The organism is Mucilaginibacter sp. L196, assembly GCF_009765905.1.
GTDB lineage: Bacteria > Bacteroidota > Bacteroidia > Sphingobacteriales > Sphingobacteriaceae > Mucilaginibacter.
The window spans coordinates 1,196,319-1,253,989 of sequence record NZ_LMUO01000019.1 but is presented as its reverse complement, the minus strand read 5'-3'; the positions used below and the strand labels follow the sequence as shown (position 1 = coordinate 1,253,989).

The window sequence follows — 57,671 nt, the reverse complement described above, 5'->3', positions numbered from 1 at the left end:
GTTGGCAAAACCGAAAAACGTGCATACAGCCATGAGCACAGTAATGATGAGCTAGAAAAAGCCATTTACGCTGCTACTTATGATAAAGTATATGCTATCGCTGCTGAAGCTTCAGGTAAAGACGAGCGTGGTGCTAAATTTAAAGCAGTACGCGACGAATACATCGCTACTTTAGGCGAGATTGATGATGTTACTAAATTCTTAGCTAAAAAATACTATCACGATGTGGAGTATGATGCTATCCGTAACCTGGTATTAGATGAAGGCAAACGCTTAGACGGCCGTACAACTACCCAGATCCGCCCGATATGGAGCGAAGTTGGGTATTTGCCATCTGCACACGGTTCCGCAGTATTTACCCGTGGCGAAACGCAATCATTAACCACTGTTACTTTAGGTGCTAAGGATGACGAGCAAATGATTGATGGCGCGTTTATCAACGGTTACCAAAAATTCCTATTGCATTACAATTTTCCTGGTTTCTCAACTGGTGAGGTTCGCCCTAACAGGGGAGCAGGCCGCCGCGAGATTGGTCACGGTAATCTGGCTATGCGTTCATTAAAACGTGTATTGCCTGCCGAAGACGCAAACCCATACACTATCCGTATAGTTTCTGATATTTTAGAATCTAACGGTTCATCGTCAATGGCTACGGTTTGTGCCGGTACATTGGCTTTGATGGATGCAGGTATCAAAATCACCAACCCGGTATCAGGTATCGCTATGGGGTTGATCACTAATGAAATGGGTACTAAATACGCTATTCTTTCTGATATTTTAGGTGATGAAGATCACTTAGGTGATATGGACTTTAAAGTAACAGGTACTAAAAATGGCATTGTTGCTGTTCAAATGGACTTGAAAATCAATGGTTTATCATACGAAGTTTTAATAAACGCTTTAAACCAGGCTAAAGAAGGCCGTTTGCACATCCTTGGCGAAATGGCTAAAACCATTACAGCTCCACGCGAAGATTACAAACCACATGCACCACGTATCATTACCATCCGTATTGATAAAGAGTACATTGGCGCGGTAATCGGCCCGGGAGGAAAGATCATCCAGGAAATGCAACGCGAAACCGGTGCTACTATCTCTATCGAAGAAGTTGGCAACCAGGGTGTAGTTCAAATATTTGCTGATAACAAAGAAGCTATTGACAAAGCTGTAACCCGTATCAAAAACATCGCTTCAAAACCTGAGGTTGGTGAAATATACGAAGGTAAAGTAAAATCAATTATGCCATTTGGTGCATTTGTTGAAATTATGCCGGGTAAAGATGGTTTACTCCACATCTCGGAAATCGACCACCGCCGCATCGAAACTATGGATGGAATATTCCAGATAGGTGACGAGGTTCGTGTTAAATTGCTTGATGTAGATAAACAAGGCAAATTAAAGCTTTCACGCAAAGCATTATTGCCTAAACCAGAATCTGCAAATCAATAATTTAATTGAAGATAAAAATTGTAAGGCCCTCCAAAAGAGGGCTTTACTTTTTAGATTAAAATATTTTTAATTTTTTAAAACAAATACGTTTTTTTGGCATTTATAAATGTTAACACGAGTTAAATCCATTTGATAAAATAATAAACCCCGGCTCTTTATAGAATAATGACATCTACTACTAATGATCCTTTAGATTTTCTTAATAATAATTCGGGCGGGATAGAGTCAGGTTCGCAAACCGATATTATTCAGCATTTATTATATGAGATTATCAGGGTTAAAGAATTAATAAAATATTACGACTCCATTCCCAATGGTGGCGGGCAGCTCGGCTCTTCGATTTTGAATGAGCTGGTAGCCGAAGCTTATAATTCATTAGTAAACTACGATGTCGTCCTCATGAAAAAATACTACGACTTGCTTTTGAATTGTGACTAATTCGAATAGATATTTTTTCAGCCAAAGTTCAACTCTAATAATTCTTTAATAAGAAAATTCTAAACTGCCTAATTAAGCTATTTGGACAAAATATTTTTTCTATATTAGACAAACGTAATTATCCTAAATGCCGCTATTACAAAATGACACAGGTTTATATACATTCTTGGTACGTTATAAGAAACTTCTTATAATACTGTGTATCGTCTCTCTGCTGTTTCTACCATACGAAATTCTTCATGCTCCCTCTTTCCAATCTTGGCAAAGGTATCAGGCCATGGGATTTTGGTTTGATACCTTTCTTGAGTACGGATTTCTTCCAATACTTGGGCTTATTTATATACGGAAAGCTGTAAAGGCTAACAACGCTCAGCAATAGTAAACAGTTATTCAAGTTTAATTCCTTTCCGGACTTTCCGTCTTCCCGACTAAAACATTATATTTGAAACCATGAGCACCCACCTAGTAGCCCCATCAATTTTAGCAGCGGATTTTGCTAATCTACAGCGTGATGTTGAAATGCTTAATCAAAGCGAAGGCGACTGGATGCATGTAGATGTGATGGATGGCAGGTTTGTACCTAACATTTCCTTTGGTTTCCCGGTTCTTAAAGCGGTAAAAAAGTACTCCAAAAAGTTTTTGGATGTGCATTTGATGATTGTAGAGCCCGATAAATACATAAAAGAATTTGTAGAAGCTGGTGCCGATAGCATAACAGTTCACTTTGAGGCTTGCCCAAATTTGAATCGTACTATACAGTTTATAAAGGAATTGGGTTGTAAAGCCAGCGTGGCCTTAAACCCGCATACTACTGTGGCTTCTTTGGAAGATATTATACTGGATTTGGATATGGTGCTCATCATGTCGGTAAATCCAGGCTTTGGGGGTCAAAAATTCATCCAGAACACTTATAAAAAATTAAACGATATTAAGGCTTTAAAACGCCGCTACAACACCGAATTATTAATTGAGGTTGATGGCGGGGTTGATATAAATAACGCGGCTAAGCTGGTTGAAGCAGGCGCCAACGTCCTGGTGGCGGGCAGCTCTGTATTTTCATCCCCCGATCCGCTTGCAGCTATTGCAGCTTTAAAAGAAGCATAGTAGCAATTTCAGGATCGGCAAAAATAGATCCGGGACTTTCCATCACCTCTTTGTCGCGCGGCGAAAGAGAGACGGCCAGCGAAGCGTAGCCGGGTGAGTCAAACAATTCCGGTATAACCGATACCATTCATTACATAACTACCTCCCGTTTAAAATCTGACTTATCAGGTTATTGTATTTTTTTTGAAAAAAAAGCAAATAAACTCTATATATTTTGTCGAATTAATTAACTTCGGCGCGGCTAAGTAGCAATTTAACAATTGCGTGTTTGGCTATAAATCCTAATAACATGAAACATAATTTTGGTGCCGGACCAGGCATTTTACCTCACGAAGTCTTAAAACAGGCTGCTGCCGGCGTAATTGATTTTAACGGAACAGGACTTTCCATACTGGAAATTTCGCACCGTGCCCCGGAGTTTGAGGCGGTTTTAAACGAGGCTGTAAAACTGGTAAAGGAATTGTTCGAAGTTCCTGAAGGTTATTCAGTTTTATTTTTACAAGGTGGCGCAAGCATGCAATTTGCTATGGCTCCTTATAACCTGTTACCTGAGGGTGGCAAAGCTGCTTATGTAGAGTCGGGTGTGTGGGCAAATAAAGCTTTAAAAGAAGCTAAAAACTTTGGCGAAGTTCAAGTTGTAGCTACAGCAAAAGAAAGTAACTTTACTTATATCCCTAAGGATTTCACCATCCCTTCGGATGCCGCTTACTTCCACATCACATCAAATAATACTATTTACGGTACGCAAATGCACGCGTTCCCAAAATCACCGGTTCCTTTGGTTTGCGATATGTCGTCAGATATATTCAGCCGTAAAGTAAACGTTGCCGATTTTGGTTTGATATACGCCGGAGCTCAAAAAAATATGGGCCCTGCAGGTGTTACTTTAGTTATTGTAAAGGATGATATTTTAGGCAAAACAGGCCGTAAAATACCTGCAATGCTAAACTATCAAACACAAATAGAAGGTGGTTCAATGTACAATACACCACCGGTGTTTGCTATCTACGTATCAATGCTTACCCTTAACTGGTTAAAATCAAAAGGTGGCGTTGAGGCGATTGAAAAAGAGAATAAAGCGAAATCGGCTGTTTTATATGAAGAAATTGAACGCAATCCATTGTTCAAACCGGTATGTGCTACCGAAGATCGCTCAGACATGAACGTTACCTTCGTAGTAAACAACCCTGAGCACGAAAAACCATTCCTTAAACTATGTGACGAAAAAGGCATAGTAGGCATAAAAGGCCACAGAAGTGTAGGCGGTTTCCGTGCATCAATATACAACGCGTTGCCAATCACCAGCGTTTACGTACTGATTGACGCCATGAGAGAATTTGCAGAGAAAAATAAATAATTACAATCATTGAGCCATTGGATCATTGTGCCATTAGTCTTTTAGGCTGATAAACAATGACCCAATGACTCGATGATATAATGATATAACAAAATGATCAAAATATTAGCTAACGATGGTATTGATCCGATAGGCAAAAAAATGCTGGAAGATGCCGGTTTTCAAGTAGATACCAATAACATCCCTCAGGATGAATTATTAACTAAATTACAGGCTTATGATGCCATCACTGTACGTAGCGCCACAAAAGTTCGTAAGGCTTTGATAGATGCTACACCAAATCTTAAATTGATTGGCCGTGGTGGTGTTGGTGTTGATAATATAGATGTTGACTATGCCAAAGAAAAAGGCATTGGCGTTTACAATACACCAGCTTCTTCTTCATTATCAGTTGCTGAGCTGGTATTCGCCCAATTGTTTGGCGGCGTTCGCTTTTTGGCGGATAGCAACCGCAGAATGCCCGTTGAAGGAAACACCAAGTTTAACGATCTGAAAAAAGCTTACGCTAAAGGTGTTGAACTACGTGGTAAAACATTAGGTATCGTAGGCTTTGGCCGTATCGGTCGCGAAGTAGCTAAAATAGCTATTGGCGTTGGTATGGATGTTTTGGCTTATGACTTATTTCCATTCAAACCTGAACTTGAATTAGTTTTAGGCGGCGGTATCAAAGTAAACGCATCTGTAAAGACTGCAACTTTAGAAGAGATCATCAAAAACGCTGATTTCATCACCCTGCATACACCATTTGTAGACAAGGCGCTTATCGGTGCCGAAGAATTAGCGCAAATGAAAAAAGGAGTGGGTCTTGTTAACGCATCACGCGGTGGCCTGATTGATGAATTAGCTTTGGTTGATGCTTTAAACAGTGGACAGGTATCTTTTGCTGCGCTTGATGTTTACGACAACGAGCCTACACCTCGCGAAGAGATACTTAAAAACCCTAAAATCTCCCTAACACCGCACATTGGTGCCGCAACTAACGAAGCACAGGAAAGAATAGGGGTTGAGCTTGCCAGCTTGATTATCGAGCATTTCAAGAAATAATCTATTTCAAAGAATATACAAACAAAAAAGGAGCATAATGCTCCTTTTTTGTTTGCTCAATTTGTCATTCTGAACGGAGTGAAGAATCTGTACGGTAGCAAACGCTTTACAGATTCTTCACTCCGTTCAGAATGACAATCGAGAATATATAATGCGACTATATCTCATACGAAATCCCTTTTTCAGGGATAACAGTCTTATATCCTTCAAAATCCAAACTATCAGCCAAAGCCTGCATGCTTTCTGTTTCGCCATGCACCAGGAATACACTTTTCAACAATGCTTTATCCTGTTGTTTAACCGTATTCATCAAATCCTCATGATCTCCGTGTGCGCTTAATACATCTGTTTGTTTAATGGTGGCATACACCGCAAGGTCGCGGTCTTTTATATGTACAATGGAATCGCCGCGCAATAAACGGTGTCCTAATGTACCTTTAGCACAATAACCTATAAACAGAATTGTGCAGTAATAATTCTGGATATTATAAAATAAGTGATCCTGTATACGCCCACCCTCCAGCATACCCGCGGAGGATATAATAATGCAAGGCTCAAAATAATTAGATACCTGTCGGCTATCCTTTAAATTCTCAACGTAAGTAAGATTATCAAACTCAAACTCATCGCCGGAGTTTTTATAAAAATCTTGTGCTTCCTGATTTACCAAGCTGTGATATTTCCGGAAGATGCCTGTAGCCATTGATGCCATCGGACTATCAACAAAAACTTTAACAGGCGGCAGCAAACCGCTGCTGAATATTTTATTCAGCGCGAAAACTAACGATTGTGTACGCCCGATGCTAAACGCCGGGATAATCATACGGCCTTGTTCCTTAATACAGCATTTCTCAATCACTTCAACCAAAGTTTCTTCAACTGATTTTCCTTTGCTATGAAATCTTCCGCCGTAAGTGGATTCTGAAACCAGATAATCAACAGGTGGCAAAACTTCAGGGTCATTTAAAACAGGGTAATTTTTGCGCCCTATATCACCGGTAAAAGCAATAGATTTCTCAATCCCATGATCATTGACTTTAAACACTGCCGCCGCCGCGCCCAGTAAATGACCAACAGGTATAAAGGTTAACTCAATATCGCCATTCACTTTAAAGGGCCTGTTAAAACCAATGGTTACAAAACGTTCAACCGTATCCATCACATGCTTTTGCAGATATAGGGGTTGGCTATTGGTATTAAATTTGCCTCTGCCTTTACCGTATTTGCCTTTTGTCTGTGCCTTCCGCATAAAAATACTCACCGAATCAAGCAATAGCAGTTCAGTAAGATCAGCAGTGGGAGGGGTGCACAGTATTTGGCCGTTAAAACCCAATCGTAATAATGTAGGAAGATTTCCCGAGTGATCAATATGCGCGTGCGTTAACACCACAACATCAATTTCACCCGGATTAAATGGAAAATTTTCGTTGGATTGTACACTGCGGTCTTTTTCGTAATCCAGCCCACAATCAATCAGTATTTTATATTGGCCAACCTCCAGCAAATGCATGCTGCCGGTTACCTGCCGGGCCGCCCCGTGTATGGTTAATTTCATTTCAGCGTTTTAATTGTTCGCTTATTGCAATAGGGGTATAATTAGTAACGAACAACTAATTCTTTTTAACGTATTTGGCTCTTAGTAAAAACAAAATAATAACAATAAGTGCAACAACAATGGCAAGGGCCCTGGTTGATACTTTTTTATGATCTTGCTCAGATATTTCGGCATCGTGTTTAAGTCTATCATTATCAGCGCGCAATTTATTGATAGTAGCCATGTAGCCTGTTGCGTTATTATCCACTTCAGCAACGTGGCTTTGCGCCTGGCTTTGCTCAAAAGCGCGATAATCCAGTAATATTTTCGTCTGTACAAAGATGTCATTATCCGTCTTGACAATATCCATCAAAATATCATTAGAATGACGAATATCTTTCTTAGTCTGTAAACCGAAAATACCAGTATGCTGGCTCAAACTCTGGTCATATTGCCCAAACTTTTGTGTCCGTACAGTCAGCATGTTATTTATTTTTGCACGCTGAGCTTGGTAAGCCGCCGAATCGCTACCAGCCTGCGCGAAAGCATTAACCAGGAAAAAAGAGAGTAGGGCAAGTAAAAGTATTTTTTTCATATTTTTTATTGAAAGTCCAATATAACACTATCGCCCAAATTTAAGCCTAACAATCCGCTTGCATTACCTTTATTAATTGCGATTTCTAAATGATCGCTTATGCCGAATAAGCATAGTTTTTCGCCTTCCGGCACTTCACTGTAGTGCCAGCTTAAATCGCTGATAGTCTCATTGCGCTTAAAATACAAAATAAAACGGCGTCCTTGCTGTATGCTGTTAAAAAACTCCTTAGTTATATTAGTAATAACGTTCTGAAACGAGTCGATATAAATCACAGAACCTTTAATTACGTTTTTTTCAACCACAGGTTGCAGGTTCATTTTTTTCTCGATGGTATCAATCGGCTCACCAATTTCTTCCAGTTTTCCACCGCTCGCCAAATGGCAGGCAGCTTTAACAAAAATATCTGCCAGCGGAAAGTGCAAAAATTTAAGGTCCTGCATAATGTTTATTTCCACCATTTCATCAGGGTCGGCGTTAAACATCAGTGAGAATATGCCATTATCAGCCCCAACAAAATAATGGTTCTTATATTTTATGGCCAGGTATTTTGTGTTGTTATTAAAAACAGTGTCAATACCAATTAAATGCACCGTATATTCAGGAAAATAATGAAAACTATTTTTTAATATGAATGCTGCTTGCTGTATATTAAAGGCGGAAACATTGTTAGTAATATCAACTATATTTACAGAAGGCAAAAGTTTCAGGATGCTGCCTTTCAAAGCGGCCTGGTAAATATCCTTATCGCCTAAATCTGTAGTTAATGTTATTATTGCCATTAATATTTTAAAATTTTATTACTAATCTTGTAGAAGCATTAGCAGCTGCAAATATTCAATTTTTAATTCATAAAAATCTGCAACTAATTAAATCAATTTGTATTGAACGAACTTAAATTATCAATTGAAAATGTTAACCCCGCTGTTTTATGGGGACCGAATAATGATCATTTTGAGATCATTAAAAAGCAATATCCTAAACTTAAATTAGTTGCCCGTGGCAGCGAAGTTAAGGTATTGGGTGATGAGCACGAGATAACGATTTTTCAGGAGCGGTTTAGCCATTTAATTGCTCATGTAGAAAAATATGAAACACTGAATATTACCGATCTGGAACGGATACTCGGCGCTAAGGCATCTTCATCAACTACCACCGAAACAACTGTTGATAAATTCGCGAGCGGCGAAGTTATCGTCTTCGGCCCTAACGGTGTGATGGTAAAGGCCCGTACGGCAAACCAGCACAAAATGGTGGATTGTATTAACAAAAGCGATATACTTTTTGCCATTGGCCCTGCGGGTACCGGTAAAACTTATACCGCGGTTGCTTTAGCGGTACGTGCTTTAAAAAATAAAGAGATCAAACGGATCATATTAACCCGCCCGGCTGTTGAAGCAGGGGAGAACCTGGGCTTTTTGCCCGGCGATCTAAAGGAAAAGATAGATCCGTATTTACGCCCTTTATATGATGCACTGGATGATATGATCCCGGCTGAAAAGCTGAAGGTTTATTTAGAAAACCGTACTATCGAAATCGCACCACTGGCATTTATGCGTGGCCGTACCCTTGATAATTGCTTTGTGATATTAGATGAGGCACAAAATGCGACCGATATGCAGTTGAAAATGTTTTTAACACGTATGGGCCCATCAGCCAAATTTATTGTTACGGGTGATGTTACACAGATAGATCTACCAAAAAAACAACAATCAGGCTTGCACACGGCTTTAAGGATACTAACCGATATCAGTGGTATAGAAATAGTTTACCTGAGCGGAGAAGACGTTGTAAGGCATAAATTAGTGCGTAAAATACTAGCAGCCTACGGAGATATACAATAGTATCAAGTATCAAGTATTTAGTATCAAGACAAAAAAAACTAAATACTTGAAGCCAGTTAAATACTTGCGACTTGATACTAATTACTTGATACTAAAAAAATGAACGCAATAAAAGAAACACATTTTAACTTTCCGGGACAGACGAGCTTTTACAAGGGGAAAGTACGTGACGTTTATACTATAGATAATAAATACCTGGTAATGGTGGTTAGCGATCGCATCTCGGCATTTGATGTGGTTTTGCCTGAACCTATTCCTTACAAAGGGCAGGTATTGAACCAAATTGCAGCAGGTTTTTTGAAAGCCACTGCCGATATTGTACCAAACTGGGTAGTTAATGTACCTGATCCAAGTGTTACCATTGGCCGTATATGCGAACCTTTTAAAGTAGAGATGGTGATCCGTGGTTATTTAGCAGGTCACGCTGCCCGCGAATATGCTTTAGGAAAAAGGGAAGTTTGTGGAGTTAGTTTACCTGAAGGTTTAAAGGAAAACGACAAACTGCCTGAGCCTATTATCACCCCAACAACAAAAGCATCAGTAGGGCATGATGAGGATATATCGCGCGAGCAGATATTGGCTAAAGGCATCGTATCCGAGGAGGATTACATCCAGTTAGAGAAATACACCCGTGCTTTATACCAGCGCGGCACCGAAATAGCTAAAAAACAAGGCCTTATTTTGGTAGATACCAAATATGAATTTGGCAAAGCCGACGGTAAGATATTTTTAATTGACGAGATTCATACACCAGATTCATCCCGCTATTTTTATAGCGAGGGATACGAGGAACGCCAGGCAACAGGCGAGGCACAAAAACAACTTTCAAAGGAGTTTGTACGTAAATGGTTAATTGAAAATGGTTTCCAGGGTAAAGACGGACAAGTGGTGCCTGAAATGACACCGGAGATTGTACAGTCAATATCCGACAGGTATATCGAGCTTTATGAGAAAATTACAGGTGAGGCATTTGTAAAGCCCGAAAGTGGTGAGGTACTGAAAAGGGTAGAAGGTGCAATTAATCATGCGATAACTTCAGTTTTATAAAAATATTATAATTAAAGTTAATATATTAGCTTAAATAATTTTCGAAAATGAAATTTGCTGTTGACAAACACGAGAAATACATTTTGGTTAAGCTTAATGAATCCAAATTAAATTCATTAGTAACCCCGCAATTAAAATCAGAACTTATCTTGATGAACACTGAAGGTCAGCGTAATATAATACTTGACCTTTCGCAGGTAAAGTTCGCCGATTCTTCAGGTTTAAGCAGTCTGTTAGTTGGTCACCGTTTATGTAAAAACGCTGGTGGTGTATTTATACTTTCGGGCCTTTGTGATGCCGTTGCAAGGCTGATAACTATTTCACAATTGGATAATGTATTATCTATAGTTCCGGGTACGGAAGAAGGTATTGATTTAATATTTTCTGAAGAAATAGAAAAAGATCTAAAAAAAGAAGCAAAATAGTAACAATTATTGTTTACCCTGTATGAAATTCGAGGTAACAATACTTGGCAGCAGTTCTGCAACACCCATTTTTAACCGAAACCCTACATCACAAGCGCTAAATATCAACGAACGCTTATACCTTATTGATTGTGCTGAAGGTACACAACAACAAATGTTGCGGTTCGGTATAAAATCCACTCGTATAGAATATATTTTTATCAGCCACTTGCATGGCGATCATTATCTTGGCCTTGTCGGTTTGTTATCTTCATTACATTTAAACGGCCGTATTAAACCCATCACTATTTTTGCACCGGCGCATTTAAAAGAAATCATTAACCTGCAACTAAAATATTCCGAAACAACGCTGCAGTATCCAATCAACTATATAGATACCAATCCAAATAAAGCCGAAATAGTATTGAGCAATCAGGATGTAACTGTGGAAACCATACCGTTGGATCACAGGATTGATTGTACCGGTTTTTTATTCAAGCAAAAAAAGCGTAACCGTAAACTGCTTAAAGAAAAACTGGAAGAATTAAAAATACCTATCGAATATTATACAGCGCTGAAAAAAGGAGTGGACTATACTGCGAATGACGGCACAGTATACAAAAATGACACGTTGACTTTAGATCCGGATGAACCCAAGAGCTATGCTTTTTGTTCGGATACAATTTATAACGAACAGTATTTTGATCAGATAAAAGGCGTTACCTTATTATATCATGAATCCACTTTTTTGCATGATATGCTGGATAGGGCACAGAGCACCTTTCATACCACATCGCTCCAGGCCGCCACAGTTGCTTTAAAGGTTGGTGCACATGAATTATTGTTGGGGCATTTCTCAGCCCGATACAAAACGCTGAATGAGCTGCTTGAAGAAGCCAAAACAGTTTTCCCAAAGACAGAATTAGCCATTGAAGGCAAAACCTTTGTTATAGGTGAATAAGCTTAAGTTGCTTATTATCTGTTATTTATAACGAATTATGAAGTGTAAGCAATCACACATCTGTATATCTATACATCAAAAAATTAACTTAGTCTTTCTTTCCGCCAAATACCGAGAAGCTCACATAACGCTTAGGATGTGCTTTAATATCGATAAACAGGTTGTTTAAATTAGCAGTCGCGTCATTTAAATTCTTGTACATGTTATTATCGTTAATCAGTAAGCCTAAAGAGCCTTGGCCATTATTTATTTTGCCAATGGTAGCTTGCAGATCGGCCAAAGCCAGGTTGGCGCTTCCTAGAGTTTGTTTTATGTTTGATGATGCCAACTGATTGCTAAAGCTTTCAAAATTGGTTGAGATCGCATCTAAATGCGATGTGCTGGTTTTTAAGTTATTTGAAACAGCTTCGGCATTGGTCATAATACCATTGATATGGTCAGACTGTGTGCCAACCAAAGCATCAATTTTTTTGGTAGTACCCTCAAGCGTTTGCAACGAGTTAGCAATACTGGTAAAGCTGCGGTCAACATTTTTCTGAAAATTCGGGTTCAGTATTTTATTGATAGATGCCAATGATGAATCTAGTTTTGAAATTAAATTCTCTGCCTTCATCTGTATCGGTTGCAGGCTTTCGGCCAAACTGCCTTGTATGTCAGCCGAAAGGGTATCCCTATCAGGGGCCATTTGCTTGCTGTCACCATATTCAAACTTAATCGCTTTACCACCCAAAAGGTCGGTGCTTATTAACTGCGCGTGAGTATTTAAAGGCACGTTATATTGAGGATCTATTCTAAATTCAACTACAGTTTTTCCATCAGGGCGTAAAACCATTTTTGATACCTTGCCTATCTGAAAGCCATTTACCAATACCGGTTTTGATACTGATAAACCATCAACACTATTATAAACGGCATAGTATTTATTTGAGTTGGAGAAAACATCATTACCACTTAAGTAACTGTATCCTAGTATTAATACCGCAATACCAATGGTGGTAAGTATTCCGACTTTTGTTTCGTTTGATATTTTCATTAATTATATATGTGTTGTAACAAGTGTCAAATTTAATTCAAATGCTTAATAAACCTAACACCAATTAGTAAACTTTGTTACTCGGCCGCGTCCTCAACCTCTTTTTTGTAATTGGTTAAGGCCCTAACTAACGAAGCTACAATTTCATCCTGTCCGCTTTCCGAGTTTAAATAAGCCTCATCATCAGGGTTATTTATAAAACCTGTTTCAACCAAAACCGATGGCATCGCGCTATGGCAAAGCACCAACACACCCTGCTCAATTACACCGTCACTATGCCTGCCATCATGGTCAACAAATTCTGTATTTATCAAATCGGCTAAATGGATGCTTTGTTTTCGGTATTTGGTTTTTATGGCATTCATCAAAATAACCGTGGTAGGGTCATTCGGGTCGCCGCCACCGTTTCCGGTTTCATCAACAGCCTCATCCTCATTTAGTTTTTTCCGGATAACAGATTCTTCTTCTTTAGTTCGATGGAAACCATACACGAGCAACAATACGCCTTTACCCGAGCGGTCAGGCACGTGTATACGTCGTCCGTGCGAGTATTCAACCTTATCAGGCAACGAGTTGCAGTGTATCGAGATAAAAACGTCTCCATTGTTCTCATTCGCTATTTCCGAGCGTCTTTCCCACGATACATCCTCAGGTGTACTGCGTGTTAAAACTACTTTAACTCCTGCCATATCTTTTTCTATAGCGGTTTGCAATTTAAGTGCAATTGCAAGCGTTACATCTCTTTCATTAGAATATGAGCCTGATGCACCAAGCGAAAAATGCCCACCGGTTCCTGGCGGGTTTTGACCGTGCCCCGCATCAATAATCACAGTTCTGAGCTTATAACCTGAACTGGTGAGTGTATCGATTTTAAATTTATATAGAGGGAAAGAAAATAGCGAAAAGGATACTAATATCAGGGAGAATGTGCAAATCAATCTTTTCAATATTTTATTTTTCATTATGTTTGGGAGCTGTTAAGTTATTTCTGCAAAAATACTATTCGTAATCTATTTTGAAATTCATTAAACTGTTTTTTCTGCTCGAAATTGTGTTAATAGTGAATGTTTCTGCTGCTTCTAAAATTGGCATCCGAAACAATTACAAGCCTGTTATTGATACTATTATAAAGCTCGATACTGCAAAAGACAAAAAACTTCTTAAAATTAAGCAATCTGCCGGTAATAAGAATGTCAAAACTGCAAAAACTGACACATCTAAACGAAAAAGTAAGGACGGTTTAGATTCAGAACTAAAATTTAGTGATGACGATTCCACAATAACCGATAATGTACACAAGATTTTGTACCTATATGGAAAAGCGCGTGTAAAATACCAGGATGTTGAAATGGATGCCGATTACATCCGTGTCGACCAAAAAAACAACCTCATATTCGCCAGCGGAAGCACAGATCCGGTAACGCATCGATATATAGGCAGGCCAATAACCAAACAGGGGAAAGATAAACCTGTTGAATCAGATTCGCTATTATTTAATTATAAAACAAAAAAAGGAAAGATTTATAATCCCGCTTCTGAGCAGGATGGTAACTTTATATCGGGAGGGCAGGTTAAAAAGCTTAATGATGACGAAGCCGCCTATCGCAATGTACTCTTCAGTACCTGCGATAAACCATTCCCCGAAACTGATTTTGGTATAGTGATTACCAAGGGTATCGGCGAAAAAAACCGTATCATTTCTGGCCCGGCTTATCTTGAGATTGAAGGTGTGCCGCTGCCATTGGCCATACCATTTGGATTTTTCCCAAAACCAGATCATAAAACATCAGGAATTATATTGCCAACTTTTGGTGAGGACAATCAATTAGGCTTTTATATAAAAAATCTCGGTTATTACCTGGCCCTGAATGATTATGTTGATTTTACCACACAGGGAACTTATTATTCAAAAGGATCGTATGATTTAAACGAGACGGTTCACTATTTAAACAGGTATGAATATTCCGGTAATCTTTCACTAAGCTACGGTTCTCATAACTATGGCCTCGAAGGTGATCCCCCGGCAAAAGATTTTAATATCACCTGGTCGCACACTAAAAACCCCAATTCCAGCCCCGGTAGTACATTCAGCGCTTCGGTAAATGCAGGTACATCAACATTTTATCAAAATAACGCGGCAGCTGTAAATTATAATCTGTCAGCACTTACGCAAAATAACTTAAGCTCAAGTATATCGTACAGTAAGCAATGGATTGGTACCCCATTCAACCTTAACGTAGCCCTGTCACATAGCCAGGATCTTACAGCTAAAACCATTACGCTTGATTTACCTACGATCAGCTTTAACATGTCAACCCTTAGTCCGTTTGATTCAAAAGACAGGGTGGGAGAACAAAAATGGTATCAAAAAATCACCGTAGGGTATAGCCTACAGGCAGAAAACAACATTAATGCCGTACCCGAAAATGAATTGTTTAAAGGCAATACGTTGTTTAAGCGTATGCAAAACGGTTTACAGCATCAGATACCAATCGGTTTTAACCAAACATTCCTTAAGTACTTCCAGTTTAGCGCATCGGCAAATTACACCGAGCAATGGTATTTACAATCAATAAAGGAATACTATGACCGTAATAACCTTATAAATCCAACCTTACCGGTTATTGATACCGTTAGCGGCTTTAAAAGGGCAGGGGAATATACCTTAAGTACGGGAGTATCAACCAAAGTATACTTCAGGGCCGATTTTAAAAATAGCAAACTAATAGCTATAAGGGAGGTAATGACACCATCCTTGTCTTTTTCCTACCATCCCGATTTTTCTGATCCAAGCTTTGGTTATTATAAAACCATTGTTAGCAACGCAATTATACCATACCCTGCCACCGTTGCCAACTATTCCATTTTTCAGAACGGTGTGTATGGCGGGCCTTCACCCGGCAGGGAAGCTGGCCTTAACTTAAGTATCGATAACACTATCGAAGCTAAAGTGCGCCCAAAAGCCACAGATACTTCGCAAACGCCTAGAAAGATAAAGATAATTGATGGCTTAACTTTTGCTACATCATACAACTTTGCCGCGGACTCCTTTAAATTATCCCAGATCGCGTTTTCTGGTCACACAGCTATATTTCATGAAAAAGTTAATATAAGCTTTTCCGGCTCTTTAAATCCATACGTAACCAACGTGCGCGATTCAATAGGTGGCGGAACTATACAGAAATATGTACAAACGCTTAACCATTACACCTTTCAGGATGGTAAACTTCCAAGCTTACAATCTTTTTCCATATCTATAAGCGGTAGCCTTAACCCGGCCACATTTCAACCGCATACCACGACCGCACCGATCGGAGCCCTGGTGGCAAATCAAAGCCCCCAACAGGCGCAAAGGCTGGCAGTAATAAATAGTGACCCCGCCGCATATGTCGATTTTAAAATTCCATGGAATATTTCATTCAATTACAACTTCTCATATGCAAATCAATACACTTCAACCAGTATAGCTAATACATTAATGTTAAGCGGTGATATTAACCTTACCCCAAAGTGGAAAATACAATACACCACCAACTATGATATTAGGGCAAGGCAATTAGGTAGCGCCACTTCGTTTTCTATTTATCGCGATCTGCACTGTTGGGATCTGTCGATGCAATGGTTACCGTTTGGCTATTACAAATCCTACAACGTAACCTTACGCGTAAGATCAACAATTTTGCAGGATTTGAAATTAAGCAAGAAAAGCGATTACACCAGCAGCCCTTATTATAACACTCAATAATATTATGCTTGCAGAAATAATAACCATAGGCGACGAAATATTAATAGGCCAAATTGTTGATACAAATTCAGCATTTATAGCCCGTCAGTTAAACAATGCGGGTATCAGTGTAAAGCAAATCTCATCGGTATCTGATGATCGTGAACATATTTTAACCGCGCTAGATGAAGCTGCGGGCCGGGCTGATATTATCCTGATAACCGGCGGCCTAGGGCCAACAAAAGATGATATTACCAAGAAAACCCTTGCTACCTATTTTGGTGTTGGACTAATTGAGAATAAAGAAGCTCTTGAAAATGTTCAGCGTATTTTTAAACGGATCAGGGGTGAAGATGCCATTATGCTTGATATTAACAAGCAACAGGCCTTGGTACCCGAGAATTGCGAAGTTATCCTGAACAATAATGGCACTGCGCCGGGTATGTGGTTTAATTACAAAGGTAAGATTTATGTATCGATGCCAGGTGTGCCTTTCGAAATGATGTATATGATAGAGGAAGAGGTAATACCCAAATTAAAGGCTACACTGAAACTACCTTTCATCATTCATAAAACTATTTTAACGGCTGGAGAGGGAGAATCTTATTTAGCCACCAGGATTGCTGATATTGAAGATGATTTACCATCGGATGTTAAATTAGCTTATTTACCCAAACCGGGGCAGGTTCGTTTAAGGTTAAGTGCCTATGGCGAGGATGAAACTTTACTACAACATAAAGTGGATGAATTTTCAGCACGGATAATTGAGCGTGTTAGAAATGTAGTAGTAGCCGAAGAAGATATACCTTTTGAAAAGGTTATACTGAATATTCTGGACAAAAAAGGCCAAACCCTGTCCATTGCCGAAAGTTGCACCGGAGGATATATATCGCATTTGATAACCCAACATCCGGGTGCGTCAAAAGTGTTTTTAGGTGGAGCGATAAGCTATTCTTATGAATTAAAAGAAAGCATGTTGGGTGTTAAACCCGAAACTTTAGCACAATATGGCGCTGTTAGCGAACAAACTGTTACAGAGATGGTTGAAGGCGCGTTGCATGCTTTTAAGTCTGATTATGCCTTGGCGGTAACAGGTATTGCCGGCCCGGATGGCGGCACCGAAGATAAGCCCGTAGGTACAGTTTGGATAGGAGTAGCAACTAAGGGTAAAACACAGGTAAAGAAATTCACATTTGGTAACAAGCGTGCGCAAAACATCGAAAGAAGCGCCATTTCAGCATTAATTATGTTGAATAATTTAATAAAAGATAGTGGAAAGTAAACTATTCTTTGATTAATTTTGACCAGACTAACTATATAATTTTTGTATGGCCAAATATCAGCTATTGTTACCAAAAATGGGCGAAAGTGTTGCAGAAGCAACAATAATCAAATGGTTAAAGCAACCGGGCGATTATATTGAAGCCGATGAATCGGTAATGGATATTGCAACCGATAAAGTTGATTCAGAAGTTCCATCGCCTGTATCAGGTACATTGGTAGAACAACTTTATAATGTAGACGATGTTGTACAGGTAGGTGCTGTTATAGCTGTAATAGAAACCCAGGAAGCTGGTGAAACAGTTGCAACTAATGCTATTGAGACCCCAGCACAAGTTATTGCTGAACCTGTAGCAGTAAAAGAATCTGCACCTATTGCGCCTGAAGTTAAAGAACAGGAACCAGCAATCGCAACCCTTGATGCTATACCGGGTACAGAACAATTAAATCAAAACACAGCTCCGGTAAATCATTCACCGGTTAATGATAATGTAAGATTTTACTCTCCACTGGTTAGAAGCATTGCTTCACAAGAAGGTATTGGTGTTGCTGAACTTGATAGGATACCCGGTACAGGCGCCGAAGGTCGTTTAACCAAAGATGACTTGTTGCTTTATATACAAAACAGATCAGGAAATGGATCTGTAAGCCAACCTGCTGCCGCAACCGTAACTGCTCAACAAGCGCCTGTTTTTAGCTCGCCAAAATCGCAAGCTCAACCTGTTGCAGAGCAAAAAGCCACCGCTCCTGAAAGTAAACCCCAACCTGCTCCTCAGCCAAAACCTGAGCCAAAAGTGACCTCAGTTTCCGGTGAAATTGAAATTATCGAGATGGACCGTATGCGTAAGCTGATTGCTGAGCACATGGTTTATAGCAAGCATACATCACCACACGTAACATCTTTTGTTGAAGCTGATGTTACATCACTGGTTAAATGGCGTGATAGGGTTAAAGATAAATTTGAAGCCAGGGAAGGCGAAAAAATCACCTTTACCCCAATATTTATTGAAGCTGTTGTAAAAGCTATTAAAGATTTCCCGATGATAAACGTATCGGTTAACGGTACGCAAATCATTAAAAAGAAGGATATTAACATCAGCATGGCTACTGCCTTACCAAACGGAAACCTGATAGTGCCTGTTATTAAAAAGGCTGATGAACTTAACCTGGTTGGTTTAACCAAAGCGGTTAATGATTTAGCAAATCGCGCCCGTACAAGTAAGCTACTACCTGATGATGTAAAAGAAGGTACTTTTACCATCACAAACGTAGGCTCATTTGGTAACGTAATGGGTACGCCAATAATCAACCAGCCACAGGTGGCTATATTAGCAGTAGGTGCCATAAAAAAGAAGCCTGCTGTAATTGAAACTAAACAGGGTGATATGATAGGTATTCGTCATATGATGTTCTTGTCATTATCATACGATCACCGTGTGGTTGATGGTGCCCTGGGCGGGATGTTCGTAAAGAAAGTAGCCGATTACTTAGAGAACTGGGATCCCAATAGAGAAATATAAACTCCTCATAAAACAAAAAAGATTTCTTCACGGAAATCTTTTTTGTTTTAAATAATATTTTTTGTTATTCCCAATTGTCATTCTGAGCGACAGCGAAGAATCTGCACGATTGGATACTACTGTACAGATTCTTCGTCTCTCAGAATGACAAGGATTCTTATTAAGAATGAAGCAACCGCAAACTTTACATGATTGCTTTTCTTCGTACGATTACTTTGCTAACAATGGCCATTATTTTCAGGCAAATTCTTATAGAAAATATACTGTTTAGAACGATTCTAAAAAGAAACAATTCTAATTATCGCTTGCTATATCAATTACCTTTGCGCAAATGCTCAAACGGATAATCTCCATATGCTTGCTTGTAACACTGATCAGTTCAAACTTTTCACGTTTCTTCATATATGCAGGTTTTGAGTTGAATCAAAAATACATAGCTGAAAATCTTTGCATTAATAAAAACAAGCCCTGGATGCACTGCAATGGGAAATGTTTCTTTATGAGAAAGATTAAAGAAGCACAGGATAACGAAAAAAAGCAGGGTAGGGCCGACCAACAAAATCATTACCAGGAAGCACTTCCGGTAGTGCAACCTGTGTCAACTATAGCATTTTCCACAAAAAATATAAAAGTATCTTATCCAGATACTGAAACACCTGAAACCATTCAGCGTGCATATTCCATATTATTACCCCCAAAAGTCGTTTAATTACCCTTTAGACTTTAGCTGTTATATTCAGCGGCACAAAAATCTCATTTTTAATTTAATGCATTCATTGCTGGTATAAACGGGCGATACGATAGCATTAAGTGTGGATTCATTTTAAACGAATAATATGTTTACTATTTCAAAAAAAGGCACGGCTATGGCCTTATTAGCTGTATGCAGCTTTATATTCATCTCAGCTTGTAAAAACAAAATTGATTACACAGAAGCCCAAAAACAAGTATTGACCATGCATGATAAAGTAATGACTGATGGGGGTAAGGCCGAAGATAAGGAAATGCAGTTTAATGCATTGCTCAAATCAGGCTTAAATAAGGTAACAGTTAGCCAGCCTGCACTGGATACCGCTGCGGTAAGGGTTCAAATTATCTCATTAAATAAAGAGCTTAGCGATGCAGACGACCAGATGGAAAGCTGGATGCATACCTATAACAACGATTTTAAAGGGAAAACAGATCAGGAAACACTAGATTATTTTATTGATCAGAAAGCTAAGGTTGCAAAACTTGATAGCTTGTATCAATCTGCCTTAAAGCTATCTGATGATTATTTAAAGCAATTGAATATTAAACCTACTGCCGCGATAGCGCTTGATCATAAGATGAAAATGTAATATCATCAATTCTATTTAAACATACACATGCTCAAACGATTCACCATATGGTTTCTGATTTTCGCGGTTTTTGCCGCTAACTTCTCCCTGGTGTTTGTATATGTAGGTTTTAAATTCAATCAGCAATATATAGCGGCTAATCTTTGCATAAACAGGTTTAAACCCAGTCTGCATTGTAACGGAAAATGCTACTTTATGCGAAAAATTAAACAAGCCGAAGACAACGATAAAAAGCAAGCTGCCAAAGATGGTTCAAGCAGGCTCGAAATGTCTTTTATACAGCCGTTTTGCATTACATTTTCTGAGCCTGTGATAATTGATACATTATCAGCAGGTTTCCCGGTTTTTGATTATCAATACACCAGTCGTTATTTATCTTCCATTTTCAAACCACCTAAATCTGTAGCTTAAATAAGAAATAGGGGCAATATTCCCTAATCTTTTGTTCGGCAATTTGCCAACATTATTTATGCTGACAACATGAATTAGCAAACCATTTTTTGCTTAGGAATTACATAGAAAGATAATTCTCGGGTCAATTACCGGGTAATTACATTCTTATATGGAAAAGATATATGAAATTTGAATTACGATTTATAAGAACATTTTACATCCTGTTGTTTCTGTGCATTAGCATTTTCGCTAAAGCAAAAACCATAACAGGCATCGGAAGCATAACCGGAAATATAACCAATAAAACTACCGGCTTGCCAATACATGGCGCGACTATTTTTATTCCTGATTTAAATATTGGGACAAGTACGGACGAAAAAGGCAACTATTTATTAAAACAACTACCGGAAGGCGAATACCTTATGCAGGTATCAGCAATTGGCTATGGCAGTGTTACCAAAATGATTAATCTGAGCAATACCTACTCAGTCGATTTTAAACTATCAGCTTCAAATTATGAGCTTTCGGATGTTGTGGTAACAGCTTTGGGCAATACAACAACCAAAAAGCGCGCCCCTATACCTATATCGGTGGTAACACACAACATGATTTTGCAAGGTGTTGCCAATACCGCTGTCGACTTAATAGCCTCACAACCGGGTATTAGTGAAACAACCGAGGGGGCAGGCACCACCAAGCCGCAGATTAACGGACTTGGGTTTGACAGGGTATTAACATTGATGGATGGCGTACCACAAGAAGATTTTCAATGGGGGGATGATCATGGTTTACTGGTTGATCCTTATGGTGTTTATGATGCAGAGATTATTCGTGGCCCGGCTTCATTACAATATGGTGCCAGTGCAGAAGCCGGGGTTATAAGCTTTAAATCTGAGCCCTTACCTGAAAATGGGACTGTACAAGGTAGCGTGCTTACAGAATATCATACCAATAATGGATTCCTTGGGACCTCTGTACATGTAGCAGGTAATCATAATGGATTTGTATGGGCACTGACTGCAAGCGGAGAGGAGGCACATAGTTACTCCAATCCAAAAGATGGTTATGTTTGGGGAACAGCATGGAATCAAACTAATACCCGTTTAATACTTGGTATCAACAAATCATGGGGTTATTCGCGCCTTACACTAAGCGCATTGCACCGTAGGATAGAAGTTCCTGATGGCAATCGCGATAGTACAGGGCGTTTTATGTTCGACTCACCTCAAAATGGTAAAATATATCCAACAGGATCTGACTTTTTATCCTACAGCGCTGATATAGCCGGGGATAAGGTTTTGGACGAATACCAAGCCTGGTGGCAAAATAGTGTGAACGTTGGCAAAGGCAGAATTGGCCTGGATGTTGGCTTTACCAAAAGTATTCACCATGACATAGATACCGGACGCATTGGGTCAGGCAATCTATTGGTTAATGATATTCCTTACTCTTTAAAATACCAGATAGCAGGCGAGCATTCTGGATTGAAGCTAACCACCGGCATTAACGGTATTTACGAATTTCAGAATAATGGGGCAGCGCCACCAGCGCCTTACATAGCTGATTATGAAATACCTAATTACACCAATTTTGAGATAGGAGGGTATGTTGTACTGGAGAAAAATTTCAAAAACTTAACGCTTAGCGGTGGGGTTCGCTTTGACCGGACTGATTTTGTAGGAGATCCGATGTCGTTGAACAGTGCCGGTAACATTGTGCCACCGGGGACACCTGGATCTGATGTTCAATTTACAGGTTTCAATAATAAATATACCGGCCCGTCCGGAAGTATTGGAGCATCCTACCAATTGCCTGACAATAATTACGTAAAGCTTAATATTTCAAAAAGTTATCGTGCACCGGCCATTAATGAATTAACCAGCAATGGTTTAAATATTGGCTCAAATGCAGTGCAATTAGGTAACCTTAACCTGAAAGCTGAACAAGGTTACCAGATAGATTTTGCCTACGGTTACGATGGCAAAGATGTAAGTGTAGAAGCAGACGGTTTTTATAACCACATCAGCAACTTTATATTCGCTAACCGTACCGATTCTGTTTCGGAGGGGTACCCGGTTTACCAATATGTATCTTCTAATACCGCTATTATTACCGGCGTTTCAGGATACCTGAATATACATCCCGCAGCTGCAAGATGGTTAGAGATAGATAATGGCTTCACGTATATCTATTCTCATATCCCCAACGCGTCTGATTCAACCAGTCATCTTCCGTGGATACCGGCCCCGCATTTAACTTCTGAAATTAAATTACGGTTGAACGATGGGCGTAATTCAATTATAAAAGGCACCTACTTTAAGTTCGGAGTTCAGCATGATTGGGCGCAGAATAATATATACAGCGCGCTTTATACCGAAGTGCCTGCTGCACAATATACTTTGTTTAACGCCGGTATAGGAACTAATTTTGTGAACCGAAAAACAGGCAGAGTGATATGTTCATTCTTCGCTAATTGTACCAACTTAACTAATGTGGCTTACGCTGATCACCTGAACCTGGCACAATACTTCCTATCGTACAACGGTACGCCGGTTACTGTAACCAAGCAAAATCAGGGTATTTATAACATGGGTAGAAATATCAGTTTTAAATTAGTATTCCCCTTTGGCAGTACAGAAAATAAACCCGTCATAACACAGTAAATTAAGGCGTGTGTAGCATAAGGATTAAGCGTTAAATCCATTGTTTGCAAATTAGAACTTTCTAATGTAGATTAGAAAGTTCTAATTTATAATACTGGCATAGATACTTGGGGTATCTTTGCAAAAGATTTTATAGAAACCCCACTATGAATATTTTGTTAATTGAAGATGAACCCAAAGTTGCCGCCTTTATAAAAAAAGGCCTCGAAGAACAATTCCACAAAGTTACTTTGGCATATGATGGCAACATGGGACGCAAGATGGCGCTCGAATCAGATTTTGAATTAGTTATACTTGACGCAGTACTACCTGAATTAAATGGCTTTGAAGTTTGCAAACAAATAAGGCAATTTAAAAAAGAGTTACCCATATTAATGCTAAGTGCCCTCGGAACGGTAGATGATAAAGTTAGAGGTTTGGAAAGCGGAGCCGATGACTATCTAACCAAACCCTTTCACTTTGAAGAACTACTTGCCAGGATAAAAGCACTTGACAGACGCAGATCGGCCATACTACCCGGGACTGTTTATGAAGTAGCTGACCTGCAAATGGATTGTTATCGAAAAACAGTTACCAGAAGCGGCAATTTGATATTGCTAACTGTAAAAGAGTTTATCTTGCTTGAAGTACTCATGTACAATAAGAACCGTGTTTTATCACGAACTTATATAGCGGAGTCTGTTTGGGGTATAAATTTCGACCGCGGCACCAATCTTATCGATGTTTACATTAATTATTTGCGCGCCAAAGTTGATAAAGGCTATCCTAGTCAATTAATCCATACGGTAATCGGCATGGGTTATATGATAAAAGATTAAACACGGGAGGTTTAGATTGAAAGTTAAAGACAGATTATCTTTTCAGTTTACTTTTATGTTTGCCCTGTTGCTGTTGCTGGTTTTAACAGGCGTATTCCTATTTGCCGGGCACAATAGGGTTAACACCTTTTTTGACAAACTAGATGACCGGGCCATTAACGTAGCGCAATTCTATCTGGCAGAAGACAACCTGTCGAAGGAGAATTTCAAAAGCGTCATTGAAAAATTCCCGCAATCGTTAGCGAGTGAAAACATCAGGATATATACCGATCACTATCAGCCTAAATTTATTCCTGAGGATTCTGTTCATTGGGATAGGCGCATTTTGAAACAGGTTATCGAGCAGAAAAAAATTCATTTCTCCGAAGGCAACCGTCAGGTTACAGGTATTTATTATGTAGACAACTCAGGTAATTTTATTGTGATCGTTTCTGCAGTTGATGAAGCAGGATACCATTATCTGCACGATCTAAGCCTTGTAATGGTCTTCTTTTTTATGGCTTCACTACTCATTACATTTTTTATTGGGAAGATCTTTTCAAAGATCGCATTACACCCAATTGTAAGCATTACGGGAAATTTGAAAAGAATAAGGGCATCAAGCCTCGATCTGAGGTTGCCGGTAGCTGAACGGAAAACGGATGAAATTGATAATCTTTCGCTTACCATTAACAAGTTATTAGAACACCTTGAACAATCATTCGAGAGCCAGCAATCATTTATCGCCAACGCTTCGCATGAGTTGCGCACCCCTATAACCACTATACTTGGCGAGGCAGAAACCACATTGGTTCATGAACGGCCAAAAGAAGAGTATCAACTAACATTGGTAAATATTATTAAAGAGACTGAAGGCTTAAATGAGATTATTAATAGCCTGATGGACCTGATGCAGATGGACCTGGCTCATTATGAGCTTCAAAGTGTTAGGATGGATGAACTACTTTGGGAGATTGTAGATGAACTTGATAACGATAAAGTAAAGATCGATTACAACATTCCTAATGACAGATTAAAATGCACCATAATGGGTAACCGCAGGTTATTATTTATTGGCATTAATAATGTGATTAAAAACGCCGTCAAATTTTCAGATGGCAAAGATGTTTTTTGTGAATTGTTTTGCAACGAAGTCGGCATTAACATTAAAATACGCGATCAGGGTATAGGTATGACCCAAAAGGATATTTTAAATATATTCCAGCCATTTTTCAGGGCTTCTAATGCGCTTAATTATGCGGGGCATGGTATTGGCCTTTCGTTAACACAAAACGTTTTAAAATACCATAATGGGATTATTGTAGTAAATTCTGTTGTTGATACAGGCACTGAATTTCACCTGATATTCCCCAATTAGTACCCTTATACACACAAGATTTTCGCCGACATTAGAATTTTTTAATGTACATCTAATGTATCTCTAATGGTAGATTAAGTATTCGCTAATAAGAGCCATGTACCTTTGTTATATCGGATGGCGTTCAAAAACGTACTGCCGCCGGTTTATACAATTTGCAGCATGTACATAAAAAATATCGGTATCCTATTTATATGGTTTGGGTGTTTAACATTATCCCAATCTGCCCGTGCGCAAACCGCTACTGATACGGTTAGCATTACCGTAAAACAAGCCGAAGATCAATTTATTAAAAACAACCTAAGCTTAATTATCAATCATTATAATATTGATAATGCCAGCGCGCAGCTAATAACCGCCCGTTTGTTTAATAATCCAAATTTTAATTTCTCGAATGGTATTTACGCCAATAATGTAAGTAATGGCCCTGCTTATAACGAACAATCTTACGGTATCTCTCAATTGTTAACCACCGCAGGTAAACGTAATAAAAACATACAGCTTGCTAAATTGGGCATCACACAATCCAGGTATCAGTTTTTCGATTTATTAAGAACGCTGAAGTTTACGCTGAGAAATGATTTTTACACCATCTATTATCAGCAACAATCGGCTAAAGTTTATGACGAGGAAATAAGCTCATTAAGCAAAACATTGGTGGCCTACAAAGAACAATATGCTAAAGGAAATATTGCTGAAAAGGAACTCCTTCGTATACAAGCCCAGCTTTATTCTTTACAGGTAGAATACACTGGTTTAATTACCGGGATAGATACTACCGAAAGTCAGCTTAAGTTATTGTTAAAATTACCGCCACGCACAACAATCAATCCTATTGTATCTTCTGATCTTACTGGTCAGGATGTTTTGGCAACTGTTTCTTATCAGCAATTGCTTGATTCGGCATATGTTAACCGCTATGATTATAAATTGGCTAAGGTGGCAGTTGATTACAATAATGTTAATCTGCAACTACAAAAAGCTACCGCTATACCTGATGTTTCTGTTTCCTTAGGTTTTGACAAATTGGGTGGATATGGTAATGATTATTTAGGCGGAGGTATATCATTTGATCTTCCGTTTTTTAACCGCAACCAGGGCAGCATTAAGCAGGCACGTATTGCCATCGATCAAAGTAAAGTGCAGTTGCAAAGCCAGCAAGACCAGGTTGAAAGCGATGTGGCTACCAATTATAAAATGGCACTTACACAGGAAAAAATGGCCAATAGTTTTGATCCTAAGTTTAAACCCGAGTTTTCGCACTTGATAGCAGAGGTATATAAAAATTATGAAAACAGGAATATTGGTTTACTGGAATTCCTGGATTATTATGATACCTACAAAACCAACACGTTACTCATCAATAATCAGCTTTTAAGCAGGGTTATCTCGCTTGAGCAACTGAACTACGTTACGGGCACACCTTTTTTTAATCAATAAAATATCTATCAACCACCTCCATGAATAAATCAATCGTTAAATATAGCCTTCCGCTACTTTCGTCACTCGCGCTGCTGCTCACTGTTTTTTCATGTAACAGACAAGAGGCAACAGAAGACACGCGTGCGCCTTACGTAGTGCCGGATTCACTGATGAAAACACTTGTTGTCGACACAGTAAAGACCTCCAACATAACCGATGCCATTAAATTTAATGGACTGGTAGATTTTAATACAGACAAAGTTGTAAACGTATTCCCGCTGGTTAGCGGTAATGTACAGGGAGTAAATGTAGTACCCGGCGATTTTGTAAAACAGGGGCAAGTATTAGGCGTAGTGAAAAGTGCCGAGGTGGCAAATTACAATTCGGCATTAATAACCGCGGCAACCAATGTGCAGCTTACCGCTAAACAACTTTCGCAACAAAAAGACTTATTTAAAAGCGGGCTTGCATCGCAAGTAGATATTACTAACGCCGAGGTTGCTTATGAACAGGCGGTAGCTGGCAAAACTGCTGCTGAAAAGATATTAAGCATTAACGGTAACAATACCAATGGCGAGTATTTGATAAAAGCGCCAATAGACGGTTTTATTGTACAGATGAATATCACCAATGGCATGGCTATTCGTCCCGATAATAACGCTGGCTTATTTACTATATCCGATCTTAAAAATGTGTGGGTGCAGGCCAACGTTTACGAGGGTAATATTGGTAAAGTACATCAAGGCGATTCTGTTGATGTAACTACCATTTCTTATCCTGATAAAGTGTTTAAAGGTAAAGTAGATAAGATGATGGATGCGCTTGATCCGGCAACAAAAACATTAAAAATGCGCATTGTATTGCCTAACCCTGGTTATTTATTAAAACCACAAATGTTTGCTACCGTAACACTGGAGAACAACGAGAACAGAACCGCTATTTCGGTATCAGCAAAATCGTTGGTTTTCGATAACAGCCAGTATTATGTAGTGGTGCTTACCGGTAAAAATAACGTAGAGATAAGGCCGGTGCAGCTCATCAGTAACAATGGCATAACCGCTTATATCCAGAGTGGTTTAAAGCCCGGCGAACGTGTTGTAGCATCAAACGCCATACTTATTTACGGTTCATTAAATAGTTAATATAACATATACAGAAAATGATAAAATTTCTTAGAGGTGTTATAGGCTTTTCGTTAAAAAACAAATACCTGATCCTGTTTTTAGCAGGAGCATTGATAGTAGGTGGTATAATTACATTTATTCAGATGCCTATTGAGGCTTTCCCGGATGTAACCAATACCGAGATAGATATTATTACCCAATGGCCCGGCCAAAGCGCCGAGGAGGTTGAAAAACTGGTTACCATTCCCATCGAAATCGCTTTAAACCCGGTTCAAAAGAAGGTTAGCTTGCGTTCAACTACCATATTCGGCTTAAGCTATGTAAAAGTAATTTTTGATGATCATGTAGAGGATCAGGAAGCAAGGCAGCAAGTAATGTTCTTACTGGCCAACGCTACCTTGCCTAATGGTATTACTCCATCGGTGCAACCACCAACCGGGCCAACCGGCGAAATTTTTCGCTACACCTTAAAAAGTACTTTCAGAGATGTACGGGAACTTAAAACCATACAGGATTGGGTGATTGACCGCCGGTTAAGGGCTATCCCAGGTATAGGCGATATCAACAGCTTTGGTGGTAAAACTAAAACTTATGAGATCACGGTTGATCCGGGAAAACTAACTACGTTAGGTATTACCCCGCTGGATGTTTTCGCGGCCGTACAAAAAACCAATATCAACGTTGGTGGCGATATGATCATCCAAAATAACCAGGCATTTGCGGTAAGGGGGCTTGGTTTGATAAAGGATATCAACCAGATTAAAAATATTGTCATCAGCAATAATAATGGTGTACCCGTTTTGGTTGGCGATGTAGCTAATGTTTCTATATCAAACGTACCGCGTTTGGGCTGGGTAGGAAGAAGCGATGCTACTATTGATAAAGATGGCAAAAGACATGTAACTGACGATGAAGATGCCGTTGAAGCAATTATTGTAATGCGTAAGGGCGAAAACCCAACAGATGTAGTTACCGCATTAAAGGCTGAGATAAATAAACTAAACAACGATGTATTACCGGCAGATACCAAGATCGTACCTTACTATGATCGTTCCGATCTAATTGGTTATGCTACGCATACCGTATTGCATAATCTTATTGAAGGTATTTTACTTGTTACATTCCTTGTATCGTTATTCATGTTCAATTGGCGCACTACGCTAATTGTGTCTATAATAATACCCATGGCGCTGCTGTTTGCCTTTATATGCCTGCATTTAATGGGCATGTCGGCCAACTTGTTATCATTAGGCGCGGTCGATTTTGGGATTATTATTGATGGCGCGGTAGTTATGGTTGAGGGGATGTTTGTTATTCTGGATCATAAAGCCATACAAATGGGGATGGACCGTTTTAACAAACTATCCAAACTTGGGTTGATCAAAAACAATGGCGCCGTATTAGGTAAAGCCATATTCTTCGCGAAGCTAATTATCATTACAGGGCTATTACCGGTGTTCGCTTTCCAAAAAGTGGAAGGTAAATTATTCTCGCCATTGGCTTATACATTAGGTTTCGCATTACTGGGTGCCTTAATAACAACATTAACATTAGTGCCGGTATTAATCAGCATGCTATTGAGGAAAGATGTACATGAAAAGCACAATCCTTTTGTGCATAACCTAACCCGGTTTATGCTTGGTGGTTTTACCCAGGCATTCAAGTATAAAACACTGGTAGTTACGGTGTCGCTTATCGTGATGGTTGTTGGTCTGTTTTCATTTAAGTTTTTGGGCAGCGAGTTTTTGCCTGAACTTGATGAAGGTGCCATTTGGCTAAGGGTGCAGTTACCATACAGCGTATCACTCGACAAATCTGTAGAAACAGCGAAACAGGTACGATCAATATTAATGACCTTCCCACAGGTGCAATATGTAGTGTCACAAACAGGGCGACCTGATGATGGTACCGACGTAGCGGGCTTTTATAATAATGAATTTGATGTGCTCATGTATCCGGAGGATGATTGGAAACCCAAGGTAACCAAAGAAGAGCTGATAGCCCAGATGAATAAAAAGCTATCCATACTCCCTGGTGCTGATCTTAACTTTTCGCAACCGATAAGTGATAATGTGGAGGAGGCTGTGTCAGGAGTTAAGGGTTCTATTGTGGTAAAAGTATATGGTGATTCGCTTAACTATATGGAGCAAAAAACCGACGATATTTATAAGATACTGAAGGGCGTAAGAGGTATAGAAGATTTAGGCGTGTTAAGAAGTATCGGGTTGCCAGAGCTGGATATTAGCCTGAACCAGCAAAAAATGGCACAATATGGTGTATCAACCAGCGATGCTAACGCAGTAATATCAATGGCAATAGGCGGGCAGGCGGCATCAACACTATATGAAGGTGTCAGGACATTTGATATCAGGGTACGTTTTCCGGCGGCTTTTCGGGAAACACCAGAAGATATTGGAAATCTGTTAGTTCCTACCCAAAGTGGTTCAAAAGTTCCGATTAAGGAAATCGCCGATATTAGTCAAAAAACAGGTCCATGTTTAATTTTTAGGGATGAAAACGAGCGCTTTGCAACACTTAAATTCTCTGTTCGCGGTAGGGATATGGGTAGCACCATTAAAGAAGCACAGCAAAAAGTGAATGCTAAAGTTAAACTGAAACGTGGTTACCACATGGCTTGGCAGGGTGATTTCGAGAACCAGCAGCGTGCTGAAAAAAGGTTAACCCAGGTTGTTCCAGTTAGTTTGGCACTCATCTTTTTACTGTTATTCGTCATGTTTGGCAATTTTAAAGATGCAGCACTAGTATTCCTGAATGTACCGTTTGCGATTGTTGGTGGTATAGCAGCATTGTTAATCACCGGGACTAATTTTAGTATATCAGCAGGTATCGGTTTCATCGCGCTATTTGGGATATGTATACAGGATGGCGTATTACTCATCACTGTATTTAAACAAAACCTGGAATCCATAAAAGGCGACCGGTTAACGCTATATACCGCCATAAAATTAGGTGTAAACTCCAGGATCAGACCGGTAATGATGACGGCGCTAATGGCCGCTATCGGTTTATGCCCGGCAGCACTATCACATGGTATCGGTTCAGAAAGTTCAAGGCCGTTAGCCAGGGTAGTTATAGGAGGTATATTATGCGCCATGCTATTCAGTCTTTGGGTATTCCCGTTAATTTTTGGATGGGCATACCGTAAAACAGATAATACAACAAGATAATGATCAGCCGTTTAAGGCAAAAAAATACTTAATACCCCTAGTCCATTAGGTATGTTGAAGGCAGTGCAGCAATAGCTGCACTTGCCAGATACATTGATCGGGGAGGGGGCCTCTTAAAAAATAATTATTTAATTAATTGAATCCCATATCTATCAATAAATCAAAGTTATATGTTTAAAAACTTTTACTTACTTATTGTTTTCTCGCTGGTATCTATAAGTGCAACCGCCCAACAAATTAACTTTTTAGGGGAGCAAAACATGTTGACTGACACCAGTCAATTAACTAAACCAGCCTCAGTAACCCATTCAATTGATATACATTTTAATGCATTAGCATTTTTGGATAACCGTGAATACAAAGCATTTATTCCGCGTTCACGTACTTACTCAGGTACCCGTACCGAGCTTGATTTTGGATTTAACGTAGATAGCATGAACATGTTTATTGTGGGATCAAACGCGATACATGAATTTGGTGCACAGCCTTATTTTTTGAATGCTGTTCCGGTTGCTTATTATCATTTCCAAAATTCAAAATGGATGTTTAACGCAGGTGAATTTCCGAGGGAAGGCTTAATAGACGACTATCCACGTGCCATGCTTAACGATACGCTAATGTATTACAGACCCAATGTGGAGGGACTTTATACAGCCTACCACAGCGAGCATTTTTGGCAGTCGGGATGGATTGACTGGTTGAGCCGTCAAACAGACACTCAACGCGAAGAATTCCTGTTTGGGTCTGAAGGTAAATATACACCCAATACCGATGGCTCATTTTATGTAAGGGATTACTTCCTAGAAGAACATGATGCCGGTGCAGCGATACTATTACCAAACGACCATATTTTTGATAACGCAGCACTTGAGGTACGTTTAGGCCTAAACCTTAGTCATAAAACAGTTTTAGACTCACTATCATTTGAAGCTGGTAACCTTTCATCATTTCTAAGAGAACGCGGTGTTACCGGCTGGCAAGCCAGAAATGGTTTTGTATTTAGCGCATATGCGGGATACCATCGTTTTGGTGTATTTGATGAGTTTTACAGAGGGCAGGGGAGCATCATTTATTATGGCGACTCTTTCTATGAAAAATCATTTTATAACAGACTTGATTTAAGCTGGACTCCTTTTTTATCAGGCAGAGTTAAGGGCCAGTTTATAGCAAGCTTCCACTTTTCGCCCGGTCACTTTAACGACAATCAGGAGGTTTTTAGAATAACCTACGATCTTGGAAGAAAAATCCTTGCAAAGTTTAAGGATGACAACTAATTTTAGTTGTACCGTACCAAGGTACAACTGAAACACTTGGTACAAAAAAGTGCCCAAAAAGCCCTTAAATGGTACCAAAAAAGCGGTTTTTAGATTGTTTTTAGGCTTACTTTTAGTCAAAAAACGACTGTTTTACTACCAAAACAGACTGAAAAATGTTTGTTTTTACTTATTTTTTGATAGTTTTTGAGTGAAAATGTGCGTTTTTATAAAAAGCTGTTTAAAAATAAGGCCCCCTCACACTCGCTGTTTGAAGGCCTAAACCTAAACCTTATCACAATAGACAAAAGAATTTTGCCCGTATGGATTGCAAACTTATATTTATTATATAGTGAATTAAGTTAGAATCGATGAATAGTAACAATAACTCGACTAATTAAAAGCGAAGGGTAGATATAATAGGTGTTAATCCCTCTCAAACCTCCCGGTCTTCTTACTCAAAACAATTTTATACAAAATCAATTCTACTTCATCACCCACATTACTTGCAGCTGAGGTAAATCCATGTGAAGGTTGCGCATCTACGCCTTTCATCAATGGCATAACTTTATTGATGATCTTCTGCATGGCATGCTCACGCTCCAGCATATCGGTTATCTCTTCAAACCTGCCCCAGCAAATTACACTCTCCCAATTTTGCAAATTGATAATGGCATCTGCCTGGAAACAAACCTCAAGATTTTTACGCATCATATCTATTTTCGTTCCTTTTACAGAGTGAGCATAAATATTAATACCATCGTATGCATAATTTATGGGGACAATGTAGGTAATGCCATCTGCATGGCAGCCAATGCGCCCAACTGGTAGTTCCTTTAGCAAACACTCAATTTGTTCTGTATTTAATTCTCCTAACATGGTATCAAACCTCTGCAATATCAATACGCAAGGCAATGATGATAAGCACTTTAAAAAGTGACGGTTATCATTCCTTAGGCAAGCAGCTATATGCAGCTTTGTATCACCATGAAAACGTTACTTTTCCCCACCGATTTTTCAGCCGATGCAAAACATGTACTGGCTTATGGCTATAGCCTTGCCAGGCAAGTGAAGGCCAACATCATCATTTGTAACGCCATAATTGAGCCTGCAGAAATTCCACAAACCGGAATGGTGAGCTGGCCAATGGAAGAATCGGACCTGCTGGCAAAAGACAGCAAACATGAACTGGATATTTTAAAAGAGTACCTGGAAGATAAAGAGGAAACCACAAGCTTTAACCCTGCCATCAGCTGCATAAGCGAAGCCGGTGCTGTAATCGATATTATTAATAATGTTAGCCACAGTCATAATATCGGCCTTGTAATTGCAGGCACGCATGGCAATAGCGGTTTAGGAACTTTGCTATTGGGTAACCATACCAATAAGATAATTGATTTTGTAAATAAGCCCTTATTGCTCATTCCACCATCAGCCGATATTATTCCGATAAAGAAAATAGCTTTCGCTACTGATTTTAAAAACCCGGATTATGACCTGCAATGTATTTTAACATTAATAACATTTGCCCGGCCGCTAAATGCCGAGATCCTGATCACACATATAGTTGATGAAGGTGGGCACGATGCTGAATTTCAGCACCGCGTTGATGAATTTATGGTTAGCGTAAGTGATAAAGTCAATTATCCACACATCTACTACCGTGTGGTTAATGCAAAGCATACCAATAAGGGGTTAGACTGGCTGTGCGACCATGGAACCATAGATATAATGGCAATGGTTCATCGTTCACATAATTTCTTCAATGAAGTTGTTAACGGTAGCCATACCAAAAAAATGGTTAAGCATATTGCTATTCCTTTACTTGTTTTCCCTTCAAATTAATTATTATGAAAACTTCAAACACAATAAATCCCTATCGCAATGTTTATTTGGTTGGTGGCGGCATAGCCTCATTAGCCAGCGCCGCATATTTTATCAGGGATGGAAAAATACCGGGAGATCAAATAACCATATTTGAAGAACATCCGCTTATGGGGGGGAGTTTAGATGGCTCCGGCTGCGCGGAAGATGGATATGTTTTAAGAGGTGGCCGCATGCTTAACTTTAGCTACGTATGCACTTATGATCTTTTCTCCTTTATTCCCTCACTTACTGATCCGGCGGTAACGGTTTATGACGAGATCATAGCCTTCAACAAAAAAATAAAAACTCATGCCAATGCCCGCGTAATCTCAAACGGAAATATAATTGATGTTACCTCAATGGATTTTAGTTATAAAGACCGTTTAGATCTGGTTGAAATGATGGCCGTTAGTGAAGAATACCTGGGGGCAAAGCATATAGACGAATGGTTTGATCCGCGTTTTTTCGAAACAAACTTTTGGTACATGTGGGATACCATGTTCGCTTTTCAGCCTTGGCATAGCGCGGTAGAGTTTAAGCGCTACCTACACCGTTTTATACACGAATTTGAACGGATAAATACCCTTGCAGGGGTTGATCGCACGCCGTATAATCAATATGATTCATTAGTAAAGCCATTGATAAAGTGGTTAACAGAGCAAGGTGTTAAATTTGAAATGGGAGCGGAGGTTACTTCTTTAGACTTCAGGCGCCTGGATGATAAGGAGAGAGTAGAGCGCATCCACTACAAACAAAACAATACTAAAAAAGAGCTGGAGCTTAGTACGCATGATTTGATTTTGGTAACTGTTGGCTCCATGACCGCGGATTCGAGTTTAGGGTCGATGCAAACCCCACCGGATGTAATATTAAATAAAGCAGGTGGTAGCTGGAAGTTATGGCATAATATTGCTGAGCGTAACCCTCAGTTTGGTAACCCCGAAGTTTTTGATAGCCACGTTGACCAATCAAAATGGGAGTCATTTACTGTAACTTGTAAGGGGACTGAGTTTTTCGACCTGATGGAAAAGTTCACAGGCAATGTAGCGGGTACCGGTGGTTTGGTGACCTTTAAAGATTCTAACTGGTTAATGTCAGTTGTATTACCACATCAGCCGCATTTTATCGGTCAGCCTAATGATGTAACTGTATTTTGGGGTTATGGATTATTTCCGAATAAGGAGGGCAACTTCGTAAGAAAACGAATGGCAGATTGTACCGGCGCCGAGATTATGGTCGAATTATTATCCCATCTGCACTTTAATAATGTGGCGGATCGAATACTAAAAACGAGTAATTGTATTCCTTGTATGCTGCCTTACATCACCAGCCAGTTTTTGGTACGTGAAAAAGGCGATCGCCCATTGGTAGTGCCCGAAGTATCGCACAACATAGCGTTTATCGGCCAGTTTGCCGAAGTACCCGAAGATGTAGTTTTTACTGTTGAGTATTCTGTGCGGACTGCGCAAACCGCGGTTTATACCTTGTTAGGATTGGATAAACAACCAACTCCACTATATAAAGGAGAACAACATTTGAGGGTTCTGTTTGATGCTGCAAAAACACTGCTAACTTAACTGATATAATTATCAATGTTAAGGCATCTTGGTACTAAACGAACGTATGCGCATAATGTTAAATTAGCATCATTACTTTGCGTAACTGCGGGTTTTGTAAATGCCGCCGGATTTTTAGGTTTTTCGGTGTTAACTACCAACGTAACCGGACATGCCGCGCTATTTGCAGAACGGATTGCCATGCAGGATTGGAAAACTGCGAGGGTAGTAGCATTGTGGATGTTCATGTTTTTGGCGGGAGCTTTTGTGTCGAGTTTAATCGTCTCTTTTATAGGCCGAAACCAGCGTTTCTCCTATGTCATTCCAATACTGATTGAAATGGCGGTATTGCTTGGGGTATCTCTGTTTGGCTATCGATACAATCATAGCCTTGTTGCCAAAGAAATCTTCGCAGGCAGTTTATTATTTGCAATGGGGCTGCAAAATTCCCTTGTATCTATTGTTTCTGGTTCAGTAGTCAGAACAACACACCTTACCGGCACCTTTACCGATCTTGGGATTGAGTTAGGACAGGTGTTTCAGCAAAACACAACAGATAAGCCAGCTTTAAAAGCACGAATCAAACTGCGCTCAGCTATTATCTTTTTCTTTATGTGTGGCGCTTTGTGCGGCGCATATGTGTTTCGCTACTTTAGTTTTCACGCCTTTTTTATCCCACTTTTTATATTGGCATTTACTTTACTATCAGATGTTTATAGGATAAGAGTCAAGCGTTATTATAGAACTCATAATCCATTTAATTAATGTCGAAAATCATTTTTAGAATGACGGTGGTCATGCTTTAAGTTATTCATTTACAAGAGATTTGTACTACAAAAACAAATCAAAATGGAAACTGCAATAAACACATCAATCGTAAGGGAAGATCAAAATTGGGTAATTGTTAAAGAAACCCATATATGGGCAAACCTAATGGCCAAGTTAGATAGCCAGGCCGAGCATAAAACTGTTTGGTTCCTATTCTCATTAATTTTTCAGGGTGTGCTTTTTCTGCCGATACCAGCCGTGTTGATGTATTATTATAATGCATCAATCATAGTATTACCAATAACATTTGGCTTGTACCTGGCTAATATAATTGTGGGTATGGGTGGTTCAGGCATCAGGATGGTGATTGGGTTTTTCATGTTTACCATATTGGTAAATTTATTCATGTTAGCGCTATACATCTTTTAATACCCCTTATAATCTGTCTAAAAACAAATCGTCATTGTGAGCGAAGCGCGGCAATCCCAAGCTATGCAGAGCCATTCTGTAAGTCGGGGATTGCCGCGCTTCGCTCACAATGACGATTATTTATCATTTTTAGACAGCTTCTTACATATGCATAAAAAAGCCTCCATTAATGTCCGGAGGCTTTTTTATGTCTTGATTATTGCTTGCAAGCCTTGGCGCAAATACAGGCTTTGCCTACACACTTATTCATTTCCCACATATCCAGATTTCTGATTGTCTGGCCTGCTATGTCCAACTCGTTGGGAGCATTGGCCAGTTTAATGCCGTGTATGCTTGCAGCAACCCGGTCAATGTTAGCAGTAATGGCAGAACGGGTGGTGATGTATTTAACACCTAATTCCGCCAGCTTATTGATCACTTCGGCTGAAAGGTCATCCGTAGAAAATACAATGACAGCCTGCTTGCCCGTGGCAAAAATCGTCGTCTCTAAACTCAGCGAATTAAAAATTAATGTAATATCATGTTTTTTTTGATTGGCCTTGGCCAGGTGTTCCTTTTCAAAAGGTTTTACACTATAAGCTACTACTTTCATGCTGCAATAGTAGTGTTACAGGCATTCCTGCACCATGAGCATAGTCAAACAGAAAAATGATTTTTGTCAATTCTTCATTTTTGTCAGTTTATTAAGGTCGAGGATGGTAATGGTGCTACCTTTCTTTTCTATCAGGCCCTCTTCTTTAAAATCTGATAGGGTGCGGCTAACCGTTTCGGTAGCCATAGCTGCCATAGCTGCCAGATCTTCACGGGCAACTTTAAATGTATTTTCAGTACTACCCGGTTGGCGATGTAATCTCAAAAGAGCTTCCGCCATTTTTTTCCTTACGGAATGATAGGCCATCTGTAACAATTGTTCTTCCTTTTCGCGAATATCATTGGCCAATAACTTGATGAATTCCCGCGCGACTTCAGGGTACATATTCAACAACTGTTCCAATTGCTCCCGTGGTATTAAGCATAGTAAACTATCTTCCAAAGCGGTGGCAGTATCGGCATAGGGTTCGTTGGATAGCATGGCGTTAATACCCAAATAATCATCAGCCGAATAAATGCCTGTTATCAGTTCACGCCCATCCTGGGCCAGTTTAACACTTTTTACTTTTCCGCTGATCACCAGGTAGAGGCCATTTCCTTTATCACCCTCGTAATATATTACCTGGCTCTTTTTAAAAGAGCGCGCTTTGCGTTCCTCAATGATCTTTTTTAAAGCATCTAAACCACCATTTTTAGCAACTAATGAGTTTAACCTGTCTAATGATTTACTGTAAAAAGCCTGCTGGCCCTCTTTCTTTTTTAACCTGCTTTCAATGGCACTTAAAAGCTCCATATCATCAAAAGGTTTGGTAAGGTAATCATCAGCGCCCATTTCCATGCCCTTACGGCGATCAAAATGTTCGGCTTTCGCTGTTAAGAATATGAATGGTACCGCAACGGTTTCAGGGCGTTTGGATAGCAGGTATAAAACGCCATAACCATCCATTTCGGGCATCATAATATCACAAAGTATAATATCCGGGGTATCCTGCAAAGCCAGTTCAACGCCGGTTTTACCATTGTTTGCGCTGGAAACCTGGTAACCCGCGAGTTCCAATATTTCAATTACATTTTCGCGTATATCGTCATTGTCTTCAATGATCAGTACTTTTTTACTCATGATATTGGGAAGGTTATAGTAAATAACGTGCCTTGATTTACCTCGCTCTGAAAAGCGATAGCACCGTTCATTAAATGGGTATAACGGGCAACAATGTTTAACCCGAGCCCGGTGCCGGGAATATTTCCCGTATTGTGGGCGCGGAAAAATGCTTCAAATAAATGCCGTTGGTCAGCTTCGGGTATACCAATGCCATTATCACTAATGGTAATAACACATTCACGCTCATTTATTTCGGTAGTAAAACCAATAAACGAGTTTTCACCCGAATATTTGATGGCGTTATTAATCAAATTGACAATACAGTTCTTCAAAAGGTTTTGATCTAATCGTATCGTGCTTCTTGTTCCTGTATGCTGGTAGATAATATTTTGATTTTGCTTAGCCAGTACCTGCATTTCTTCGGTAATAGTTTCAGCAAATTTCACCAAGTCAAAATCATGGTAGGAGGGTTCCTGTTTACCCGATTCCAACTTTTCTAACGAAAGAAAATCATTCAATATAGATGTTAAATTCCCTACCGCGCTTTTAATTTTGCCTACATGTTTAACAATATTGCTGCTGTTAAAAGGTTCTGCATGTTTTTCAATTAAGGATACAGATAACTGGATAGATGTTAATGGTGTACGAAACTCATGCGATGCGATTGACACAAATCGGCTTTTTAATAAACCGAGTTCTTTTTCCTTCTCGAGCGATAAGCTAACTTCTTCTTTTGCCACTAATAAGGCATCTACCGTAGCATTTAGCGATTGAGTCCTCTCTACAACCAACTCTTCCAAATGAGCTGCATATTCTTTTAACTGGTTTTCTGCTTCTTTTTCACGACTCAAATCATGAATAAATCCGGTGTAGATTTTTCGGCCCGAATACTGAACCTGGCTTATCCCTAAACGGAAAGGAAATATCGAACCATTTTTTTTTAATCCTTTTACTTCTCGGCCAATACCTATAATATGCGCGTGCCCGGTTTGCTGGTAACGGTGCAGGTATTCGTCGTGCTGCTCCTTATCTGGTGGAGGCATCAGCATCGATACATTTTTGCCGATCACTTCTTCGGGAATATATTCAAACAACTTACATGCTGCCGGATTGATAGATTCAATCTTTCCGCGTTCATCAATGGTGATGATACCGTCGATAGCGTTCTCAATAATAGCAACTAATAGTGCGGCATTTTCCATATATCAAATATGAGCATTGCTAAACTGTAATAGGTGATGAATTTCAGGCCAAAAAGTGACGGTGGTCACTTTTTTAATTTAACAGGTGATCAATGTCAGCATAAATACTGACGCCCGTCACTCGGTGCGTCGTGTTTTAACGGGAGCTTTACAGCATGAAAACCATATTAGTATTAACCGACTTTTCTATCAATGCCGATTACATAGCGCATTATGCTTTAAAGCTAGCACAAAAAATAGAAGCCAACTTGTTGTTATGCAATATATATGAAGCATCTACTGATGAACAAAATACAACCCGCAATCAATGGCCAATGCGTGCTTGCGAGGAGAACAGCATAAACGATTTAAGCGAGCTTGCCATGCGTTTAAAAGCGGAATTAGACAAAGAAAAAGGCGATACTAAATTTAAGCCTGATATTGAACAATGTAGCGAAGAAGGTTTAGTTGTCGAAAAGTTGAATGAGTTAGCCGCGAATCACGAAGTGTTATTAGCTGTAATTAGTATGCACAGCGCTAATAACCTCAGTAATTTTTTAGGAACTAACCATGCCTGGAGCATCATTGAAAATGCCAGTTTCCCGGTGATGGTTGTCCCTTACCAGGTGCGGTTTAAGGATTATAAGCTGATAGCTTTTGCCAGTGCCATGAATTATTCGGATATAAACGTTCTTGAATCTTTATCCGGTTTAGCTAACTACTCTGATTCGGAAATATTGCTTACTCACGTTGCTGATGAAAATTCAGACGATAAAAAAGAAGAAAATATGATCCGGCAGTTTTTTAACCAGATCCCTTCAAAAATAACCTATCCAAAAATTATTTATCATAACATAAAAAGTGATAACGTAACCAGAAGCTTAAAGTGGCTCACCGCCCATATCGATATTGATTTGTTGGTATTGGTTCACCAAAGACGCAGTCTTTTTCAAAAAGTGTTTAACAGGAGTGTAACCCAAAAATTGGCCGAGCATCCCGGTAAGCCATTGCTTATATTCCCTTGTTCAAAAGTAAAAGAAACACTTACTGTATTTTAAACTAACATATCGATTTATTTAAATGCCCATCCTCAATTATGAGGGTGGGCATTTTTTTTAACTATAAATCGTGATCATTATCAAGATATGTAATTAATTGATTTACATCATATTTCCCATTAACCCTCATCACTATTTACACGTGCTATCAGCAATACATTTGACCTAAACAAAAACATACTATGAAAAAATTAACCCACTCATTTGCCGCTGTCAAGCTTATCATAGCGGCAATCATTTTTTTAGCCATGCCGCAATTAGTAACAGCACAAGCAACTTACAAATTGGTTCAAAGCCCCAATGTAACCATTAAAGTTCTTGGTTCTTCAAACGTACATGATTGGACGATGGCATCCACTGCAATGGAAAGCCAGGGCGATTTTACTTTTGTTGGCGATAAATTGCAAGCACTGCATGTCTTCAGTTTTCATCTGGCAGTAAAAAGCCTCCACAGCGACCATGCTTCTATGGATGACAGAACCTACAAATCTGTTAACGCCAGTAAGTATCCAAACATCAGCTATAAACTTACCTCGGCAGTAGTTACACCGATAGGAGGGAACAAGTACTTGATTAAAACCAAAGGTGACTTAACCATAGCAGGTGCCACCCAGCCAATTAGCATGGATGTTACTGCAACCGTTGGTGCAGATAATACGATAACATGTACAGGAGCAAAGAAAATCCAGTTAACAGATTACGGCATTAAGCCACCCACATTTATGTTAGGCACCATGAAGGTGACCAATGATCTTACTATTCAGTTTAACCTTATTTACAAGAAATAATCATGAAAATCTTATATATATTATTAGCCGCGGCATTATTACCTGTAAGCCTTAAGGCACAGGAATTACAATTCTTTCGTCCCAATAACCAACAGGGCGTTAATGTATTTGAAACCTCAAAAATTGATACTATTCCATTTACCGATTTAAAAGTAAAGGTTGGCGGCAATTTCGAAATGGCTTTCCAGGCTTTAAGGAACTTTAATACGGCTACACCATTAACCGAAACCGGTTTTAAAGGCAATGTTAATAGCCTCGAAAAACTGACTAATGGTTTCGACTTACCAATGGCTAATCTTAATGTTGATGCCCAGTTAGCAGATGGTATCCGAATGGACATTACTATGTACCTGGCATCAAGGCACCATGAAGATACCTGGGTGAAAGGTGGTTATATCCAGTTTGATAAACTGTTGTTTCTGAAAAGTGATATCGTTAACATGCTGATGAAAAACATTACTATCAAAGTAGGCCAGTTTGATGTGGATTACGGCGATCAGCATTTCAGGAGATCTGACGGTGGTAACACAATTTACAATCCTTTTGTAGAAAACTACATTATGGATGAGTTTGCTACCGAAATAGGTGCCGAGGTTTATATCCATACCAATTCCGGCTTCTTTGTAATGGGCGGTATGACCAATGGCGAACTGGATGCTACAGTGGTTGCAGGTACTAAAATTGATTCTGCCACAAATCAACCCAACCAATTTGACCCTGCCTTCCACGGGAAAATAGGGTTTGATAAACAAGTAAATAAAGATTTAAGGGTACGGATTACAGGTTCAGGTTATACTGTGCATAGCGCTAACAGTAGCACCCTTTTTGGTGGCGATCGTACAGGCTCTCACTACTTTAATGTAATGGAGAATCAAAATATAGCCAATGGTACCACACTTTCTGATGAAGCAGATTACAGTCCATTTTCAGGTAGATTAAACCCAGGCTTTAGTGAAGAAGTAAACACCGTTATGGGTAACGTATTCCTAAAATATAAAGGCCTTGAGTTTTTTGGCACAGCCGAAGATGCTAAAGGGCGTGCAATAACAGAAGTAAAGGAACGTAAAGCAACACAGTATGCGGCAGACTTGATCTATCGTTTCCCGCAGGGTAAAGAAAACTTTTGGGTAGGCTTTAGATACAATACCGTAACTGCTTTACTACAAGGTTATACATCCAACATTACCATCAATCGCGAAGCGGGTTCATTAGGTTGGTTCATCACCAAAAATATAATGGCTAAGGCCGAATATGTAAACCAAAATTATGAAGGTTACCCGGCTGCTAATATTTTGAACGGTGGCAACTTTCATGGTGCAGTGTTGGAAGCTTCTATAGGATTTTAATCATGACTGGCAAGATAATGATCATACTGACCTTAATAAGTCTTGGAGCAAGGCCTCAAACTAAATGGCTCATCAGCGAAAGCAGTAGCCTGAGTGTAAACGGAAGCACCAACATAAATAAGTTCTCCTGTGATATCGCGAGCTGCGATCATGCAGATACGTTAACAGTTTGCGAAAACGAAAAAGGTGTTAGCCTTACAGGGAGCATTAACCCGGCTGTATTAAGTTTTGATTGCCATAAAGCCATGATGACGCATGATTTGCGTAAAACGTTAGAAGCTAAAAAATATCCGAGGCTCCATATACGCTTTTTGTCTTTGAGCGAGTTGCCAAGGCTTTCTATCAGGCCGATTAAAATTACCGGCCAGGTTGAAATTGAAATAGCAGGAGTAAAGAAGCTATATACTGTCAACTATCAAATTTCTGACACAGCTAAAGTTGTGCATTTAATCGGATCACAACAGTTAAATTTCTCCGACTTCGATCTCATACCGCCTCATAAATTGGGCGGTATGATAAAAACCAAAGACCAATTAACCGTTTCGTTCCATCTTAAAATGAAAAATATATTATGATACCTAAAACTATGAAAGCCGCTGTTGTCCATGAATTTGGAGGCCAGTTAACCATCGAAGAAATGCCGGTTAAAGAACCGGGCGAAAACCAAATATTGGTTAAAGTGATTGCCTGTGGCGTTTGTCACACCGATTTGCACGCCGTACAAGGTGATTGGCCTGCTCAACCGAAAATGCCGCTAATACCAGGTCACGAAGCTTTAGGATACGTGGTTGCCTTAGGCCGCGGTGTTAAAAATGTAAAGGAAGGTGATATTGTTGGCGTGCCATGGCTGTACAGCGCCTGCGGATGCTGCGAGTTTTGTATCACCGGATGGGAAACACTTTGCGATACACAGCAAAACGGTGGTTACAGTGTAGATGGTGGCTTCGCAGAATATGTAGTGGCCGATTCAAGGTACATAGCGCACTTTCCGCCTAACATCAATTTTACCGAAATGGCGCCAATTATCTGCGCCGGTGTAACAGTTTACAAAGGCATAAAACAAACAGAAGCTAAACCGGGAGAATGGATAGCCATTTCTGGCATCGGTGGATTAGGCCATTTGGCTGTTCAATATGCCAAAGCGATGGGCCTGCATGTTGCTGCTATTGATATATCAAACGATAAACTAGAACTGGCCAAAAGGCTGGGTGCAGAGCTAGTAGTAAATGCTAAAGAACAAGATCCGGGCGAATTTTTAAAGAAGCAAACAGGAGGGATGCATGGCGTATTAGTAACTGCTCCATCACCAATTGCTTTTAAACAAGGAATATCAGCACTAAGGCGTAAAGGCACTATTGCCTTAAATGGTTTACCAAAAGGAAGCTTTGACTTACCGATTTTTGAAACTGTTATTAATGCCTATACCGTTCGAGGTTCAATTGTAGGTACCCGTAAAGATATGCAGGAAGCTATTGAATTTGCTTTAGAAGGCAAAGTTAAAGCAACGGTTCGTCCAACTAAATTGGAAGATATTAACGCCGTATTTGACGAGATGAAAAAAGGCGAGATTGAGGGCCGTGTTGTGCTTGAAATAGCAGAACCACAACACTATCATCGTGGTTAAGCTAATGCTATTTGTTATGTTGCTGGCACCTTTTCAATTAAAGGTAGCTAGCGACACAACAATTTACCATGCACTAAATAGGAGCAGGGCAAGTTTGTATTACCCACTGTCTGTTAAACGATTTTATAAAGCAAATGGTTATAAATTAGCCTGGATAGCTGCTGACACCGTTAAAACTCATATATGGGATGCCATGATGTTATTGGATTGTGTAAGACAATACGGTTTAAATCATGAAGACTATCATCCAAAACAGTTATTGTATCCCGAATTATATAAACTCATCAAACAAAACAAGAAAGATGAAGCGGCAGCTTTGTATGATGTTTTTTTAACAGATGCCATCATCCGGTTCATTAATGATTTGCATTACGGGAAATTGAACCCAATTTATTCTACCGGAAGAATTGATCAAAGCATAAAGTTTAAAGCCTACGCAGAATTGATGCTGGCATTAAATAATAATGACTTTGATAGCGTGATAAACAGCGTACATCCAAAATCGAAATTGTATTTTGATCTACAAGATCATATGCGGCTGTTAGTTGGCCAACGTAGCGGGGATTGTTATGTGATTCCCCAGGGATTAATTCGTAAAATGGCTATTAATATGGAGCGTTTGCGTTGGATGTATACAATGAGGTTTTAAAGTATCAGCTGAAGAATATTAAAGTAGAACCGAATAAACTATAATATTGGCCTGTTTTATTAACAAAGTGTATCATTGGATGGGTAATGAAAGTTACGGTATCAATCTATTCCTGTAACTAAAAACTGTAAAAAAAATACTCTATAAATTACCTCATAATTAACATTATGTTAAGTTGATATTCAAAAATGAAGGGCTTTTTTACGGCCCCTCATTAATTCTATTTCTACTTGCCCCCTAACGCATCCATTTGTTTTTGGATCTCATTAGCTTTAGCAGTGTTTTGTGCACCTAAATAATAAGTTTTTAAATTATTTAAAGCATCATATGATTTTGGATTTAAATCAACAGCTTTTTGCAAATATGGCCTGGCAGCTTCAAAGTCAGCTTTTGATTTTGCCAGTGCTGCTTCATATTCTTTTTGCTTGCTTGATGGCAGCTGATTTGCTGCATTATATTCATCAATTGCAGGTTTTAAAGTTACATAACCTAAATTCAGGTTAGCTTCAAAATAACTAGGATCAATATCAACAGCCTTTTTATATTGCTCAGCAGCTAAATGATAATTATCTATTTTCTTAGTTTCTAAAGCTGTTTTATCAGCAATAACCTTAGTTTTTATTTGTTGGTTACCGTAAGATTCAGCAATCTGAGAATAAGTTAAACCTAAATAATAATATAAGGTTTTGTTTTTAGGATCAGCAGCTATTGCACTTTGTATTTTTTCAACCAAAATATCCTGTTTGCCTGATTGTAAGCCAATTTCAATTTCCCTTCTGCGTAAATTATTGTCTGCCGGATATGCAGCAACCCCTGCACTTACTGTTTTTAAAGCGTTAGTAGTATCTTTCGTAGCTAAATAAATATTAGTAAGATCGTAATATATAGCTGGTTTATTAGAATAATTTGTAGTCAACAATTTAGTGTATGATGATATTGCATAGCCATAATATTTGGCATTACTATCACCTGCATTTGCAGCAGATATGCCTGTAACGTATAATGCCAAAGTATCATCCGGTGCAATCTGATGATAATAATCGAATGATTTATAAGCATCTTCAAATTTCTTGTTTTGGAATTCTGTTCTGCCTAAATCAAATTGATATGATGCTAAATTAAGGGCAGCATCATGTATCATGGTTTTGTTTTCCTGTTTAACAGAATCTAAAGATGTTGCCTTTTTTAAAGCTTCTTCTGCTATTGTAAAATTTGCAGCTTTATTGGCAGGAATAGTATCCTGGGTAACCAATGATGAATATATGGCCCCTTTTAAAGCAAAAGTTAGTGGCAGGCTTGCCGTTTTTTCATTAACAGATGCTTTATCTATTGATGTTTTTGCATCCGCCAGGTCTTTTACGCCCTGTACCTGTGTTATTTTATTCGCTTTTTCTACCGAATAACTGTCGTATTTTTCTTTGGCATTATTTAATTCGCCTTTTTGTGCAAATGCTGCTACTGATACTAAGCCCATTAGGCCTGTCATCAAGAGTTTTATTTTCATAGTGATGTTATTGATTATTTAACTGTTTTAATTTATTATTTACCCTTATTAGTTGGTTTTTGTTTTGTGTTTGTGCATAAACAAGTTGCAAAACCTGTAGCGCTCTGATATCATTCGGTGATATTTCATTAGCTTTTTCAAGCATTGCCGCTGCAAGATTAATGTTTTTTATTTTCTCCGACGGAAAAATCAAACTTTCTTTGAAATATAACAAACCAAGATTGAATATTGGGTCATAAACCGATCCGTTAATATCTATAGCCTGTAAATAGTATGTTTCCGCTAGTTTGTATTGATTAAGATTATCATAACAATTGGCGGCAACAAACGCTACACTGGCACTGTTGGGGTAAGTATCTGTCAGTGGTTTTAATAATGGTTCTAACGCTGAATACTCTTTTTTATTACTATAAATATTGGCCTCGTTCATCAACAGCAGCTTGTCATCAGGGAAACGACTCCTTCCCTTTTTGATAACTTCCAGCGCTTTGGAGGTATCCCCTATTGATTTATAGATATTTGCAGCGGCTTCAATATATTCAGCCCTTGCCGTGTCTGCATCAATTAAATGGTTATAATATTTTGCGGCATCCTGTAAATTACCTAGTTTATTATTGGAGTAAGCAATATAAAAATCAAGCTGCTTAAAGGATGGTACATATTTTTGAGCATTTAAAAATGCTTGCTCAGCATTTACAAAATCGGATGTGTTCATATACTGAAAACCAATCCGGATATAAACATTTGCAAGGCATTTCTTTATATAATCAAGCTGATCCTGAAAACTCGCGCTTTTTTTACTGATACACAGCTTATTAACCAAATCTGTAGTTTGGGTAAACAGTGTTGCCGTTTGCTTAAGTTTATTAAGCGAATCAATATATAAAATGGTGGAATTTACCAGTGCCCTGTAAACGCTTTTCTTATAATCCGCAGAATCAGCGTGGTTAGTAACAAGGCTATCTATTGATTTTTTAGCGGCTGCTAGAAACTTCAGGTCCTTTTTTTGCTTATATAGCGCCAAATTATTCACTACAGGCTTAAACACTTCCGACTGGCAGAAGGCTAAGCTTGTAGCGAACGTTAATATTAAAACCGGTATTATTATTTTACGGTTCAGCATATTTTAGTTTTATTCAGTTACTTCATCAGTTGAGGGCTCATCACCTTTGGTTTCAGTATCACCATCAGTATCCACTGCTGCTTCCGCCTCACCTGCTTCGGCAATAGCTTCATCTAATTCCTCCTCTTCGTCATGCTCAATTTTTGCAACTGATGCTATTTCGTCATCACCTTTAAGGGTAATTAAACGTACACCTTGCGTAGCACGGCCCATAGTCCTTAATTCACTAATAGCAATACGGATAATGATACCTGATTTATTGATGATCATCAGATCCTCTTTATCAGTAACACCTTTAATGGCAACAAGGTTTCCGGTTTTATCAGTAACATTAAGTGTTTTAACACCTTTACCGCCACGGTTGGTAACCCGGTAGTCATCAATATCGGTACGTTTGCCGTATCCTTTTTCGGATACCACTAAAACTGTAGTTTCCGGATCATCAATACTAATCATACCTACAACTTCGTCATTATCTCCATCAAGCGATATACCACGAACACCTGTCGCCGTACGGCCCATCGGCCTAACTGTAGCCTCGTTAAAGCGTATTGCACGGCCTGATTTTAATGCCATTACAATTTCGCTGTTACCGCTAGTTAAGTTTGCTTCTAACAATGAATCACCATCATTAATGTTGATCGCGTTGATACCATTTGCACGCGGGCGTGAGTATGCTTCAAGCGAAGTTTTCTTAATGGTACCTTTCTTGGTACACATAATGATATAGTTATTCTCCAGGTATTCCTTGTCTTTAAGGCTGATCAACTTAATATAAGCCTTAATGTTTTCTTCCTTAGGAATATTGATGATGTTCTGAATAGCACGGCCTTTTGAAGTACGCGTTCCTTCCGGAATTTCAAATACCCTCAACCAGAAACATTGCCCTGATTCAGTAAAGAACAACATGTAGTTGTGGTTTGATGCGATCAACAGATGCTCAATAAAGTCAGCATCGCGGCTATTACTGCCTAATGATCCTTTACCGCCTCTGCCCTGCCTGCGGTATTCCGTTAAGGCCGTACGTTTAATATAGCCCTCGCGCGAAATGGTAATTACCACATCCTCATCCTCAATAAAGTCTTCGGTATTCATTTCTGCCGATGAGTGAACCATCTCGGTTTTGCGCTCATCACCATACTTTTCTTTGATCTCTAAAAGCTCGTCCTTGATGATCTGCATACGTAAAGCTTCATCACCCAAAATAGAATTCAAGTAATCAATGGTTTTCATCAAGCCATCATATTCATCCTTAATCTTGTCACGTTCCAGTCCGGTTAACCTTCTTAGGGTCATATCCAGTATGGCGCGTGCCTGTATATCACTTAGGTTAAATTGAGTGATCAATCCTTCTCTCGCATCATCAGGTGTATTTGAACTGCGTATTAAGCGAATCACTTCATCCAAATGATCTAAAGCGATCAACAAGCCCTCTAAAATATGGGCTCGTTTCTGAGCTTCAGCCAATTCAAATTTTGTACGGCGAACTACAACCTCATGCCTGTGTTCAACAAAATGATGAATAAGATCTCTCAAATTCAACATCATTGGCCTGCCATGCACTAACGCTATATTATTTACACTAAATGATGTTTGTAACGATGTGTATTTGAATAAGTTATTTAATACTATCGCGGCATTAGCCTCACGTTTTATTTCATAAACAACACGGATACCTTCCCTGTTTGATTCATCCCTGATGGATGATATACCTTCAATTTTCTTTTCGTTAACCAATTCAGCGGTACGCTCAATCATTAACCCTTTATTAACCTGGTAAGGTATTTCGGTAACAATGATGCGTTCACGTTCACCGTTATAGGTTTCAATTTCAGCTCTTGCACGTAAAACTACCCTGCCGCGGCCTGTTTCCAGGGCTTCACGCGGGCCTTCAAAACCGTAGATGATACCACCTGTAGGAAAATCCGGACCTTTAACATATTGCATCAGCTCGCTAACCTCAATATTACGGTTATCTATTAATGCTATGGTAGCATCAACAACTTCCGATAAATTGTGAGGTGCCATATTTGTAGCCATACCTACCGCGATACCTGATGCCCCGTTGACCAATAAGTTAGGGAATTTTGCAGGCAATACAGTTGGTTCCTGTAGCGAATCGTCAAAGTTTAACTGGAAATCAATGGTGTCCTTATTAATATCGGCCAGCATTTCTTCAGCAATCTTTTCAAGTCTTGCCTCCGTGTAACGCATTGCCGCGGGGTTATCACCATCAATTGATCCGTAGTTACCCTGGCCTTCAACCAACGGGTAACGAAGGCTCCACTCTTGCGCCATACGCACCATGGTATCATAAACAGATGAGTCACCATGCGGGTGATATTTACCCATTACCTCACCCACAATACGGGCTGATTTTTTATAAGGTTTGTTGTTATTTAAACCAAGGTCGAGCATACCGAAAAGCACCCTTCTGTGTACCGGTTTTAAACCGTCGCGTACATCAGGCAGTGCCCTGGAAACGATTACAGACATTGAGTAATCAATGTATGCTGATCGCATTTGCTCATCAATATTTATCGAAATTATTCTGTCTTCTTTTTGTGGATTATCGTTTTCTGTTCCTTCGGCCATTGTATTTTTTTGTGAAAATCTTGTTTATAATTTTCCGTTAAAAATTGGGGTTTTTAACGACTTGCGAAGTTAAGAAATTATATCATTTTCACGCATGATTTTACTAACATTAGGCTCATTTTTTAGCTAAATACAGGTAAATTAAGGCAGTAAATTGTTAATAAAGGTAGATCCGCTTTTTTGTGCCTATTTTACCTTTTTCCAATACTCTTCTACAGCGGTTCCATTTGGCAAAATACCGGTTAAAACCAGTGTGTCGTTAACCACATGCGAGTGATAATGAATGGCAATATTTAACAGATTGGATGGTTGTACGCACCATGTTTGTGTTTCAAGGCAGGAGTCGCCATTTAATTTATAATTACCTGTTTCATATTTCTGGGGCTCGTACCCTTTTTCAATTACAAACCCTTCGTAATTTGATGATGTATAATTCCGTTGAAGTGAATATTCAGTTGGGGCGGCTTCCTTTTTCCCGTTGGTGATGTCTCCGGCATATTGCCAGGTACCCGACAGGTTATCAATCTGATGAAAAGAAGAAAATAAAATAATGGCTAAAAATAATCCCGCAACAATTCTCATAACTTATGCCCAGTTAATCCCTTTTTTTAATAATCCTAATGTTCTTTCTTCTTCGCTACCGGGTTGCGGCTGGTAGTTATACACCCATTTAGCGGTTGGTGGCAGGCTCATTAGTATTGATTCAATACGACCATTTGTTTCCAATCCGAATTTTGTACCGGCATCATAAACCAGGTTAAACTCGGTATAGCGGCTACGACGTTGGTATTGCCAGTTTTGATGATCTTCGGTAAATGCTTTATCACGATTACGGTTAATCAGTTCGGTATAAGTAGGGATAAATGAACGACCTAATGCCTGCGAAAAATCAAATATGTTTTCCCATGTAAGCGTATCGCTGGCTGTTAAACGGTCGTAAAATATACCGCCTATGCCACGTGTTTCATTACGATGTTTAATATAGAAGTAATCATCAGCCCAATGCTTAAAGCGTGCATAAAAATCGTGGCTGAATTGATCACAAACCGATTTTAAATTTTGATGGAAAAACTTAGCATCATCCTCAAAAACATAATGTGGAGTAAGGTCTATCCCTCCGCCAAACCAGCGTACCGGGTTTTCGCTGTCTTCCGATGGCATTTCGAAGTACCTGATGTTCATGTGAATAATAGGCACCATTGGATGATTTGGGTGGATAACGATGGATACACCAGTGGCAAAAAACTCATCATGCTCAACATTCAGCGCTTTTTTTATACCTAAAGGTAATGGGCCATGTACGGCTGAAAAATTAACTCCACCTTTTTCCAGTATATTCCCGTTTTGGATAATACGTGTGCGCCCACCGCCGCCGCCTTCCCGCTCCCATTTTTCTTCTTCAAATGTCGCTTTGCCATCAACCTGTTCAAGCGCGGCGCAAATTTCGTCCTGTATTAATTGGTAAGCCGCACTTATCTCTTCTTTGGAAATCATTGGAGCATATATTAATGTTAAGCAAAATTAAACAAACAATTGACTTATCGGTCAATCATTCCGATACTAATTCTCTTCTAAATAATTCAAATCTTTCCCAAAACTTTCTTTTAACTGACTAACTGCAAATAACGAGATGAGTGTCAGCGCCCCCATCATAATATAAGCGGCATTTATCATGCCATACCCTTTAGCAAGCGCCACAAAAATAAGGTTTATAGGTATTAATGAACCTCTTACAAAATTCGGAACGGTAGTAGTAACCGTAGCGCGAATATTCGTGCCAAACTGCTCCGCCGCAATGGTTATAAAGGTTGTCCAGTATCCCACACAAGTGCCCATAAACAAGCATATCCAAATGAATTGCTCGCTATTAAGGCCTTTAGCGGTCAAATAAACTACTACACTAATTGCTGATGCGGTCAGGAAAATAAACATCGTTAGTTTTCTGGATTTGGTGATCTGTGAGATCAAACCGGCAAATAAACCACCTAGGGCTATACCCAAATAAGTGTAATATATACCATCCCCCGCGCTCAACACATCTTTAGCACCCAAAGCTTTACCAAATTCAGGGCTGAGTGTAACCAGCACGCCTACAACGTACCAAAGCGGCGCGCCAATTAAAATACAATAAATATATTTTTTGAACCTGCCCCAGCTGGTAAACAAGGTAAAGAAGTTGCCTTTGGATACCTCTTTTTGTTCCATACTCTTAAACATGCCCGATTCAAAAGTGCCTAAACGTAATAAAAGCAAAATAATGCCTAAGCATCCACCAACAAAGTAAGCATCGCGCCAGTTAGCATGATCGGCAGAAAAATGGAATGGTAACCCGTGTTTAGCAACCAGATTGGCCGCGGCGGCACCAAAAAGGCCAACTACGGCCACAATCATGGTTCCGTAACCTCTTTTTTCTTTGCTCATGGTTTCGGTAACAAGCGTTATGCCCGCACCTAACTCACCGGCAAGCCCCACTCCTGCTATAAATCTTACAATAATATACAGGTTAACATCGTGCACAAAGCCATTCGCGAAATTGGCTATGGAGTATAATAATATCGACCCAAAAAGTACTTTTATCCTGCCCAGCTTATCGCCAAGAACACCCCATAAAACGCCACCTAATAGTAAGCCGAACATCTGCCAGTTAATGATTGATAAGCCATCGCTCAGCACATCAGCGGGTTTTACGCCGATGCCCAACAAGCTTGCTTTTCTTACTATCGAGAATATCAACAAATCATATATATCAACAAAATACCCTAATGAGGCTACAATTACTAAAAAAATAACGTTCCTGTTAGTGCGTGCTGATGATGGTTCGGCCATATAGTTTAAATTGGTTTGGCTAAAATATATAATTACGGCCAATTTTAAACAAAAAAAACCTCCGTAGTTAGCGGAGGCTTAGTTTTTAGTTTAGTTAGTTTAGTTGAAGTGGTTAGACTATGCTTTTTTTACATTTACTGCTTGTAATCCTTTTCTGCCTTCTTCCACATCATAGGTAACGCTATCGTTATCCTTAATGGCATTTACACCGCCTTGTACATCTTTAAAGTGTACAAACAGATCTTTGCCATCATCAGTTACAATAAAGCCGTAACCTTTTTGTGTGTTAAACCATTTTACTTTTCCAGTTTTCATAATAAAATAATCGTATTAATAATTCGTGTTAAAAACATTATAACTAAAGCCAAACTGAATATAAATGGATTTAATAATCAGAAAGGAAAATAGAAACCTGTCTTTTTCAAATATATAAAATAATTAATAACCAAATAAAATTATTTATTTGGCTAAATAGTTAATTCTTAATAGGGTAACAGCCGTTTGTAACCATCTGAAAATTCCGTTAAGCGTGCGCGGATACACATCACATTTACCCGGTTTTTTCAAATATTACACTAATATAAATTTGTTTACGCTAAAAATCAATAGGTAATATAAAATTGTAATCTATACTCAACATTATGCTTTAATGGTTGTTAAACAGTACTTAAAGCAACGTAGGCTTATATTTTATGGCAAAACACACTTATAATACCGGCATTATTGGTAATTGCGCCTTTTTAGCGCACATTAATACAAATACTAACATTGAATGGCTATGCTGGCCACGTTTCGACAGCACTTTTATTTTTGGCGGATTATTAGACAAAAAGAAAGGTGGCGAATTCTCCATTTTACCACAAAGTGGATACACTTCTCATCAATATTACCTGGAGAACACTAATGTTTTAGTAACTGAAATTACCGTTGATAATGGGAATTCTTATCGCGTTACGGATTTCGCACCACGCTATTACTATAATCAACGGTATTATAAACCGCTGATGCTGATCAGGAAGATTGAAGCTATAGAAGGCTCGCCACGGGTTACCGTTAAATGCACACCGGTTTCTGATTATGGTAAAACTAAATTGAATGTTAACCGTGGAAGCAATCATATTCAGTTTTTGGGTGGAGATGAAAATATCAGGCTTACTACCAATATTCCCATCAGTTATGTTTTTGATGAGCATGCTTTTGTGCTGAACGAACCCAAATACCTGGTGTTAACTTATGGTGAGCCATTAGAGGCCCCGCTTATTTCAACAGCAGAGCGTTTTTTAAGGGAGACAACCCAATACTGGCAAACATGGATCAAGCACTCGTCGATAGCTACATTTTATCAACCTGTTGTGATACGCTCGGCTTTAACGCTTAAAATTCATCAGTATGAAGACACAGGAGCCATTATTGCTGCCAGTACCACCAGTTTACCCGAATCACCGGGAAGTGGGCGTACATGGGATTATCGCTATTGCTGGCTGCGTGACACTTACTATGTGATAACTGCCTTAAATCACATTGGCCATTTTGAAGAAATGGAGAAATATTTTGGTTATGTAACGGATATTTCTGTTGCCGAAGACAAACGGTACCAACCGCTTTATGGCATAACCGGCCAGAAAAAACTTACCGAAATTATTTTAGATGATTTAGAGGGTTACGAGGGTAATCAACCGGTACGCATTGGTAATCAGGCTTATGAACATATTCAGAATGATATTTACGGGCAGGTTTTGATCTCGCTTCTTCCTCTGTATACTGACCACCGTTTTATTTTTTCTGAACGGAAAGATTCCGCGCGATGGCTGGAGTTTTTATTGGCAAAAATAGAAGCCACGATAGATGAGAAAGATGCAGGCATTTGGGAATTTAGAAACATGGCCGATGTGCATTGCTACAGTAATCTGTTTCAATGGGCTGGTGCTTCCGCTGCTGAAAAAATGGCGAGAACAATTAAAAATGATGATTTGATTGAAAGGGCTGTCGCGATGAAAAATCGCGCGGCTGAACATATTGAAAGTTGTTACGACCCGGTAAGAAAGGTTTACACCAATGCGGCCGGAGGCACAAGTTTAGATGCAAGTACCCTGCAATTAATTTTGATGAATTACCTTGACCCTACTTCGGATAAAGCAAAGGATCATTTAATTGCATTAGAGAAGGAGTTGAAGACAGATAATGGATTATTTTACAGGTATTTATATAAAGATGATTTCGGCAGGCCTAAAACTACATTCCTGATATGCGCATTTTGGTATGTAGAAGCTTTAGCCGCCGTTGGGCGCATGGATGATGCCATAAAGGAATTTGAAAACCTTTTACAATTCTCCAATCACTTGCTATTGTTTAGTGAGGATGTAGATGAAAATGACGGCAGCCAATGGGGTAATTTCCCGCAGGCTTACAGCCATGTAGGTTTGATGAATGCCGCATACCGGATAGCTATGAAGTTGGATAGGCCTATATTCTTGTAAACATATATCATAAACCATTGTCATTCTGAGCGTAGCGAAGAATCTTCTAACAGTGCAAAGTTCGCTATACAGATCGAAGAAGATTCTTCGCTACGCTCAGAATGACAAGTATTATTAAATAGATTTATCATTCAAAACAGTACTTTCTGTCAAATCAAACAAAAAGCGCCTAACCTCAGTTGGACTTCTAAGATAGAATTTAGCGGCTGATATATTGCTTCCTACCTTTACGGTAATTGCAGAGTCGGGCAAAGCTTTAAACAAATCTTCATCGGTATAATCATCGCCGAAGGCCATAATAAAATCGTAATCCTCATTCGTGGTTAACGTTAAAGCAGCTTTACCTTTATTTATCTCCATATTCTTTATTTCCAGCACCTTATCTCCGGGTAAAAGTTGCAACCCCTTGTCATTTGCCTGGTACTTTAAGTTATCTATCAATTCATTTGCCCTTAATTCACCCAAACCTTTTTGAGCTTTACGATAATGCCAGGCCAATGAATATGTTTTCTCTTCTATAAATGATCCAGGTGTTCGGTCAACATATGTTTCCATTATCGGGTAAATGTCCTGTTTCCAATTGTCTGATAAGCCTTGTATTTTATGCCAACGGGTATTTTGCTGTTTATGCCAAGCCCCATGCTCGGCAATCAGGTAAATATTTCTATCATCAAACCAATTGTTCAGGTTCTCGTGTTTCCGGCCACTTATTATTACCACATGATTCGCCGGATCTTCGGTAAGATGGTCTAATAGCAGGTATAACTCCTGATCCGGGCTGGCATCGGCAACATTAGATTTGAAAGCCACTAATGTGCCATCATAATCTAAAAAGATTAATCTTTTTTTAGTTTTCGCATAGCGGTTAATTATAGATTGCCCGGTAGCCCCGCTCACGTGCCTTGTCTGCATCGATCGTTGCAATGTTTTTACCTCTTTCAGGCGCTCCATAAAAATTTTAACCCAATGTGTAATATTAAACTTTGCAACTAACTGACGCATTTGCTGCATCCTGGCTTGTTGTTCAACCAGTGGCATATTTAATGCTTCTATAATAGCGCGGCATATCTCGCCAATGTTATTTGGATTTACAATAACAGCATCAATTAATTCTTTAGATGCGCCTGCCATCTCACTTAATATCAGTACACCATCATTATTTATTCTGCTGGCTACATACTCTTTACTAACCAAATTCATGCCGTCGCGCATTGGTGTTACCAGGCAAACGTCGGCCGAATAATATAGCGCAGAAAGTGCCTCTATTGGGAACGACCGGTAATAATAATGCACCG

Annotated in this window: 50 protein-coding genes (2 of these 50 cut by a window edge); 33 read left to right on the top strand and 17 right to left on the bottom strand. The window is 39.2% G+C overall.

The window, feature by feature from the left end:
• The 5 genes from pnp to GSQ74_RS21770 form a co-directional block, all read left to right on the top strand.
• Positions 1–1,449 carry the 3' portion of a polyribonucleotide nucleotidyltransferase gene (gene pnp, locus GSQ74_RS21790; RefSeq protein WP_158996308.1) on the top strand. Its footprint begins 675 nt before the window's first position, so the window shows 1,449 of its 2,124 coding nt (coding positions 676–2,124); its start codon lies off the left edge, out of view; the stop codon is at positions 1,447–1,449.
• A gap of 165 nt (positions 1,450–1,614) precedes the next feature.
• The gene (locus tag GSQ74_RS21785; RefSeq protein WP_158996307.1) at positions 1,615–1,887 is read left to right on the top strand and encodes a hypothetical protein; all 273 of its coding nucleotides are present in this window, start codon (positions 1,615–1,617) and stop codon (positions 1,885–1,887) included.
• Positions 1,888–2,337: 450 nt separating this feature from the next.
• Positions 2,338–2,991 (top strand): ribulose-phosphate 3-epimerase, encoded by a 654-nt coding sequence (gene rpe / locus GSQ74_RS21780; protein ID WP_158996306.1) that lies wholly within the window; start codon positions 2,338–2,340, stop codon positions 2,989–2,991.
• A gap of 289 nt (positions 2,992–3,280) precedes the next feature.
• Complete coding sequence (serC, locus tag GSQ74_RS21775; protein ID WP_158996305.1) at positions 3,281–4,348, top strand: 3-phosphoserine/phosphohydroxythreonine transaminase; 1,068 nt, start codon at positions 3,281–3,283, stop codon at positions 4,346–4,348.
• A gap of 93 nt (positions 4,349–4,441) precedes the next feature.
• A complete protein-coding gene (locus tag GSQ74_RS21770; RefSeq protein WP_174236946.1) occupies positions 4,442–5,392 on the top strand; it encodes a D-2-hydroxyacid dehydrogenase in 951 nt (316 codons plus the stop codon).
• Positions 5,393–5,549: 157 nt separating this feature from the next.
• Here GSQ74_RS21770 and GSQ74_RS21765 read toward each other — a convergent pair whose 3' ends face one another.
• From GSQ74_RS21765 to GSQ74_RS21755, 3 genes are read right to left on the bottom strand one after another with little or no spacing between them, the layout of a single operon-like run.
• Positions 5,550–6,947 (bottom strand): MBL fold metallo-hydrolase, encoded by a 1,398-nt coding sequence (locus GSQ74_RS21765; RefSeq protein WP_158996304.1) that lies wholly within the window; start codon positions 6,945–6,947, stop codon positions 5,550–5,552.
• Positions 6,948–7,002: 55 nt separating this feature from the next.
• The gene (locus GSQ74_RS21760) at positions 7,003–7,521 is read right to left on the bottom strand and encodes a hypothetical protein (protein WP_158996303.1); all 519 of its coding nucleotides are present in this window, start codon (positions 7,519–7,521) and stop codon (positions 7,003–7,005) included.
• 5 nt (positions 7,522–7,526) lie between these two features.
• The gene (locus GSQ74_RS21755) at positions 7,527–8,303 is read right to left on the bottom strand and encodes an S-adenosyl-l-methionine hydroxide adenosyltransferase family protein (protein WP_158996302.1); all 777 of its coding nucleotides are present in this window, start codon (positions 8,301–8,303) and stop codon (positions 7,527–7,529) included.
• A 102-nt stretch (positions 8,304–8,405) separates the two neighbouring features.
• On the opposite strand from GSQ74_RS21755, the gene GSQ74_RS21750 reads away from it, so the two are divergent.
• The 4 genes from GSQ74_RS21750 to GSQ74_RS21735 all read left to right on the top strand — a co-directional run bounded on the left by GSQ74_RS21750 (position 8,406) and on the right by GSQ74_RS21735 (position 11,777).
• Entirely contained in the window at positions 8,406–9,365 is a 960-nt protein-coding gene (locus GSQ74_RS21750; RefSeq protein WP_158996301.1) for a PhoH family protein, read from the top strand.
• A gap of 99 nt (positions 9,366–9,464) precedes the next feature.
• Positions 9,465–10,412, top strand: coding sequence for a phosphoribosylaminoimidazolesuccinocarboxamide synthase (locus tag GSQ74_RS21745; RefSeq protein ID WP_158996300.1), 948 nt, complete (start codon positions 9,465–9,467; stop codon positions 10,410–10,412).
• Positions 10,413–10,459: 47 nt separating this feature from the next.
• Positions 10,460–10,837 carry an STAS domain-containing protein gene (locus tag GSQ74_RS21740; RefSeq protein WP_158996299.1) on the top strand — a complete coding sequence of 126 codons (378 nt, stop codon included), beginning with the start codon at positions 10,460–10,462 and terminating at the stop codon, positions 10,835–10,837.
• Between the two features lie 22 nt (positions 10,838–10,859).
• Complete coding sequence (locus GSQ74_RS21735; RefSeq protein ID WP_158996298.1) at positions 10,860–11,777, top strand: ribonuclease Z; 918 nt, start codon at positions 10,860–10,862, stop codon at positions 11,775–11,777.
• Positions 11,778–11,865: 88 nt separating this feature from the next.
• Here GSQ74_RS21735 and GSQ74_RS21730 read toward each other — a convergent pair whose 3' ends face one another.
• Both GSQ74_RS21730 and GSQ74_RS21725 read right to left on the bottom strand, forming a co-directional pair.
• On the bottom strand, positions 11,866–12,810 hold the full coding sequence (locus GSQ74_RS21730; RefSeq protein WP_158996297.1) for an MlaD family protein: 945 nt from the start codon (positions 12,808–12,810) through the stop codon (positions 11,866–11,868).
• A 77-nt stretch (positions 12,811–12,887) separates the two neighbouring features.
• On the bottom strand, positions 12,888–13,772 hold the full coding sequence (locus tag GSQ74_RS21725; protein ID WP_158996296.1) for an N-acetylmuramoyl-L-alanine amidase: 885 nt from the start codon (positions 13,770–13,772) through the stop codon (positions 12,888–12,890).
• Positions 13,773–13,825: 53 nt separating this feature from the next.
• Between GSQ74_RS21725 and GSQ74_RS21720 the strand changes: the two genes are divergently transcribed.
• From GSQ74_RS21720 to GSQ74_RS21660, 13 genes are all read left to right on the top strand, one after another.
• Positions 13,826–16,555: a putative LPS assembly protein LptD gene (locus GSQ74_RS21720; protein ID WP_158996295.1), complete on the top strand. Its 2,730-nt coding sequence runs from the start codon at positions 13,826–13,828 to the stop codon at positions 16,553–16,555.
• 4 nt (positions 16,556–16,559) lie between these two features.
• Positions 16,560–17,816, top strand: a complete 1,257-nt coding sequence (locus GSQ74_RS21715) for a competence/damage-inducible protein A (RefSeq protein ID WP_158996294.1) — start codon at positions 16,560–16,562, stop codon at positions 17,814–17,816.
• A gap of 46 nt (positions 17,817–17,862) precedes the next feature.
• Positions 17,863–19,335: a dihydrolipoamide acetyltransferase family protein gene (locus GSQ74_RS21710; protein WP_158996293.1), complete on the top strand. Its 1,473-nt coding sequence runs from the start codon at positions 17,863–17,865 to the stop codon at positions 19,333–19,335.
• A 499-nt stretch (positions 19,336–19,834) separates the two neighbouring features.
• Positions 19,835–20,044: a hypothetical protein gene (locus GSQ74_RS22695; protein WP_216846794.1), complete on the top strand. Its 210-nt coding sequence runs from the start codon at positions 19,835–19,837 to the stop codon at positions 20,042–20,044.
• A 127-nt stretch (positions 20,045–20,171) separates the two neighbouring features.
• Complete coding sequence (locus GSQ74_RS21700; protein WP_158996292.1) at positions 20,172–20,675, top strand: hypothetical protein; 504 nt, start codon at positions 20,172–20,174, stop codon at positions 20,673–20,675.
• A gap of 27 nt (positions 20,676–20,702) precedes the next feature.
• Positions 20,703–21,086 carry a hypothetical protein gene (locus tag GSQ74_RS21695; RefSeq protein ID WP_158996291.1) on the top strand — a complete coding sequence of 128 codons (384 nt, stop codon included), beginning with the start codon at positions 20,703–20,705 and terminating at the stop codon, positions 21,084–21,086.
• A gap of 164 nt (positions 21,087–21,250) precedes the next feature.
• Positions 21,251–23,731 carry a TonB-dependent receptor gene (locus GSQ74_RS21690; protein ID WP_158996290.1) on the top strand — a complete coding sequence of 827 codons (2,481 nt, stop codon included), beginning with the start codon at positions 21,251–21,253 and terminating at the stop codon, positions 23,729–23,731.
• A gap of 146 nt (positions 23,732–23,877) precedes the next feature.
• Positions 23,878–24,549, top strand: a complete 672-nt coding sequence (locus GSQ74_RS21685; RefSeq protein ID WP_158996289.1) for a response regulator — start codon at positions 23,878–23,880, stop codon at positions 24,547–24,549.
• A gap of 16 nt (positions 24,550–24,565) precedes the next feature.
• Positions 24,566–25,906, top strand: coding sequence for a HAMP domain-containing sensor histidine kinase (locus GSQ74_RS21680; protein ID WP_158996288.1), 1,341 nt, complete (start codon positions 24,566–24,568; stop codon positions 25,904–25,906).
• A 162-nt stretch (positions 25,907–26,068) separates the two neighbouring features.
• Positions 26,069–27,346: a TolC family protein gene (locus GSQ74_RS21675; RefSeq protein ID WP_158996287.1), complete on the top strand. Its 1,278-nt coding sequence runs from the start codon at positions 26,069–26,071 to the stop codon at positions 27,344–27,346.
• A 20-nt stretch (positions 27,347–27,366) separates the two neighbouring features.
• A complete protein-coding gene (locus tag GSQ74_RS21670; RefSeq protein WP_158996286.1) occupies positions 27,367–28,470 on the top strand; it encodes an efflux RND transporter periplasmic adaptor subunit in 1,104 nt (367 codons plus the stop codon).
• A gap of 17 nt (positions 28,471–28,487) precedes the next feature.
• Positions 28,488–31,640 carry an efflux RND transporter permease subunit gene (locus tag GSQ74_RS21665; protein WP_158996285.1) on the top strand — a complete coding sequence of 1,051 codons (3,153 nt, stop codon included), beginning with the start codon at positions 28,488–28,490 and terminating at the stop codon, positions 31,638–31,640.
• Between the two features lie 170 nt (positions 31,641–31,810).
• A complete protein-coding gene (locus GSQ74_RS21660; RefSeq protein ID WP_158996284.1) occupies positions 31,811–32,914 on the top strand; it encodes a hypothetical protein in 1,104 nt (367 codons plus the stop codon).
• 405 nt (positions 32,915–33,319) lie between these two features.
• Here GSQ74_RS21660 and GSQ74_RS21655 read toward each other — a convergent pair whose 3' ends face one another.
• Positions 33,320–33,772 (bottom strand): pyridoxamine 5'-phosphate oxidase family protein, encoded by a 453-nt coding sequence (locus GSQ74_RS21655; RefSeq protein ID WP_158996283.1) that lies wholly within the window; start codon positions 33,770–33,772, stop codon positions 33,320–33,322.
• Positions 33,773–33,880: 108 nt separating this feature from the next.
• Here GSQ74_RS21655 and GSQ74_RS21650 point away from each other — a divergent pair, with 108 nt between their 5' ends.
• From GSQ74_RS21650 to GSQ74_RS21635, 4 genes are all read left to right on the top strand, one after another.
• Positions 33,881–34,738 carry a universal stress protein gene (locus GSQ74_RS21650; RefSeq protein ID WP_158996282.1) on the top strand — a complete coding sequence of 286 codons (858 nt, stop codon included), beginning with the start codon at positions 33,881–33,883 and terminating at the stop codon, positions 34,736–34,738.
• A 5-nt stretch (positions 34,739–34,743) separates the two neighbouring features.
• Entirely contained in the window at positions 34,744–36,336 is a 1,593-nt protein-coding gene (locus GSQ74_RS21645; protein ID WP_158996281.1) for an oleate hydratase, read from the top strand.
• Between the two features lie 15 nt (positions 36,337–36,351).
• Positions 36,352–37,080, top strand: a complete 729-nt coding sequence (locus tag GSQ74_RS21640; RefSeq protein WP_158996280.1) for a YoaK family protein — start codon at positions 36,352–36,354, stop codon at positions 37,078–37,080.
• Positions 37,081–37,164: 84 nt separating this feature from the next.
• Complete coding sequence (locus GSQ74_RS21635) at positions 37,165–37,512, top strand: hypothetical protein (protein WP_158996279.1); 348 nt, start codon at positions 37,165–37,167, stop codon at positions 37,510–37,512.
• A gap of 196 nt (positions 37,513–37,708) precedes the next feature.
• Here GSQ74_RS21635 and GSQ74_RS21630 read toward each other — a convergent pair whose 3' ends face one another.
• The 3 genes from GSQ74_RS21630 to GSQ74_RS21620 all read right to left on the bottom strand — a co-directional run bounded on the left by GSQ74_RS21630 (position 37,709) and on the right by GSQ74_RS21620 (position 40,407).
• Positions 37,709–38,104: a lactate dehydrogenase gene (locus GSQ74_RS21630; protein ID WP_158996278.1), complete on the bottom strand. Its 396-nt coding sequence runs from the start codon at positions 38,102–38,104 to the stop codon at positions 37,709–37,711.
• Between the two features lie 66 nt (positions 38,105–38,170).
• On the bottom strand, positions 38,171–39,223 hold the full coding sequence (locus tag GSQ74_RS21625) for a response regulator (protein WP_158996277.1): 1,053 nt from the start codon (positions 39,221–39,223) through the stop codon (positions 38,171–38,173).
• Complete coding sequence (locus tag GSQ74_RS21620) at positions 39,220–40,407, bottom strand: PAS domain-containing sensor histidine kinase (RefSeq protein ID WP_158996276.1); 1,188 nt, start codon at positions 40,405–40,407, stop codon at positions 39,220–39,222. Before GSQ74_RS21620 ends, GSQ74_RS21625 begins: the two co-directional genes overlap by 4 nt.
• 155 nt (positions 40,408–40,562) lie before the next feature.
• On the opposite strand from GSQ74_RS21620, the gene GSQ74_RS21615 reads away from it, so the two are divergent.
• The 6 genes from GSQ74_RS21615 to GSQ74_RS21590 all read left to right on the top strand — a co-directional run bounded on the left by GSQ74_RS21615 (position 40,563) and on the right by GSQ74_RS21590 (position 45,851).
• Positions 40,563–41,444: a universal stress protein gene (locus GSQ74_RS21615; RefSeq protein WP_158996275.1), complete on the top strand. Its 882-nt coding sequence runs from the start codon at positions 40,563–40,565 to the stop codon at positions 41,442–41,444.
• Between the two features lie 182 nt (positions 41,445–41,626).
• A complete protein-coding gene (locus GSQ74_RS21610) occupies positions 41,627–42,232 on the top strand; it encodes a YceI family protein (protein WP_158996274.1) in 606 nt (201 codons plus the stop codon).
• 2 nt (positions 42,233–42,234) lie between these two features.
• Positions 42,235–43,578, top strand: coding sequence for a hypothetical protein (locus tag GSQ74_RS21605; protein WP_158996273.1), 1,344 nt, complete (start codon positions 42,235–42,237; stop codon positions 43,576–43,578).
• Between the two features lie 2 nt (positions 43,579–43,580).
• Positions 43,581–44,153, top strand: a complete 573-nt coding sequence (locus GSQ74_RS21600) for a YceI family protein (protein WP_158996272.1) — start codon at positions 43,581–43,583, stop codon at positions 44,151–44,153.
• Positions 44,150–45,202, top strand: coding sequence for an alcohol dehydrogenase AdhP (adhP, locus tag GSQ74_RS21595; protein WP_158996271.1), 1,053 nt, complete (start codon positions 44,150–44,152; stop codon positions 45,200–45,202). Before GSQ74_RS21600 ends, adhP begins: the two co-directional genes overlap by 4 nt.
• Positions 45,195–45,851, top strand: coding sequence for a hypothetical protein (locus GSQ74_RS21590; protein WP_158996270.1), 657 nt, complete (start codon positions 45,195–45,197; stop codon positions 45,849–45,851). Before adhP ends, GSQ74_RS21590 begins: the two co-directional genes overlap by 8 nt.
• Before the next feature lie 226 nt (positions 45,852–46,077).
• Here GSQ74_RS21590 and GSQ74_RS21585 read toward each other — a convergent pair whose 3' ends face one another.
• The 7 genes from GSQ74_RS21585 to GSQ74_RS21555 form a co-directional block, all read right to left on the bottom strand.
• Positions 46,078–47,355: a lipopolysaccharide assembly protein LapB gene (locus GSQ74_RS21585; protein WP_158996269.1), complete on the bottom strand. Its 1,278-nt coding sequence runs from the start codon at positions 47,353–47,355 to the stop codon at positions 46,078–46,080.
• Positions 47,356–47,362: 7 nt separating this feature from the next.
• Positions 47,363–48,478: a lipopolysaccharide assembly protein LapB gene (locus GSQ74_RS21580; RefSeq protein ID WP_158996268.1), complete on the bottom strand. Its 1,116-nt coding sequence runs from the start codon at positions 48,476–48,478 to the stop codon at positions 47,363–47,365.
• 9 nt (positions 48,479–48,487) lie between these two features.
• Entirely contained in the window at positions 48,488–51,073 is a 2,586-nt protein-coding gene (gyrA, locus tag GSQ74_RS21575; protein WP_158996267.1) for a DNA gyrase subunit A, read from the bottom strand.
• A 186-nt stretch (positions 51,074–51,259) separates the two neighbouring features.
• Positions 51,260–51,655 carry a hypothetical protein gene (locus GSQ74_RS21570; protein WP_158996266.1) on the bottom strand — a complete coding sequence of 132 codons (396 nt, stop codon included), beginning with the start codon at positions 51,653–51,655 and terminating at the stop codon, positions 51,260–51,262.
• A 3-nt stretch (positions 51,656–51,658) separates the two neighbouring features.
• On the bottom strand, positions 51,659–52,567 hold the full coding sequence (gene hemF, locus GSQ74_RS21565) for an oxygen-dependent coproporphyrinogen oxidase (RefSeq protein WP_158996265.1): 909 nt from the start codon (positions 52,565–52,567) through the stop codon (positions 51,659–51,661).
• Positions 52,568–52,633: 66 nt separating this feature from the next.
• Positions 52,634–53,899 carry an MFS transporter gene (locus GSQ74_RS21560; RefSeq protein ID WP_158996264.1) on the bottom strand — a complete coding sequence of 422 codons (1,266 nt, stop codon included), beginning with the start codon at positions 53,897–53,899 and terminating at the stop codon, positions 52,634–52,636.
• Positions 53,900–54,016: 117 nt separating this feature from the next.
• The gene (locus GSQ74_RS21555; protein ID WP_144912316.1) at positions 54,017–54,214 is read right to left on the bottom strand and encodes a cold-shock protein; all 198 of its coding nucleotides are present in this window, start codon (positions 54,212–54,214) and stop codon (positions 54,017–54,019) included.
• Between the two features lie 377 nt (positions 54,215–54,591).
• Between GSQ74_RS21555 and GSQ74_RS21550 the strand changes: the two genes are divergently transcribed.
• Positions 54,592–56,376: a glycoside hydrolase family 15 protein gene (locus tag GSQ74_RS21550; RefSeq protein WP_158996263.1), complete on the top strand. Its 1,785-nt coding sequence runs from the start codon at positions 54,592–54,594 to the stop codon at positions 56,374–56,376.
• A 114-nt stretch (positions 56,377–56,490) separates the two neighbouring features.
• On the opposite strand, the gene GSQ74_RS21545 is transcribed toward GSQ74_RS21550, so the two are convergent.
• Positions 56,491–57,671: the 3' portion of a bifunctional alpha,alpha-trehalose-phosphate synthase (UDP-forming)/trehalose-phosphatase gene (locus GSQ74_RS21545; RefSeq protein ID WP_158996262.1), read on the bottom strand. It continues 1,024 nt past the right edge of the window; the window shows 1,181 of its 2,205 coding nt (coding positions 1,025–2,205); its start codon lies off the right edge, out of view; it ends in the stop codon at positions 56,491–56,493.

Bases quoted from the DNA above. Each gene is read 5' to 3' on its own strand.
- GSQ74_RS21785 (WP_158996307.1), top strand. From the start codon at position 1,615: ATGACATCTACTACTAATGATCCTTTAGATTTTCTTAATAATAATTCG.
- rpe (WP_158996306.1), top strand. From the start codon at position 2,338: ATGAGCACCCACCTAGTAGCCCCATCAATTTTAGCAGCGGATTTTGCT.
- serC (WP_158996305.1), top strand. From the start codon at position 3,281: ATGAAACATAATTTTGGTGCCGGACCAGGCATTTTACCTCACGAAGTC.
- GSQ74_RS21770 (WP_174236946.1), top strand. From the start codon at position 4,442: ATGATCAAAATATTAGCTAACGATGGTATTGATCCGATAGGCAAAAAA.
- GSQ74_RS21765 (WP_158996304.1), bottom strand. From the start codon at position 6,947: ATGAAATTAACCATACACGGGGCGGCCCGGCAGGTAACCGGCAGCATG.
- GSQ74_RS21760 (WP_158996303.1), bottom strand. From the start codon at position 7,521: ATGAAAAAAATACTTTTACTTGCCCTACTCTCTTTTTTCCTGGTTAAT.
- GSQ74_RS21755 (WP_158996302.1), bottom strand. From the start codon at position 8,303: ATGGCAATAATAACATTAACTACAGATTTAGGCGATAAGGATATTTAC.
- GSQ74_RS21745 (WP_158996300.1), top strand. From the start codon at position 9,465: ATGAACGCAATAAAAGAAACACATTTTAACTTTCCGGGACAGACGAGC.
- GSQ74_RS21740 (WP_158996299.1), top strand. From the start codon at position 10,460: ATGAAATTTGCTGTTGACAAACACGAGAAATACATTTTGGTTAAGCTT.
- GSQ74_RS21735 (WP_158996298.1), top strand. From the start codon at position 10,860: ATGAAATTCGAGGTAACAATACTTGGCAGCAGTTCTGCAACACCCATT.
- GSQ74_RS21730 (WP_158996297.1), bottom strand. From the start codon at position 12,810: ATGAAAATATCAAACGAAACAAAAGTCGGAATACTTACCACCATTGGT.
- GSQ74_RS21725 (WP_158996296.1), bottom strand. From the start codon at position 13,772: ATGAAAAATAAAATATTGAAAAGATTGATTTGCACATTCTCCCTGATA.
- GSQ74_RS21715 (WP_158996294.1), top strand. From the start codon at position 16,560: ATGCTTGCAGAAATAATAACCATAGGCGACGAAATATTAATAGGCCAA.
- GSQ74_RS21710 (WP_158996293.1), top strand. From the start codon at position 17,863: ATGGCCAAATATCAGCTATTGTTACCAAAAATGGGCGAAAGTGTTGCA.
- GSQ74_RS22695 (WP_216846794.1), top strand. From the start codon at position 19,835: ATGAGAAAGATTAAAGAAGCACAGGATAACGAAAAAAAGCAGGGTAGG.
- GSQ74_RS21700 (WP_158996292.1), top strand. From the start codon at position 20,172: ATGTTTACTATTTCAAAAAAAGGCACGGCTATGGCCTTATTAGCTGTA.
- GSQ74_RS21695 (WP_158996291.1), top strand. From the start codon at position 20,703: ATGCTCAAACGATTCACCATATGGTTTCTGATTTTCGCGGTTTTTGCC.
- GSQ74_RS21690 (WP_158996290.1), top strand. From the start codon at position 21,251: ATGAAATTTGAATTACGATTTATAAGAACATTTTACATCCTGTTGTTT.
- GSQ74_RS21685 (WP_158996289.1), top strand. From the start codon at position 23,878: ATGAATATTTTGTTAATTGAAGATGAACCCAAAGTTGCCGCCTTTATA.
- GSQ74_RS21675 (WP_158996287.1), top strand. From the start codon at position 26,069: ATGTACATAAAAAATATCGGTATCCTATTTATATGGTTTGGGTGTTTA.
- GSQ74_RS21670 (WP_158996286.1), top strand. From the start codon at position 27,367: ATGAATAAATCAATCGTTAAATATAGCCTTCCGCTACTTTCGTCACTC.
- GSQ74_RS21665 (WP_158996285.1), top strand. From the start codon at position 28,488: ATGATAAAATTTCTTAGAGGTGTTATAGGCTTTTCGTTAAAAAACAAA.
- GSQ74_RS21660 (WP_158996284.1), top strand. From the start codon at position 31,811: ATGTTTAAAAACTTTTACTTACTTATTGTTTTCTCGCTGGTATCTATA.
- GSQ74_RS21655 (WP_158996283.1), bottom strand. From the start codon at position 33,772: ATGTTAGGAGAATTAAATACAGAACAAATTGAGTGTTTGCTAAAGGAA.
- GSQ74_RS21650 (WP_158996282.1), top strand. From the start codon at position 33,881: ATGAAAACGTTACTTTTCCCCACCGATTTTTCAGCCGATGCAAAACAT.
- GSQ74_RS21645 (WP_158996281.1), top strand. From the start codon at position 34,744: ATGAAAACTTCAAACACAATAAATCCCTATCGCAATGTTTATTTGGTT.
- GSQ74_RS21640 (WP_158996280.1), top strand. From the start codon at position 36,352: ATGTTAAGGCATCTTGGTACTAAACGAACGTATGCGCATAATGTTAAA.
- GSQ74_RS21635 (WP_158996279.1), top strand. From the start codon at position 37,165: ATGGAAACTGCAATAAACACATCAATCGTAAGGGAAGATCAAAATTGG.
- GSQ74_RS21630 (WP_158996278.1), bottom strand. From the start codon at position 38,104: ATGAAAGTAGTAGCTTATAGTGTAAAACCTTTTGAAAAGGAACACCTG.
- GSQ74_RS21625 (WP_158996277.1), bottom strand. From the start codon at position 39,223: ATGAGTAAAAAAGTACTGATCATTGAAGACAATGACGATATACGCGAA.
- GSQ74_RS21620 (WP_158996276.1), bottom strand. From the start codon at position 40,407: ATGGAAAATGCCGCACTATTAGTTGCTATTATTGAGAACGCTATCGAC.
- GSQ74_RS21615 (WP_158996275.1), top strand. From the start codon at position 40,563: ATGAAAACCATATTAGTATTAACCGACTTTTCTATCAATGCCGATTAC.
- GSQ74_RS21610 (WP_158996274.1), top strand. From the start codon at position 41,627: ATGAAAAAATTAACCCACTCATTTGCCGCTGTCAAGCTTATCATAGCG.
- GSQ74_RS21605 (WP_158996273.1), top strand. From the start codon at position 42,235: ATGAAAATCTTATATATATTATTAGCCGCGGCATTATTACCTGTAAGC.
- GSQ74_RS21600 (WP_158996272.1), top strand. From the start codon at position 43,581: ATGACTGGCAAGATAATGATCATACTGACCTTAATAAGTCTTGGAGCA.
- adhP (WP_158996271.1), top strand. From the start codon at position 44,150: ATGATACCTAAAACTATGAAAGCCGCTGTTGTCCATGAATTTGGAGGC.
- GSQ74_RS21585 (WP_158996269.1), bottom strand. From the start codon at position 47,355: ATGAAAATAAAACTCTTGATGACAGGCCTAATGGGCTTAGTATCAGTA.
- GSQ74_RS21580 (WP_158996268.1), bottom strand. From the start codon at position 48,478: ATGCTGAACCGTAAAATAATAATACCGGTTTTAATATTAACGTTCGCT.
- gyrA (WP_158996267.1), bottom strand. From the start codon at position 51,073: ATGGCCGAAGGAACAGAAAACGATAATCCACAAAAAGAAGACAGAATA.
- GSQ74_RS21570 (WP_158996266.1), bottom strand. From the start codon at position 51,655: ATGAGAATTGTTGCGGGATTATTTTTAGCCATTATTTTATTTTCTTCT.
- hemF (WP_158996265.1), bottom strand. From the start codon at position 52,567: ATGATTTCCAAAGAAGAGATAAGTGCGGCTTACCAATTAATACAGGAC.
- GSQ74_RS21560 (WP_158996264.1), bottom strand. From the start codon at position 53,899: ATGGCCGAACCATCATCAGCACGCACTAACAGGAACGTTATTTTTTTA.
- GSQ74_RS21555 (WP_144912316.1), bottom strand. From the start codon at position 54,214: ATGAAAACTGGAAAAGTAAAATGGTTTAACACACAAAAAGGTTACGGC.
- GSQ74_RS21550 (WP_158996263.1), top strand. From the start codon at position 54,592: ATGGCAAAACACACTTATAATACCGGCATTATTGGTAATTGCGCCTTT.